Annotated in this window: 64 protein-coding genes, 1 tRNA gene, 1 other RNA gene, 3 pseudogenes and 1 riboswitch (2 of these 70 cut by a window edge); of the genes and pseudogenes, 62 read left to right on the forward strand and 7 right to left on the reverse strand. The window is 32.7% G+C overall.

Features of this window, described 5'->3' with window-relative positions:
• From DW1_RS06110 to DW1_RS06355, 51 genes and pseudogenes are all read left to right on the forward strand, one after another.
• Positions 1-630, forward strand: partial view of a PRD domain-containing protein gene (locus DW1_RS06110; RefSeq protein WP_074349730.1) — the 3' portion only. 255 nt of this gene lie to the left of the window's left edge; only the last 630 of its 885 coding nucleotides appear in the window; its start codon lies off the left edge, out of view; the stop codon is at positions 628-630.
• 117 nt (positions 631-747) lie between these two features.
• Positions 748-2142: an N-acetylglucosamine-specific PTS transporter subunit IIBC gene (nagE, locus tag DW1_RS06115; RefSeq protein WP_074349731.1), complete on the forward strand. Its 1395-nt coding sequence runs from the start codon at positions 748-750 to the stop codon at positions 2140-2142.
• Between the two features lie 154 nt (positions 2143-2296).
• Entirely contained in the window at positions 2297-3220 is a 924-nt protein-coding gene (locus DW1_RS06120) for a DUF7916 family protein (RefSeq protein ID WP_074349732.1), read from the forward strand.
• 10 nt (positions 3221-3230) lie between these two features.
• Complete coding sequence (locus tag DW1_RS06125; protein WP_074349733.1) at positions 3231-3713, forward strand: PTS sugar transporter subunit IIA; 483 nt, start codon at positions 3231-3233, stop codon at positions 3711-3713.
• A 216-nt stretch (positions 3714-3929) separates the two neighbouring features.
• Positions 3930-4316, forward strand: coding sequence for a YtxH domain-containing protein (locus tag DW1_RS06130; RefSeq protein ID WP_074349734.1), 387 nt, complete (start codon positions 3930-3932; stop codon positions 4314-4316).
• A 61-nt stretch (positions 4317-4377) separates the two neighbouring features.
• A complete protein-coding gene (locus DW1_RS06135) occupies positions 4378-4833 on the forward strand; it encodes a hypothetical protein (RefSeq protein WP_074349735.1) in 456 nt (151 codons plus the stop codon).
• 195 nt (positions 4834-5028) lie between these two features.
• A complete protein-coding gene (locus DW1_RS06140) occupies positions 5029-5355 on the forward strand; it encodes a winged helix-turn-helix domain-containing protein (protein WP_074349736.1) in 327 nt (108 codons plus the stop codon).
• A 101-nt stretch (positions 5356-5456) separates the two neighbouring features.
• Positions 5457-6293 (forward strand): molybdate ABC transporter substrate-binding protein, encoded by an 837-nt coding sequence (modA, locus tag DW1_RS06145; RefSeq protein WP_074349737.1) that lies wholly within the window; start codon positions 5457-5459, stop codon positions 6291-6293.
• A 9-nt stretch (positions 6294-6302) separates the two neighbouring features.
• Positions 6303-6959, forward strand: coding sequence for a molybdate ABC transporter permease subunit (modB, locus tag DW1_RS06150; protein ID WP_074349738.1), 657 nt, complete (start codon positions 6303-6305; stop codon positions 6957-6959).
• 71 nt (positions 6960-7030) lie between these two features.
• Positions 7031-7123, forward strand: a tRNA-Ser gene (locus DW1_RS06155).
• A gap of 12 nt (positions 7124-7135) precedes the next feature.
• Positions 7136-7400: signal recognition particle sRNA large type (gene ffs / locus DW1_RS06160), an RNA gene on the forward strand.
• A gap of 201 nt (positions 7401-7601) precedes the next feature.
• Positions 7602-10271, forward strand: coding sequence for an HD domain-containing phosphohydrolase (locus tag DW1_RS06165; protein WP_074349739.1), 2670 nt, complete (start codon positions 7602-7604; stop codon positions 10269-10271).
• Between the two features lie 79 nt (positions 10272-10350).
• Positions 10351-12282, forward strand: a complete 1932-nt coding sequence (locus tag DW1_RS06170; RefSeq protein WP_074349740.1) for an ABC transporter substrate-binding protein — start codon at positions 10351-10353, stop codon at positions 12280-12282.
• Positions 12275-13057, forward strand: coding sequence for a Na-translocating system protein MpsC family protein (locus DW1_RS06175; protein ID WP_074349741.1), 783 nt, complete (start codon positions 12275-12277; stop codon positions 13055-13057). Before DW1_RS06170 ends, DW1_RS06175 begins: the two co-directional genes overlap by 8 nt.
• A gap of 327 nt (positions 13058-13384) precedes the next feature.
• Entirely contained in the window at positions 13385-14716 is a 1332-nt protein-coding gene (locus tag DW1_RS06180; protein ID WP_074349742.1) for a uracil-xanthine permease family protein, read from the forward strand.
• Positions 14717-14793: 77 nt separating this feature from the next.
• Positions 14794-15597, forward strand: coding sequence for an FAD binding domain-containing protein (locus tag DW1_RS06185; protein WP_074349743.1), 804 nt, complete (start codon positions 14794-14796; stop codon positions 15595-15597).
• Positions 15587-16054, forward strand: a complete 468-nt coding sequence (locus tag DW1_RS06190) for a (2Fe-2S)-binding protein (RefSeq protein ID WP_074349744.1) — start codon at positions 15587-15589, stop codon at positions 16052-16054. The genes DW1_RS06185 and DW1_RS06190 overlap by 11 nt, the downstream gene beginning before the upstream one ends.
• Positions 16038-18356 carry a xanthine dehydrogenase family protein molybdopterin-binding subunit gene (locus DW1_RS06195; RefSeq protein WP_074349745.1) on the forward strand — a complete coding sequence of 773 codons (2319 nt, stop codon included), beginning with the start codon at positions 16038-16040 and terminating at the stop codon, positions 18354-18356. Before DW1_RS06190 ends, DW1_RS06195 begins: the two co-directional genes overlap by 17 nt.
• A 252-nt stretch (positions 18357-18608) precedes the next feature.
• Positions 18609-20264, forward strand: coding sequence for a DNA polymerase III subunit gamma/tau (gene dnaX / locus DW1_RS06200; protein ID WP_074349746.1), 1656 nt, complete (start codon positions 18609-18611; stop codon positions 20262-20264).
• An 18-nt stretch (positions 20265-20282) separates the two neighbouring features.
• Positions 20283-20618, forward strand: coding sequence for a YbaB/EbfC family nucleoid-associated protein (locus tag DW1_RS06205; RefSeq protein WP_074349747.1), 336 nt, complete (start codon positions 20283-20285; stop codon positions 20616-20618).
• A gap of 128 nt (positions 20619-20746) precedes the next feature.
• Positions 20747-21346 carry a recombination mediator RecR gene (gene recR / locus DW1_RS06210; protein ID WP_074349748.1) on the forward strand — a complete coding sequence of 200 codons (600 nt, stop codon included), beginning with the start codon at positions 20747-20749 and terminating at the stop codon, positions 21344-21346.
• Positions 21347-21751: 405 nt separating this feature from the next.
• On the forward strand, positions 21752-22423 hold the full coding sequence (locus DW1_RS06215; protein ID WP_074349749.1) for a type I restriction enzyme HsdR N-terminal domain-containing protein: 672 nt from the start codon (positions 21752-21754) through the stop codon (positions 22421-22423).
• A 156-nt stretch (positions 22424-22579) separates the two neighbouring features.
• On the forward strand, positions 22580-22849 hold the full coding sequence (locus DW1_RS06220; protein WP_074349750.1) for a transposase: 270 nt from the start codon (positions 22580-22582) through the stop codon (positions 22847-22849).
• A 57-nt stretch (positions 22850-22906) separates the two neighbouring features.
• Positions 22907-23188, forward strand: a complete 282-nt coding sequence (locus DW1_RS06225) for an IS3 family transposase (protein WP_074349751.1) — start codon at positions 22907-22909, stop codon at positions 23186-23188.
• On the forward strand, positions 23182-23310 hold the full coding sequence (locus DW1_RS06230; protein ID WP_083605556.1) for a hypothetical protein: 129 nt from the start codon (positions 23182-23184) through the stop codon (positions 23308-23310). The genes DW1_RS06225 and DW1_RS06230 overlap by 7 nt, the downstream gene beginning before the upstream one ends.
• 57 nt (positions 23311-23367) lie before the next feature.
• Positions 23368-23535: a hypothetical protein gene (locus DW1_RS15510; protein ID WP_159433562.1), complete on the forward strand. Its 168-nt coding sequence runs from the start codon at positions 23368-23370 to the stop codon at positions 23533-23535.
• 92 nt (positions 23536-23627) lie between these two features.
• Positions 23628-23804: riboswitch (cobalamin riboswitch) on the forward strand.
• 138 nt (positions 23805-23942) lie between these two features.
• Entirely contained in the window at positions 23943-24659 is a 717-nt protein-coding gene (locus DW1_RS06235) for an energy-coupling factor transporter transmembrane component T family protein (RefSeq protein WP_074349752.1), read from the forward strand.
• A 1-nt stretch (position 24660) separates the two neighbouring features.
• On the forward strand, positions 24661-24903 hold the full coding sequence (locus DW1_RS06240) for an ATP-binding cassette domain-containing protein (protein WP_074349753.1): 243 nt from the start codon (positions 24661-24663) through the stop codon (positions 24901-24903).
• A pseudogene (locus tag DW1_RS06245) lies at positions 24884-25539 on the forward strand (cobyric acid synthase); the annotation flags it as partial. The gene DW1_RS06240 and the pseudogene DW1_RS06245, both read left to right, overlap by 20 nt.
• 124 nt (positions 25540-25663) lie before the next feature.
• Positions 25664-26600: pseudogene (gene cbiB, locus DW1_RS06250) on the forward strand (adenosylcobinamide-phosphate synthase CbiB).
• 6 nt (positions 26601-26606) lie between these two features.
• On the forward strand, positions 26607-27269 hold the full coding sequence (locus tag DW1_RS06255; protein WP_074349754.1) for a precorrin-2 C(20)-methyltransferase: 663 nt from the start codon (positions 26607-26609) through the stop codon (positions 27267-27269).
• A 7-nt stretch (positions 27270-27276) separates the two neighbouring features.
• Entirely contained in the window at positions 27277-28302 is a 1026-nt protein-coding gene (locus tag DW1_RS06260) for an ABC transporter substrate-binding protein (protein ID WP_242942446.1), read from the forward strand.
• 15 nt (positions 28303-28317) lie between these two features.
• Positions 28318-29322: a FecCD family ABC transporter permease gene (locus DW1_RS06265; protein ID WP_074349756.1), complete on the forward strand. Its 1005-nt coding sequence runs from the start codon at positions 28318-28320 to the stop codon at positions 29320-29322.
• A complete protein-coding gene (locus tag DW1_RS06270; protein ID WP_074349757.1) occupies positions 29303-30085 on the forward strand; it encodes an ABC transporter ATP-binding protein in 783 nt (260 codons plus the stop codon). Before DW1_RS06265 ends, DW1_RS06270 begins: the two co-directional genes overlap by 20 nt.
• Positions 30086-30094: 9 nt before the next feature.
• Positions 30095-31135: a pyridoxal phosphate-dependent aminotransferase gene (locus DW1_RS06275; RefSeq protein ID WP_074349758.1), complete on the forward strand. Its 1041-nt coding sequence runs from the start codon at positions 30095-30097 to the stop codon at positions 31133-31135.
• Between the two features lie 14 nt (positions 31136-31149).
• Positions 31150-31935: a sirohydrochlorin cobaltochelatase gene (locus DW1_RS06280; RefSeq protein ID WP_159433563.1), complete on the forward strand. Its 786-nt coding sequence runs from the start codon at positions 31150-31152 to the stop codon at positions 31933-31935.
• The gene (locus tag DW1_RS06285; RefSeq protein ID WP_074349760.1) at positions 31925-32545 is read left to right on the forward strand and encodes a precorrin-8X methylmutase; all 621 of its coding nucleotides are present in this window, start codon (positions 31925-31927) and stop codon (positions 32543-32545) included. The genes DW1_RS06280 and DW1_RS06285 overlap by 11 nt, the downstream gene beginning before the upstream one ends.
• A complete protein-coding gene (gene cbiD / locus DW1_RS06290; protein ID WP_074349761.1) occupies positions 32542-33618 on the forward strand; it encodes a cobalt-precorrin-5B (C(1))-methyltransferase CbiD in 1077 nt (358 codons plus the stop codon). The genes DW1_RS06285 and cbiD overlap by 4 nt, the downstream gene beginning before the upstream one ends.
• Complete coding sequence (gene cbiE, locus DW1_RS06295; protein ID WP_074349762.1) at positions 33612-34208, forward strand: precorrin-6y C5,15-methyltransferase (decarboxylating) subunit CbiE; 597 nt, start codon at positions 33612-33614, stop codon at positions 34206-34208. Before cbiD ends, cbiE begins: the two co-directional genes overlap by 7 nt.
• Positions 34195-34749, forward strand: a complete 555-nt coding sequence (gene cbiT, locus DW1_RS06300; RefSeq protein ID WP_074349825.1) for a precorrin-6Y C5,15-methyltransferase (decarboxylating) subunit CbiT — start codon at positions 34195-34197, stop codon at positions 34747-34749. The genes cbiE and cbiT overlap by 14 nt, the downstream gene beginning before the upstream one ends.
• Complete coding sequence (cobM, locus tag DW1_RS06305; protein WP_074349763.1) at positions 34742-35497, forward strand: precorrin-4 C(11)-methyltransferase; 756 nt, start codon at positions 34742-34744, stop codon at positions 35495-35497. The genes cbiT and cobM overlap by 8 nt, the downstream gene beginning before the upstream one ends.
• Positions 35494-36495, forward strand: coding sequence for a cobalt-precorrin 5A hydrolase (cbiG, locus tag DW1_RS06310; RefSeq protein ID WP_074349764.1), 1002 nt, complete (start codon positions 35494-35496; stop codon positions 36493-36495). Before cobM ends, cbiG begins: the two co-directional genes overlap by 4 nt.
• Positions 36496-36506: 11 nt before the next feature.
• Positions 36507-37229, forward strand: a complete 723-nt coding sequence (gene cobJ, locus DW1_RS06315) for a precorrin-3B C(17)-methyltransferase (RefSeq protein WP_074349765.1) — start codon at positions 36507-36509, stop codon at positions 37227-37229.
• The gene (gene cobK / locus DW1_RS06320) at positions 37226-37954 is read left to right on the forward strand and encodes a precorrin-6A reductase (RefSeq protein WP_074349766.1); all 729 of its coding nucleotides are present in this window, start codon (positions 37226-37228) and stop codon (positions 37952-37954) included. The genes cobJ and cobK overlap by 4 nt, the downstream gene beginning before the upstream one ends.
• Before the next feature lie 121 nt (positions 37955-38075).
• Entirely contained in the window at positions 38076-38396 is a 321-nt protein-coding gene (locus DW1_RS06325; RefSeq protein ID WP_074349767.1) for a CGGC domain-containing protein, read from the forward strand.
• Complete coding sequence (locus DW1_RS06330; RefSeq protein ID WP_074349768.1) at positions 38397-38639, forward strand: cysteine-rich small domain-containing protein; 243 nt, start codon at positions 38397-38399, stop codon at positions 38637-38639.
• A 126-nt stretch (positions 38640-38765) separates the two neighbouring features.
• The gene (locus DW1_RS06335) at positions 38766-39125 is read left to right on the forward strand and encodes a hypothetical protein (RefSeq protein ID WP_143474371.1); all 360 of its coding nucleotides are present in this window, start codon (positions 38766-38768) and stop codon (positions 39123-39125) included.
• A 77-nt stretch (positions 39126-39202) separates the two neighbouring features.
• A complete protein-coding gene (locus DW1_RS06340; RefSeq protein WP_074349770.1) occupies positions 39203-39970 on the forward strand; it encodes a DUF2971 domain-containing protein in 768 nt (255 codons plus the stop codon).
• Positions 39963-40151: a hypothetical protein gene (locus tag DW1_RS06345; RefSeq protein WP_074349771.1), complete on the forward strand. Its 189-nt coding sequence runs from the start codon at positions 39963-39965 to the stop codon at positions 40149-40151. Before DW1_RS06340 ends, DW1_RS06345 begins: the two co-directional genes overlap by 8 nt.
• Before the next feature lie 538 nt (positions 40152-40689).
• Complete coding sequence (locus tag DW1_RS06350) at positions 40690-41103, forward strand: type II toxin-antitoxin system Phd/YefM family antitoxin (protein ID WP_074349772.1); 414 nt, start codon at positions 40690-40692, stop codon at positions 41101-41103.
• Positions 41103-41468, forward strand: a complete 366-nt coding sequence (locus tag DW1_RS06355; protein WP_074349773.1) for a type II toxin-antitoxin system RelE/ParE family toxin — start codon at positions 41103-41105, stop codon at positions 41466-41468. Before DW1_RS06350 ends, DW1_RS06355 begins: the two co-directional genes overlap by 1 nt.
• A 406-nt stretch (positions 41469-41874) precedes the next feature.
• Here the strand turns inward: DW1_RS06355 and DW1_RS06360 are convergent.
• Positions 41875-42123: pseudogene (locus DW1_RS06360) on the reverse strand (transposase); the annotation flags it as partial.
• A gap of 632 nt (positions 42124-42755) precedes the next feature.
• On the opposite strand from DW1_RS06360, the gene DW1_RS06365 reads away from it, so the two are divergent.
• Positions 42756-43130: a hypothetical protein gene (locus DW1_RS06365; protein WP_074349774.1), complete on the forward strand. Its 375-nt coding sequence runs from the start codon at positions 42756-42758 to the stop codon at positions 43128-43130.
• Between the two features lie 108 nt (positions 43131-43238).
• On the opposite strand, the gene DW1_RS06370 is transcribed toward DW1_RS06365, so the two are convergent.
• A complete protein-coding gene (locus DW1_RS06370; protein WP_074349775.1) occupies positions 43239-43661 on the reverse strand; it encodes an ATP-binding protein in 423 nt (140 codons plus the stop codon).
• Positions 43662-44074: 413 nt separating this feature from the next.
• Here DW1_RS06370 and DW1_RS06375 point away from each other — a divergent pair, with 413 nt between their 5' ends.
• The 9 genes from DW1_RS06375 (at position 44075) to DW1_RS15515 (ending at position 51224) form a co-directional block, all read left to right on the forward strand.
• Positions 44075-44620 (forward strand): polysaccharide deacetylase family protein, encoded by a 546-nt coding sequence (locus DW1_RS06375; RefSeq protein WP_074349776.1) that lies wholly within the window; start codon positions 44075-44077, stop codon positions 44618-44620.
• Positions 44621-44644: 24 nt separating this feature from the next.
• On the forward strand, positions 44645-45841 hold the full coding sequence (locus DW1_RS06380) for a C39 family peptidase (protein WP_074349777.1): 1197 nt from the start codon (positions 44645-44647) through the stop codon (positions 45839-45841).
• Positions 45842-46197: 356 nt separating this feature from the next.
• Positions 46198-46455: a GNAT family protein gene (locus DW1_RS06385; RefSeq protein WP_074349778.1), complete on the forward strand. Its 258-nt coding sequence runs from the start codon at positions 46198-46200 to the stop codon at positions 46453-46455.
• Positions 46456-46522: 67 nt separating this feature from the next.
• Positions 46523-47101 carry an SF0329 family protein gene (locus DW1_RS06390; RefSeq protein WP_074349779.1) on the forward strand — a complete coding sequence of 193 codons (579 nt, stop codon included), beginning with the start codon at positions 46523-46525 and terminating at the stop codon, positions 47099-47101.
• Positions 47102-47824: 723 nt separating this feature from the next.
• Positions 47825-48175: a hypothetical protein gene (locus tag DW1_RS06395; RefSeq protein WP_074349780.1), complete on the forward strand. Its 351-nt coding sequence runs from the start codon at positions 47825-47827 to the stop codon at positions 48173-48175.
• On the forward strand, positions 48172-49035 hold the full coding sequence (locus DW1_RS06400; protein WP_074349781.1) for a diguanylate cyclase domain-containing protein: 864 nt from the start codon (positions 48172-48174) through the stop codon (positions 49033-49035). The genes DW1_RS06395 and DW1_RS06400 overlap by 4 nt, the downstream gene beginning before the upstream one ends.
• Before the next feature lie 167 nt (positions 49036-49202).
• The gene (gene mcrC / locus DW1_RS06405) at positions 49203-50213 is read left to right on the forward strand and encodes a 5-methylcytosine-specific restriction endonuclease system specificity protein McrC (RefSeq protein ID WP_074349782.1); all 1011 of its coding nucleotides are present in this window, start codon (positions 49203-49205) and stop codon (positions 50211-50213) included.
• A gap of 106 nt (positions 50214-50319) precedes the next feature.
• A complete protein-coding gene (locus DW1_RS06410) occupies positions 50320-51021 on the forward strand; it encodes a hypothetical protein (protein ID WP_074349783.1) in 702 nt (233 codons plus the stop codon).
• A 47-nt stretch (positions 51022-51068) separates the two neighbouring features.
• A complete protein-coding gene (locus DW1_RS15515; protein ID WP_159433564.1) occupies positions 51069-51224 on the forward strand; it encodes a hypothetical protein in 156 nt (51 codons plus the stop codon).
• A gap of 79 nt (positions 51225-51303) precedes the next feature.
• On the opposite strand, the gene DW1_RS06415 is transcribed toward DW1_RS15515, so the two are convergent.
• From DW1_RS06415 to DW1_RS06435, 5 genes are all read right to left on the reverse strand, one after another.
• Entirely contained in the window at positions 51304-53949 is a 2646-nt protein-coding gene (locus tag DW1_RS06415; protein ID WP_074349784.1) for an ABC transporter permease, read from the reverse strand.
• Entirely contained in the window at positions 53946-54629 is a 684-nt protein-coding gene (locus tag DW1_RS06420; RefSeq protein ID WP_074349785.1) for an ABC transporter ATP-binding protein, read from the reverse strand. The genes DW1_RS06415 and DW1_RS06420 overlap by 4 nt, the downstream gene beginning before the upstream one ends.
• 61 nt (positions 54630-54690) lie before the next feature.
• Positions 54691-55365, reverse strand: a complete 675-nt coding sequence (locus DW1_RS06425; RefSeq protein WP_074349786.1) for an N-acetylmuramoyl-L-alanine amidase family protein — start codon at positions 55363-55365, stop codon at positions 54691-54693.
• A gap of 128 nt (positions 55366-55493) precedes the next feature.
• Positions 55494-56687 (reverse strand): sensor histidine kinase, encoded by a 1194-nt coding sequence (locus DW1_RS06430; protein WP_074349787.1) that lies wholly within the window; start codon positions 56685-56687, stop codon positions 55494-55496.
• Positions 56680-57366 (reverse strand): response regulator transcription factor, encoded by a 687-nt coding sequence (locus DW1_RS06435; RefSeq protein ID WP_074349788.1) that lies wholly within the window; start codon positions 57364-57366, stop codon positions 56680-56682. Before DW1_RS06435 ends, DW1_RS06430 begins: the two co-directional genes overlap by 8 nt.
• 302 nt (positions 57367-57668) lie before the next feature.
• Between DW1_RS06435 and DW1_RS06440 the strand changes: the two genes are divergently transcribed.
• Positions 57669-57671, forward strand: partial view of a methyl-accepting chemotaxis protein gene (locus tag DW1_RS06440; RefSeq protein WP_074349789.1) — the beginning only. Its footprint extends 2076 nt past the window's final position; only the first 3 of its 2079 coding nucleotides appear in the window; the start codon lies at positions 57669-57671; the stop codon falls past the right edge of the window.

Genomic DNA, 57671 nt, shown 5'->3' on the forward strand with positions numbered 1-57671 from the left:
ATTGCTATGGCAGAAAAGCAGTTAGGACAGCTTAGTTCTCACATACATATTGCACTAACTGATCATATTGGATTTGCTATTGACCGAATAAAAATGGGCCTAGAAATAAATAATCCCTTTCTTTATGAAATAAGAGCACTATATCCAGAAGAGTATAAAGCAGGGCTATTAGCAGCAGAAGTCATTAAAGGCAGGCTTAATGTGACTATTTCAGAGTCAGAGGTAGGATTTATAGCACTTCATTTCCATTCTGCAAGACAAAACAAAAGAGTAACCGAAACTATGAAAGACACAAGACTTTTAAAAGAGATAATTGATATGATTCAAAGAGAACTATCTGTATCTATTGATAATAGAGATTTAATGTATACCAGACTAATAAACCACTTGAGGGTAACCTTAAATAGACTAGATGAAAAGAAGTATATAGAAAATCCTTTGTTGAGTAACATAAAAGAGCAATTTAAAGAGTCCTATAGGATATCACAGAAGATAGGTGAATATATAGAGGAGAAAAAACATATTAATATAACAGAAGATGAATTAGGATACTTGGCGCTTCATATAGAGAGAATTAAGGAAACTTCAAAGATAATATCTAGGCGTGTTACTGAGTTATATCAGGCATGAGCTTTTTTCATACAGATTTAATATGTATGTGACAGCTTATGCCTTTTATTATTCCATAAAAAAGGAGGGTAGAATATAAATAAGCAATTATAGAATCATAAATAAGGGGGATTTGTAATGAGAGGTTTTTTTGGAAAGCTTCAAAAGCTGGGAAAAGCGCTAATGCTTCCAGTTGCAGCAATGCCTGTGGCTGCACTATTATTAAGACTAGGGGCAGAAGATGTATTGAATATACCTTTTATTGAAGCAACAGGTAATGCAATATTTGATAATCTTGCAATTTTATTTGCAATAGGAGTGGCTGTAGGCTTATCAAAGGATAACGCTGGCTCAGCAGGACTTGCAGGGGCTGTTGGTTATTTTGTTATAACATCAGGTGCTCAAGCTATAAATCCAGTTATAAACATGGGAGTATTAGCTGGAATTATTGCTGGTGTTGTTGCTGGTAACCTATATAATAAGTACCATAACATTAAGCTACCTGATTTCTTAGGATTCTTTGGTGGGAAGAGGTTTGTTCCTATTGTTACATCTCTTGTATGCATTATTTTAGCTCTTATATTTGGTTTTATATGGCCACCAATACAGAATGTTATTGATTCAGTAGGAAATTGGATGATAGGTGCAGGAGCATTAGGAGTTTTCACATTCGGATTTTTGAACAGAATATTGATACCTTTAGGGTTACATCATGTAATAAACAGTATAGTATGGTTCATATTTGGCGAGTACAATGGGGCGACGGGAGACTTGCACAGATTCTTTGCTGGAGATCCAACTGCTGGTGGATTCATGACAGGTTTTTACCCAGTTATGATGTTTGGCCTTGTAGCAGCAGCTCTTGCTATGTATACAGCTGCTAAGCCAGAAAAAAGAAAGTCTGTTGGTGGCTTACTATTTAGTGTAGGATTCACTGCATTTCTAACTGGTATAACTGAACCACTAGAATTTATGTTTATGTTCTTAGCACCTGTATTGTACGTTGCTCATGCACTTTTAACAGGTGCTGCAATGGCAGTTTGTTATGTTGTGGGAATTAAACACGGATTTGGTTTCTCAGCTGGAGCTATAGATTATTTTCTTAACATGGGTTTAGCTACTAATGGTTGGTTGTTGATTCCTATTGGAATTGTCTTTGGAGTAATATATTATGTTCTTTTTGTATTTGCAATTAAAAAGCTTGATCTTCCTACGCCAGGAAGAATAGAAGAAGAGGGAGAAGGCCTAAATGCATTAATAGATGAAAAAGGGCTTCATGGATTAGCTAAATTATATGTTGATGCATTAGGAGGAGCTGAAAATATAGTTGAAATTGATTCATGTATAACTAGATTAAGATTATCAGTTAATGATGGAGATAAGGTAAACGAATCAGAGCTAAAGGATTTAGGAGCAACTGGAGTATTGAGACCAACTAAGAAAAATATGCAGGTAGTAGTTGGAACAAAGGCAGATATAATAGCAGAAGAAATTAAAGATTATTTAAAAAAGATAACTAAAACATCTAATTAGTAGTCAAACAGAATATGGTGGCAACTTGCTTGTCCACCATATTCTGTGAATCATTCATATGATTATGATTCTGTATTAATATAGTTGAACAGAGACTGGTGGCATTTGATTATATTAGTGTAGAATTAATAAAATGAAAATAAGGAGAGTAAAAATGTATAAGAGAATACTAGACCTGAACTCATCTGATATTGTAGATATGACTAAGGAAGAAAAGCTTCTAAGTATTAAAGCAGCTGAAGGAAGAACTGTATTGTCCGAAGTCATAACTATAGCTCCTCCAATTTTATATGATGTTAGTAACGTGGAGCTTGCATCAGCCTTTGGAGCAGATATGCTACTATTAAATTCTTATGATGTAAACAAACCAAAGGTAATAGGCCTTCCTATTAATGAAGGCGAAGAAGTTATAAGAGAAATTAAAAGGCTAACTGGAAGGCTTATAGGAATTAATCTAGAGCCTGTAGATCTAGAAGCTGATATAATAGATCAGAGAGAAGCTATCTCAGAAGGAAGATTAAGTACTGTCCAAAATGTACAAAAGGCTTTAGAACAAGGAGCAGACATGGTGGTATTTACTGGAAATCCAAAAACTGGAGTTACAAATAAACAGATTGTTAATGCTACAAAAAAGACTAGGGAAACAGTAGGAGATAAGATAATAATTACAGCAGGGAAAATGCATGCAGCAGGAAGTGGAAGAGAAACAGGAAGCGGTCTAATAGATAAGAATACAGTAAAGGACTTCATTGAGGCAGGCTGTGACATTGTTCTTTTACCTGCCCCAGGAACTGTACCAGGTATGACAGTAGACTATATTAGAAATCTCGTTGAATACGTGCATTCTTTTGGAAAGTTAGCAATGACATCTATAGGAACTTCGCAAGAAGGGGCTGATGAGTCTACCATAAGAAGTATCGCATTATACAGTAAAATGACAGGTGCAGACATTCATCATATAGGAGATTCAGGAATGGTATTAGGTATGGCTACACCAGAAAATATTATGATTTATTCAATTGCAATCAAGGGTAAGAGACATACCTATAGAAGAATGGCTAGATCTGTGAACAGATAGGAGGAGTAATATGTTTAATTTTTTGAAAAAGAAAAAAGAAGTTTCAATAGTAGCCCCTATGACTGGAGAAATCATAGAAATAGGTAAAGTCCCAGATAAAGTATTTGCAGAGAAAATGGTAGGAGATGGCTTGGCTATAAAACCAACAGATGGAGTAGTAGTAGCTCCTTGTAATGGCAAGGTAATACAAGTATTTCCTACAAAGCATGCTATGGGCCTCTTAACGCTAGAAGGGCTGGAAATCCTAATTCATATAGGGTTAGATACTGTAAGCTTAAAGGGAAATGGATTTAAAATCTTTGTTGAACCAGGAGATAATGTGAAAAAAGGAGATAGGCTTTTAAAGGTTGACTTAGACTATGTCTCAGAAAATGCTAAATCAACTATTACCCCTATAATAATTACTAATATAGATGCGGTTAATAGACTATTGGTGAGAAATGGAACAGTTGAAAAAGGAAAGGATGTGATAATGAGTATAGAGCTTAAATAAATATAAGTGTGTATACTATTAAGATGTTTTTAAAGGTGAAAATATAGACAATTATTGAAAGAGGCTTGCTCGTAACTTCATATGTTATGGCTAAGTCTTTAATTTTTTGCAAGAAAGTTTACCAAGAATAATGTTTATGGTAGAGTTTTTATGAGTATATACTATAATATAATTATAAACCTTAATGTAATCAAAAATAGAAAAGGGGGACATAAAATGCCAGTAAGACATTTATTTGAAAAATCAAAAAAGGAAAAAGAAAAGAAAATGAGAAAGGAGATTGCGAAGAAAGTAGCAGTAGGTACAGCAGTAGGTACAGCATTGGGAGCTGTTACAGGAGTGCTATTTGCGCCAAAGTCTGGAAAGGAAACTAGAGAAGATATTGCAAAAAAAACTAAAGAAGCAACAGAAGCAGTTAAAGTAACATTAAAGGACTCTGGTCAAGTTTTAATGGAAAAAGGAGAGATAATTGGAAGGAGCATAAAAGAAAAGATAGAGGAAGTAAAGATTAAGAAAGATAGTTGTCAATTATGTGAAGAAGAGCTTCAAGATTATATAATAATAGAAGAAGATTGTGAAGAAGAAAAAGAGGAAAACAATTAATCTATAACGAATAAGCAAGGTAGGAAAACAATAGAAGACTACTTTAAGGGGGGAAGGAACTATGGATGCCACAATTACTGTTAAGGAACTATTATTGGTAACAGTGTCGCTAGTTATTATAGGATTTGGAATATATCTTATAATTGCCTTGAGAAACCTAAATGGATTGTTAAAGAAGGTAAACCAAATTGTAGATGAGAACGAAAAGGCTGTAAAGAAAACCATAGATAATTTACCAGAAATATGTGAGAATTTAAGCATTATCAGTGTAAAATCAAGAAATATTATAGAAGAAGTTGAACCTGTGATACCTGAAATAGCAGACAATGTTAACTCAATTACTGAAAATGTAAACGATGGTATGGAAATAGCTGTGAGTACAGTAGAAACTGTAGGGGAAAATATCAGTGAAACAATAGAAGCAATCAGAGATAGCACAGTGGATGCGACTACATACTTAAAGCTAATAGGAGAAGTTGTTAAAGTAATAAAACAAGCAATTACAAAAGAAAGGTAATTTATGTAGGTAGCTAAAATCTTTGATTTTGCACTGTTTACCTATGGAGAGCTCAATAAAAGCCGGCAGAATGCTATTTTATATCTGCTGGCTTTTAGAAACAATAGATCCTATTCCCAAATATTTTTGTTATTGAAATAACAATCTTTCCATGATATAATCCATGAATGAGGTAAAAAGGTGGTATAGGTATTTATGAATATTGGTTGGAGAATATGGTTAACAAAAGATGAAACTAAGATATTTGGAAAGGGACCCAAAGAGCTTTTGCAAAGAACAGAAAAGATGGGTTCACTTAGAAAAGCAGCTATGTCTATGAATATGTCATACAGCAAGGCTTGGAATCTTATTTCCAACTTAGAAAAATCATTAGGTTTAAAAATACTTGATAAGACAATAGGGGGGGTAGACGGAGGAAGCTCTAAACTTACACAAGAAGGCAAGATTCTAATAGAGAAGTATGAAGAACTTGAAAAAAAAGTAGAAGAGGCTATCTTAAAAATTTTTGAAGAAACATTTTAAATTTTTTTGGCATCGTTATATTGATAAAAACATAACGCTGCTTAAGAAGTACCTGATTTGCGGGGTAAAGAATAAATATAATGAAGTGGAGATGTAGACTTATGAAAAAAGTGATAGTATTATTATTAGTATTTACATTGGCTTTTGGCCTTTATGGATGTACTAGTAACAGTTCAGATGGAAGTAAGCAAGGAGACAATGTTGCTCAAGATCAAAATATTAGTCAAAAGGAGAGCAACAATTTAGTAGAGCTTACTATAAGTGCAGCTGCAAGTTTGACAGAGGCTTATGGTGAAATAAAAGAATTATATGAGTCAGAAAAGGGAATAAGGTTGATATTTAACTTTGGTGCATCAGGAACTCTTCAGAAGCAAATTGAGGAAGGAGCAGAAGTAGATGTTTTTGTATCTGCAGGTAAGAAGCAAATGGATGCTCTTGAGGAACAGGATTTAATAATAAAAGATACTAGAGATAACATATACAGAAATGAACTAGCCCTTTTAGTGGCTAAGGAATACAAGGACCAAATAAAAACTATAAATGATATAGTAGGTACTGACCTAAAAATTAGCATAGGTGTGCCGGAGACAGTTCCTGCAGGACAATATGCAAAAGATGCATTAGTATACCTGGAAGTTTGGAATCAGCTTGAACCAAATATAGTATACGGAAAAGATGTAAGCCAAGTACTTACATATGTAGACAAAGGCGAGGTAGCAGCTGGTATAGTTTTTAGCTCTGACTCAGTGAGAGCAAAGGAAAGCTATTTAGCAGAGATTTTTCCAGAGGAGACTCATACTCCAATTGTATATCCAGCAGCTATAGTTTCATCCACTAAAAACAAAGAAGCTAGCTTAGATTTTTTACAATATTTAAAAACAGGCAAAGCAAAAGAAATCCTAGAAAGGTACGGATTTAGAATATACATAGAGGAATAGGTGAACAAAATGATACTAAGCCCTATAATAATATCCATTAGAGTTGCAATAATATCTACAGTTATTACATTGATAATAGGTGTATTTTTGTCAAGATTAACTACTAAATATAACTTTAGAGGTAAGGATATACTAGAAGTAGTTCTCCTATTGCCTATGATACTGCCACCTTCTGTTGTTGGCTATGGGCTGTTAATATTAATAGGGAAAAGAGGAGTTATAGGAAAACTATTATATGATATTTTTGGATTAAGGCTTATTTTTACCTGGGTAGCAGCTTGTATAGCTGCTACTATAGTTTCTCTTCCTTTAATGTATCAAAGTTGCAAGAGTGCATTTTTAAAGGTTGATCCTTGTTTAGAAGAAGCGGCTTGGTCATTAGGAGCAAGCAAAAGAAAAGTATTTTGGAAGATTAGTGTTCCCCTTGCTTTGCCAGGTATACTAAGTGGAATAATTCTAGCCTTTGCTAGGTCTTTAGGCGAGTTTGGAGCTACACTAATGGTAGCAGGCAATATACCAGGTAAAACCCAAAACATACCATTAGCGATATATTATGCCGTAGAAGTGGGAGATACTAAAACTGCAAACATTTTATTAGGCATAGTTGTGTTATTTAGCTTTGCTGTGGTATATGGCGTGAATAGATGGACAAAGAATCAAGGATAAAATTTACGGTTTGACATTTATTTGTTTTTAAGCTATAATATAAATCTGTTGAGTATTAATAAAAATCATTTGGAGAGATGGCCGAGTCTGGCTGAAGGCGCTCGCCTGGAAAGCGGGTAGACGGCTAAACCGTCTCGCGGGTTCGAATCCCGCTCTCTCCGCCAATATAAATTTTGTCGTGCTAGATGGGGAGGTAGCGGTGCCCTATAACCTGCAACCCGCTATAGCAGGATTGAAGTCCCGGCCCAGGCATCCTATTGTGGGGTCTGCCCTAGGAAAGTGATGTTGACGATTGGGTCTTGCGCAACGGAAATTCATGAACCCCGTCAGATCCGGAAGGAAGCAGCGGTAAGTGAACACTTCTGTGTGCCGCAGGGGAGCCTAATCCGAGTTAACTGCTTAGGTAACGCTTGTAGTAGTATGTCAAAGCTGGGTGCACGACTTAAAAAATATAGACTATGGCTTCATAGTCTATATTTTTTTGTATATAACACTATAAATAAAAAAGAGGATTTTCTCAATAATTGTAGAATAAATATAAATCGTAATGAATAAAATCTATTGAGGGAAGTCAGCCATTTTCTGAATTTTAGTTTTTTTTGTTTTACAGACCTAAATATTACAAGACAGTAGGTGGCATCTATGCTTTTAAGTTCTTATAAAAAGAAACTAATAGGTTTGTTTACTTTAATAGCACTAGTACCAATTATTCTATTTTCCTTCAGCGTATATAATAGGATAAATACTTACATAATTGACGAAAATCTAAAAGCAAAAACGAGCTTTATAACTAACGAGGCTGAAAAGATTAATGTTTGGTTTATGTCTAATGCTGAAAAAGTAAGCGACATAGCGTCTTGTTATCCCTTCATAAAATCTCTTATGAATGAAGTAGATGGAGATAGAAAAGTTAATGAATATCTCGCATCACAGCTAAAGTCTTCTAAAGAAGTAATCAATTTAAGGCTAGTCTTGACAGGTTCAAAAGAATATTCATCTAATGGGGATTATTCTATTCAAAATCCTAGATCTAAGTCAGATTATTTAGATGCGTTACATAATAAAGAATTGACATGGACTATGCAGGAACAATCTAATGATACACCTATTATTACTGCTTCAGCTCCTCTATATAATACAAGTGGGCAAATTGAGGGTGTAGTATTAGTTGATTTTAGCGTTAATAAAATTTTAAACAAGATTAGGGAAATAAATAAAGAATATAATTACACTAAATATGTCGTAACTAGTCAAGGCAAGGTGTTAAATGTTTATGGAGAAGAAAAACTAAGAACAGAAGAGAACTACAAAGACTTTGAAAATAAAATATCAACCTTAGTATCTAAATCAATAAGTACATATACAGGAAGAGGACGTGTTCCTCTTGACAAGAATTATATGGTGTTTTATTCTACTATTCCTTCAATAGGGTGGAAGATATTAACCTTAGTACCTAGACAAGCAATATTTGATAGTTTAAGTGTATTAATTAAAGATATAGCTTTTATAACCTCTATTACCTTAATATCTTTAGTAGTATTTGCTACGTTGTTTTCAAGAATGTTCTCAAATCCATTAGTGAAGCTAAAAAATGGAGCAATAGAAATACAGAATGGAAACTATGATTATAAGTTTGATATAAAAAAAGAAGATGAGTTTGGACAAGTAGCAATGGCCTTTAATGCAATGGCAGCAAAGTTAAAAGAGTCATATGAAGAATTAAACGACAATAATATTATGTTGATGGAAACTAATGAGCAATTACAGGAAATAAATATGGAATTAGAAGCTTCATATGCTCAACTAAAGGCAGCTATTGATCAATTAGATGAATCAGAGCAAAGATTTAGAACTCTTCTAGGAAATATAGATGAACTAGTATGGATTATGGATAGGAATCTAAACATAACATTTACCAATGATCAAGTTGAGTCAATATTGATGATAAGCAAGGAGCGGTTCTTAGGAAGAAATCTAAATGAGCTAATAAATTATGTTGTTGGAGACGGAGAGGTATTTTTAAATGATTTTATTGAAACTGATCTAAAAAACCGAGTGATATGTATTTCTCATAGCAAAAAGGATGGCATAATAGCAGAAGTAAGCACAAAAAGGGTATATGAAAACAATAAGTTAGTCGCAATACATGGCATCATAAGGGATATAACTGAAAGAAAGATGATGGAAGAAAGTATAATTAAAAGAAATGAAGAGCTAGTAGTCATAAATAGAGTTAGTAGAGGGTTGACTACTGCTATGAACATAGACACTCTTATGCAAAGAGCAGTAGAAGGTATTATTAGACTTATGAACATATCTTTATGTACTATTAGACTATTAGAAGACGATAAGTTAGTTCTAAAAGCATTTGCAGGAGAATTATCAGACCTAGTAGTTAAAAAACCTATTCCAGTAGACGAAGATGAAGTGGGACAGGTAGTTGAGACAGGTAAGATTCAAATACTCGAAATTAACAAAAATTATAATAAGAGCAAATTTTCGGCTAATATAGTTGACTCAAAGAAGGTAAGCTTTCTTAGTGTACTTCCAATTAAAGCAAGAGGTAAAGTTCGAGGAATAATGATAGTAGGTAGTAAAAGTAAACCTGATAAGGGAGAGTTTAATGTTTTAGCCTCTATCAGTAATCAAGTAGCCTTAATTACTGAAAATATTAGCTTGTATCAAGGGTTGAAGGATAATTACTTAAAAACTATAGAAACGCTGGCAGCTGCCATAGAAGCTAAGGATGAATATACAGAAGGTCATTCTAATAGGGTTTCTAAATATAGTCTTGAAATAGCCAAATACATGGGTATGCCTAAAAAGTTCTGTGAGGAAATTGAGGTGGCTGGCATATTACATGATGTAGGGAAAATAGGAATTAAAGATGGGGTGCTTTCAAAGCCAGGAAGACTAACTGAAAGAGAATATGAAATGATTAGAAGACATCCTATGATAGGTAGTAAGATACTAGAAAGTGTAGGTTTCTCAGAAACCATTATGAATGCTATTAAGTTTCATCATAAAAGGTATGACCTAAAAGGCTACCCTCAAGAGGTCTATATAGATGAATTGCCATTAGAAGCTGCAATTATAGGTGTTGCAGATGCCTTCGATGCAATGACAACAAGTAGATCATATAGAAATGCTATAACTGTAGAAGCTGCCATTAATGAACTTATTAAAAGCAAGGGAACACAGTTTAACCCTTATATAGTTGACATAATGGTTGATATATATAGGAGAAATAGGGATGTAATAGAGTCTATAATGCAAACTGATATAACATTTGAAGGCACCAGTCTAGCTTAATTGCTGGACTTTTTTCTTTATTTATGTTTCAATAAAAATACGAATGAAGGATTAATTCAATTTATAGAGGGGATATTTTATGAAAGTAAAACGGAAAATTTCATATTTTAAGAAGTCTTTCATTGTAACTCTATTAACTTTAATTATTTTGGGTCTTGGAAGACCTGCATTAGCAGCTAGAACAGAGGTTATAGTTCTTCAACTTAGATGGAATCACCAATACCAATTTGCTGGCTATTATGCTGCTAAGTGGCTTGGGTATTATGCTAGGGAAGGGTTAGCAGTTGAAATAAGGCCTGCTTATGATGAACAAGGAAATATATTAAATGCCATTACTGAAGTATCAGAGGGAAGAGCAGATTTTGGAGTAGGAGCTAGCGATATACTTATTGCTCAGGATAAGGGGATAGATTTAAGCGTAGTGTCCTCAGTTTTTCAAAGAAGTGCAGTAGGATTTTATATGAGTGAGGAGTTGCCATTCAAATCATTGGCAGATTTAGTAGATTTCAAGGTAGGTAGAAGAGAAAATGACCTTTTAGATTTAGAGTTCCAAGCTATGCTTTTGAAGGAGGGAATTAATCCTAGCAGGTTGCCTTTGATAAGCGAAGGTGAGGACTTTACAATATATGACATAGTTTCTGGTAAATATGATATTGTACCAGGATACCTAGGAGGAGAAATAGAATACTTTGCTCATAAGAACAACATAGGGATAAAATCAATAAAGCCAATAGATTATGGAGTAGACTTTTATGGAGACTCATTATTTACTAAAAGAAGCCTTGCCCTAAATAATCCAGAGCTAGTAGAAAAGTTTAGAAGAGCAAGCATGAAGGGTTGGGAATATGCATTAGAAAATCCAGAAGAAATAATAGATAGAATGTCTAAGGAATTATTTAAATATGATGAAGGAACTATTGAAGACTTTACTGAATATAACAGATTCCAAGCTGATAAATTAAAGGAACTTACTCTATATCCTGTAGTAGATATAGGAAACATCAATCCTCATAGGTGGAAACAAATGCATGAAACATTAAGTGAGCTTGATATTGTAAAGAACAAGATAGATATAAATGCATTTATATTTGATTATGAGAAGTTAATGGATGAGAGAAATCAAAATACCATAGAAACTCTAATCAAATTTTTAGGAGCTTCTTTATTGCTTTCAATTGTGCTATTCTTTGTCAACCTATCTATAAAGAATAATATGCTCAAGAAAGAGATAGAAGAAAGAAAAAAAGCAGAAAATATGTTCAGGAAAGAGTTTGAGGAAAACAAGAGAAAAGAAGGGTTACTAATCCACAAAGCCAAGCAGGCTGCTATGGGCGAAATGATAGCAAATATCGCTCACCAATGGAGACAGCCACTAAACACCTTAGGATTAATATTAGCCAATATAGGAGATGCATATGAGTATAATGAGTTGAATAAGGAATACTTAAATGCATCTATTCAAAAATCAAAAAATATTATAAATCAAATGTCAAATACAATAGATGACTTTAGATATTTCCTTAGCCCAGTAGATGAACAAGAGGAGTTCTATGTAAATGATAGGGTAAAATATATAATTGACTTGCTTGAAGAAAACCTTAGGTTTAATGATATAAAAGTCATACTAGAAAGAGTTGAAATGGTCAAAAGCTATGGCACTAAGAATCAGTATTCTCAAGCAATCTTTAGTATCATAAACAACTCTATAGATGCTTTATCATCAATAGATAAAGATAATAAAGAAATTAGAATTTCCATTTACTCTGAAGAAGATATGGCAGTTGTTGAGATTATAGATAATGGAGGAGGTATATCAAAGGAAATAGAAGACAAAATATTTGATGTATACTTTACAACTAAAACAGAATCAGGCGGGACAGGACTTGGACTTTATATAGTAAAGATTATTGTCGAGGATAGAATGAAAGGGAAAGTAGAGTGGGCTAACACTGGTGACGGTGTATATATGAAGATATCTATTCCGAAAGATAGGAGAGATGAAAATGAATAAAAGCAATTCCAATAGTCTATTAAGCAATATAAAGGTACTGTTCGTTGAAGATGAAGAAAATGCCCGAGAAGAATTATCAAGATTTTTAAAGAGAAGAGTAGGAAAGCTTTATATAGGCAAAAATGGTATGGAAGGTCTTAATTTCATTGAATCACACAATCCAGATATGGTAGTAACAGACTTAAAAATGCCTATATTAGATGGGCTAGAGATGATAAAGCGTGCAAGAAATATGGGATATGATGGTGCAATAATAGTATTATCGGCATTATCAGATAGTGAAACCATACTAAAGGCTGTTGATATAGGAATAGTGAAGTATTTAGTAAAACCTGTAGATACTGATAAATTAGTTGATACAATGGAGCAACTAGCATCTAGTATATTAAAAAAGAGATTAAAAAAAGTAGTAGTAAGGGATTCTATATTGCTAGATAAAGAAAAAAAACAAGAATTAGAACAAAAAATCAAAAGCGAAGTAGCACATTTTATGAAAAGCTATACAGGGAAAGGACCTAAAAATGTACAAGTATTCATTCAAGGGAATAATATAGATATAAAAGCTGAAAGTGTTCTTACCCTATTTGAAAATAATCTAATTATTAACAATAGAAATCATAGCCTTGTAGACTATAATAGAAGATTGTTTTATATGGAAAATAAAGAAATATTAGAAGGGGCTATTGAATCAGTTTTAAATAGTAAGGTTGAGCTTGAGAAGGTAGAGCCAGACTCATTTAATAATTCAGATTATTTGCTATTCACCTTTATTTAACTTGAAATCGTTTTCATTTTATGTTATTATATTGTCATACGATACATAACCAAGGTAGATACGAGATTGTAGGCTGCTATTGGGTGTATTTTTTCAAAATATAAATTTATAGTTTTTAGTACAATATAATATTTGCTTGACAAGTTTTAAAGATAACATTAAGTTACGCTTTAATAGGTCAGCACTAAGGAATATAAGTATATTCTTTTGTGCTGACCTTTTATTTTGTAAATTTTTAGCAACCGAAGATATAGGAGGTGTATAAGTAAACAAGACATTTTTTTAAAATGAAGCTATATAATTTAAATTAAAAAGGAGGTCCATATAATGGATGCAGTTAATAAAAAAGCTTCTGTATACGAATTAGATGGTAGACCAGAACTGAGGCTTGCCATACCTTTAGGAATGCAACATATATTAGCTATGTTTACTGGTAATATAGCTCCTATAATTATTTTGGCAAATGCAATAAATTTACCTGAAGCAAATAAAATTATAATGATTCAATCTGCAATGATTGTTGCAGGTTTAGTGACATTAGTTCAACTATATCCACTGGGAAAAGTTGGAGCTAGGTTACCACTAGTAATGGGAACAAGCTTTGCATTTGTTCCAACAGCATTAAGTGTGGGTCAAGCCTACGGGTTACCAGCTGTACTAGGAGGTTCCTTAATCGGAAGTTTAGCTGAAATCACCATGGGATTTTTTATAAAGCCATTGAGAAGATTTTTTCCACCAATTGTGACAGGAACAGTTCTAGTTGCAATAGGAATATCACTTCTTCCAACTGGTATCAATTATTTTGCAGGGGGAGCAGGAGCTGCGGACTTTGGTTCGCCAAAAAATCTCTTTTTAGGTTTTGTAGTATTTATAACAATATTACTTCTTCAAAGGTTTGGTAAGGGAATATTTAATATAGCGTCAATTCTAGTAGCATTAATTATTGGTTACATCATAGCTATTCCTCTAGGGAAAATTGATTTTTCTGGTGTGGCTCAGGCTGCATGGTTCAGCATACCAAAGCCACTTCATTTTGGATTGGAGTTTAGATTAGATGCAATACTTAAGTTTGCAGCTGTTTATCTAGTAGTGGGGCTAGAAACCTTAGGAAACGTATCAGGCATAACATTAAGCGGAGAAAATAGAGAAGCAACAGATAGAGAAATGACAGGAGCAGTATTAGCTGATTCAGTAGGTAGTGCTTTTGCAGCAATATTTAATGTGTTACCAAACACAGCATACGGACAAAATGCAGGAATAGTAGCAATGACTGGAGTAATAAATAGATTTGTTGTGGCTACAGGAGCAGTATTCCTAATATTAGCAGGTGTAATGCCTAAAATTGGAGCAATAAGTGCAGCTATGCCAGCAAGTGTATTAGGTGGAGCAGTTACAATAGTATTCTCCATGATAACAATAAGTGGAATTAAGATGGTTGGCAAGGCAGGATTAGATGGAAGAAATGCTACTATACTAGCAGCTTCTATAGGTCTAGGCTTAGGGTTTAGCCAAGTGCCAGAATCATTAATATATATGCCTGAGATTTTAAAGAATTTCTTTGGAGATCCTGTAGTGGCAGCAGGAATACTTGCACTAATCTTAAATATAGTTTTTCCTGAAGATACAAAACAATCTAATAAGGATGTAGTCCAAGCATAATAATCTCAATACAACCCTAGTCTACTGGCTAGGGATATGTACTTTATTCCATTGATTTTAGAAGGAGTGAAATGAATATGATAACTGTTAAAGAATATATAGCACCACAAAATGTAGAAGAAGCATATGAGCTATTTAGCACAAAAAAGAATTCCACTATTCTTGGTGGTGGTGCATTTATAAGAATGGGTTCAAAAAATATAGGGACATTAATAGACTTATCAAAAGCTAAAATTGATTATATACATGAAACGGAAAGTGCATTTGAAATAGGAGCTATGGCTACATTTGGAGATATTGAGCATTCAGAAGTTCTTGCTAAACACTTTGACAATCTTCTCTCAAAGTCTGTAAGAGAAATAGTGGGAGTACAACTTAGAAACATAGTTACTGTAGGAGGAACAGTTTACTCAAGATACGGATTTTCAGATTTTATAACAGGGCTTTTAGCATTAGATACTAAAGTGAATTTTTACAAGCAAGGAAGTATTTCTTTAGAAGAATATTTAGAAAAGGGACCTAAAGAAAAAGATATATTAGAAAGCATAACAATCTCAAAAGACGGAAGAAGAGCCTCATATTTTACTATGAGAAACTCAAAGGGAGACTATGCAATTTTAAATGTAGCAGTGTCTAAACTAGGAGATGATTTTAGAATAGCAATAGGTGCAAGACCTCAAAGAGCCATATTAGCAAAGAAGGCAATGGAGTACTTGTCTAACAATGGATATACTGAAGAACACATAAAAAAAGCAGTGGAAATAGCAGCAGATGAAATCACTTTTGGCACAAATACAAGAGGAAGCAAAGAATATAGAAAACATATCTGCAAAGCTTTGTTAAAAAAAGCACTGATGGAGGTTGTTAGCTATGAAGATTAGTATGAAAATAAACGGAGTGAATAAATCATTTGAGGTTTCCCCAGATGAATATCTAGTAGATACTCTAAGAAAAAATGGATATTTAGGAGTAAAAAGAGGATGTGATACAGGAGTATGTGGAGTTTGTACTGTTCATATGAATGGTAAAGCAATATTATCTTGTGTTACATTAGCAGCAAGAGCTGATGGGCAGGAAATAACTACTATTGAAGGAGCAGGTAAGGAAGCAGAAAGAATAGGAAAATATCTGGTAAATGAAGGCGTAGAGCAATGTGGTTATTGTAGCTCAGGGCTTATAATGAACATCTTATATCTAGAAAAATGTGTAGAAGACCCTACAGATGAGGAGATACTCCATTATTTATCAGGTAATCTTTGTAGATGTACAGGGTATACAGGACAACTTAGAGCTATAAGAAAATATTTGGAGGCGAAGAAAAATGAAAGTAGTAAATAAGTCATATACTAAAAAAGATGGTATGGGCTTAGTGCAAGGAAAACCAGTATATACAGATGACTTAGCCCCAAAGGATGCATTAATAGTTAAGGTGCTTAGAAGCCCTCATGCTTTTGCAAGAATTAAGAATATCAATACATCAATAGCAGAAAAGATTCCAGGTGTGGAATGTATATTCACATACAAAGATATAGAAAGAAAGCCACTAACAAGAGCTGGCCAATGCTACCCAGAATTATCACCATATGATAAGTTCTTGCTAGACGAATATGTAAGGCATGTAGGGGATGAAGTAGCCATAGTTGCAGCAGTAGATGAAAAAACAGCGGAAAAAGCTATTCGCTTGATAAAAGTAGAATATGAAGTATTAGAACCAGTACTAGACTTTGAGAAAGCAGATGGAAATGCATCCCTAGTCCATCCGGAAGAAGATATATTTACTTTAGTTGATATAGGATTTGATAGAAAAAGAAATATCGCCTGCCAAGTTGACCTTGAGCTTGGAGATGTAGAAAAAGCATTAGAAGAAAGTGATATTATAATTAAAAGAACTTATAGCTCACAAGCTCAAACACAGGGGATGATGGAAACTCAGAGAACATTCACATATATGGATGTTCAGGGTAGACTAGTAGTAGTATCATCGACACAAATCCCTTTCCATGTAAGGCGAATACTTTCAAATACATTTAGTATTCCAGAAAGTATGATAAGAGTAATCAAACCTAGAATTGGCGGAGGATTTGGAGCTAAGCAAACAGCAAACTCAGAGTTCTATCCTGCATTAGTAACATTAAAAACAGGAAAACCAGCTAAAATAGTTTTCACGAGAAAAGAAGTATTTACAGGTACGAATTCAAGACATGCCATGAAATTTGACGTGACAATAGGAGCTACAAAAGACGGAAAAATAAAGGCCATAGACATGGTAGGTTTATCAGACACAGGAGCTTATGGAGAGCACTGTCAAACTACAATAGCAGCTGCTGCCAAAAAAGTATTCACAATATACAACAAGGCAGAAGCTTATAGATATTATGGAAAGGCAGTATATACAAACCATGTTCCTGGAGCAGCCCTAAGAGGTTTTGGAGTTACACAAGGGGTATTTGCAGTAGAATCAGCATTAAACGAATTAGCGGCTGAGCTTAAACTAGACCCGGTTAGAGTAAGAGAGATAAACATGATTAGAAAAGGAGAAACTACAAAACTTCTAAACATGACCATCAAAGGCTGGGGAGACAAGCCTATGTATATGGATGGCTGTATGCTGGAGTACTGTGTATCAAAGGGAAAAGAGCTTATTAAATGGGATGAAAAATTCTCAAAATGCGGAATCAGTGGAACTAAAGCAAGAGGGGTAGGTATGGCAATTGCTAAGCAAGGGTCTGGGCTGCCTAAGATAGATATGGCTTCAGCAACTCTAAAGTTAAACACAGATGGTTTCTTTAGTTTGCTATTAGGTGCAACAGATTTAGGTACAGGAAGCGATACAATTTTAGCTCAGATAGCAGCAGAGACTCTTGGAGTAGATTTAGAAAAAATAGTTGTTTATGCATCTGATACAGACTTAACACCATATGACAGTGGAGCTTATGCATCTAGTACCACATATACTACAGGTAATGCAGTAATAGATGCAGCAAATAAAATGAAGGAAGAGATAATTAAATACGGAGCCATGTACTTTGAAACGGAGCCAGAAAATATTGAATTTGATGGAAAGAGTATTATAAAGAAAGATGACAAGCAAATAATAACATTAGAAGACTTCTCTAAGAAAATAACATATAATGTTCTACACACCCAGCTATCAACAACAGGTTCATATGTGCCAGAAATAGATGCTTCTCCATATATGGCAGGATTTGCAGAGGTAGAAGTAGATTTAGAAACAGGAAAAGTAGATGTAGTTGAATTTGTAGGAGTAGTAGATTGCGGTACACCTATAAACCCAATGCTTTCAAAGGTACAGGTTGAAGGTGGTATAGCAACAGGAATAGGGCTAGCCTTATATGAAGAAGTAAAATATAGCCCGGAAGGAAGGTTAATGACTGATACTCTGATGGAGTACAAGCTTCCAATGAGAAGAGACATTGGGAAAGTAGTTGCAGAATTAGCACCAGGATATGATGCTTCAGGACCTTATGGAGCTAAATCTATAGGAGAAGTAGTAGTAAATCCGGTAGCTCCAGCGATTATGGATGCTATATATAATGCTTGCGGAATCAGGATAAGAGACTTACCGGCAACACCAGAAAAAGTATTGACGACATTGTTAGAAAAACAAAGCAATATATAACTAAAATAGGTCGATGTGTTGAACACATCGACTTTTGAATATTTTTGCTCCTTTAATATGTTCAGCTGACAGTACTTGAAATGCCAAGTTCCTATTGTCACTCTGAGTGCAATGAAGAGTTTCGTCATCTTGAATCTTATTACTGTAATCCTAAGCTCTTAGGTAAAGGAATTTTAGTGTTAAAAATCCAACAGTGGTATATGACAAGAAGTTTTGGTATAATATACTTATTAAACACGTGAAGGTGATTGAATGGCTTATCAAGCATTGTATAGGAAGTTTAGACCAAAGACCTTTGACGATGTCATGGGGCAAGAACATATAACTACAACACTAAAAAACCAAATAAAAAATAATAACATAGCCCATGCGTATTTATTTTCAGGAACTAGAGGAACTGGCAAGACTTCCACAGCAAAAGTATTTGCGAGAGCTGTCAATTGTACAAATAGTCATGATGGAAACCCTTGTAATGAATGTGAAGTATGTAAGGGAATACTTGATGAAACTATAATGGATGTCATAGAAATGGATGCTGCTTCTAATACTAGTGTAGAAGATATTAGAGAGCTTAGAGAGAAGGCAAAGTATCCTCCAGCTAAATGCAAATATAAAGTATACATTATTGACGAGGTTCATATGATATCTAAAGGTGCTTCTAATGCTCTTTTAAAAATATTAGAAGAGCCACCAAAGCATTTAATATTCATACTGGCTACAACAGAGCCTCAAAGACTGCCAGCTACAATATTATCTAGATGTCAAAGGTTTGACTTTAAAAGGATAACCATAAAAGATATAATAGAAAATATGCAAAACATATTAGACGAAATAGGCATAAATGCGGACCCAAAAGGTCTAAATCTAATAGCTAGAAATTCAGATGGAGCGATGAGAGATGCCCTTAGCCTTCTAGATCAATGCCTTTCCTTTTCTGAAAAGAAACTGACCTATGATTACATTCTCTCCATACTTGGAGTAGTAAGTAATGATATAATATATGAGCTAACAGATTCAATAATAGGAAAAAATGCAGATAAGGCTCTTGAGCTTATAGAGCAAATAGTTCAAAGTGGGAAAGACATTAATCAGTTTATTAAAGACTTGATACTTCACTTTAGGAACCTAATGGTCATAAAGGTATCTAAAAATGTAGATAGTATGCTTGATGAAACAGAGGAAATGATAGAAAATCTTAAAAAACAGGCTGAAAATATAGACACAAGTGGTATAATAAATATACTTAGAATACTATCAGATGCAGAGACTCAGTGCAAATGGTCGTCTCAGCCTAGGGTAATACTTGAAGTCAGCATCATAAAGATGTTAAACGAAGCTACTAACAATGATTTTGATGATGTGATGACAAGACTTAGAAGGCTAGAAGAAAAGCTTGAAAATGGCACTTTTATTAAAGAGGCAGATTCTAGAAAGCAATCTGTATCTAATACTTCTACTAAGAGTACAGTTTCTGAAAAAGTAGTAGAAAGGCAACAATATATTCCAGTTGCTACTAATCAAAACAAATGCGAATTACGAACAGATATAGATATTAAAGAGATTAAAGATGAATGGAAAAATATATTAAAGGCTACAAGAGTTGAAAGAATATCTCTTCATGCTCTAATTATGGAAGGAAAACCTTTAAGTATAAAGAATAATATATTGACAATAGCTTTTGAAGATGGATTTAGATTTCATAAAGAGGCCATTGAAAAAAGTGAAAATAAGGAGCTTGTTCAGAAAATCATTAATAATTGCTTAAATTCTAATATAGAGATTAAATTTGCAATGGAAGATGACATTGTAGATGTTAATGAAGAAAAGCAGGAAGAGAAACAAGGCGAAGAGCTAATCCAAAAGGTTATTGATACTTTTGGAGAAGAACTAGTAAAAATTGAAGAATAATAAGGAGGTTTTTTTATAATGGCAAGAGGTGGATTCCCAGGAATGGGTAACATGGGAAATATGATGAAGCAGGTTCAAAAAATGCAGAAGCAAATGGCTGATTTGCAAAATGAGCTAAACGAAAGAGAAGTCGAAGCAAGCGCAGGTGGTGGAGCAGTTACAGTTAAGGTTAATGGAAAAAAAGAAGTGCTGGAAGTGACTATAGATAAGGATGTAGTAGATCCAGATGATGTTGAAATGCTTCAAGACTTAATCCTTGCTGCAACAAATGAAGCTTTAAGAAGTGCAGACGAAATGGTTAGTAGGGAAATGCAAAAGATAACTGGAGGTATGAATATACCAGGGTTATTTTAGCAGTTTCACTACAGCTTCCTACCTTTAAGTTTTATCAAAGGTAGGATTTAAATAAGGTGGAGAGTATTCTCCACCTAGTTTTTCTATGTTTAAATGCTGGAAACAGCTTAACTGAAAGGGTGATATAGATGGAGTATTTTGCGCCTCCTTTAGCCAGTCTAATAGAAGAATTTTCAAAACTACCTGGTATAGGCAGAAAAACAGCTCAAAGGCTTGCGTTTTATGTGCTAAACATGAATGCCGATGATGTAAATGAGCTTGCAAATGCCATAGTAAATGCCAAGAGAAATATTAAGTATTGTAGCATATGTAGTAATCTTACAGATACAGATCCATGCTTTATTTGTAGCAATACTAACAGAGATCAAACTACAATATGTGTTGTAGAAGACCCAAGAGATGTTATAGCCTTAGAGAAAACTAAGGAATTTCAAGGATTATATCACGTTTTACATGGAAGCATATCACCAATGGAAGGAATAGGCCCAGAGGATATAAAGATAAAAGAGCTTCTTCAAAGGATAAGAGAGCTAGATGTAGCAGAGGTAATATTAGCTACAAATCCTACTATAGAAGGAGAGGCCACAGCCATGTATATATCAAAACTCCTAAAGCCTTTAGGTATAAAAACCACAAGAATAGCTCATGGAATACCAGTAGGCGGAGACTTAGAATATGCAGATGAAGTGACTTTATCAAAGGCATTAGAGGGAAGAAGGGAGATTTAGGCTTTCTTCTTTTTTGTCCCCCTAAAATAAAGTTCTTCAACAAGTAAATAAAGTTCTTCAAAGCAGGAGAAATCTTAGATTAAAATCCAAGAAATCTCCTGTTTTTTTATTCCCTTTTTCTTTCCTCTTACCCTTCAACCAATTGGAATTGCTACAACTTCATTGCCTTATTCCCTTACTCCTTCCCACCTTAATCCTGGTTTCTTTTGAAGAACTTTATTTTCAGGTTACAAAGTTAGGACAGGAAAAAGTAAAAAGTTATAAGGGTTAAGAAAAAAATGAATATTTTTTAAATGTAGAGTTATGTACCTAACTCCAATAGAAATTATGGTATAATATAGGCAAGATTATCTAGTATATTCTAAAACTTTATAAATACATAGCAAATGAAAGGGGATGAGGGTAGTGGTTATAAATAAAAAAGCTTTATCCGAAGAAGATATAAAGATGAAATATATTACCCCTGCAATAGAAAAAGCAGGATGGGATATAAAAACTCAAGTAAGAGCTGAATATAGCTTTACGGACGGAAGAATTATAGTCAGGGGAAATCTTGTAGCCAGAGGGAAAAGAAAAAGAGCAGACTATATTTTAAGCTATAAACCTAATATGCCCCTTGTTATCATAGAAGCAAAAGATAATAATAAACCCATGGGAGCAGGAATGCAACAAGCTCTTAAATATGGAGATATTTTAGATATTCCCTTTATATATAGTTCCAATGGAGATGGATTTATCGAACATGATAATTTTACTGGGAAAGAAAGAGAACTTAGTTTAGAAGAGTTTCCAAGCCCAGATGAGCTATGGGAGAGGTATAAGGCAGGGAAAGGAATCCAAGCTCATGAAGAAAAGATTGTATCAGAAGACTATTTCTTTGATATGAGTGGTAAATTTCCAAGGTATTATCAGAGAGTAGCTATTAATAGAACTATAGAAGCTATATCAAAAGGACAAGATAGAATACTATTAGTTATGGCTACGGGGGAACGTGTCATAATAGTGATGGGTGCAGTTTGTGTTATAAGATCAAGGGTTTTAGGAACTTTAAACAAATATATTTCGTGCATTGCTTAGAGTAACTAGGATTTAGTTGTAGTAAGTAGTGCATGAAGATAAGGGTGTTAGCTATTGAAGAGTTAGTAATTATTTAATATTGATGTTAGTATATAGCTATGGACACTAAATAAGATTTTATATATACTAACAACCTAGGAAGGAAGTGTCCATAAAATGTCTAAGAGGAAAACATATACAAATGAATTTAAAACAATGATTTCTGAACTAGTATTATCAGGAAAAACACCTAAAGAGGTAGCCAGTGAATATAGCTTAAGTGAAACAGCAGTACGCAATTGGACTAAGAAGAAAGCTCCAATTAATGCAGTAGAAGGATATACTACAAACCTTGAGGAAATTAACAGAATGAGAAAAGAAAATGCTAGGCTCAAGGAGGAAAATGAAATATTAAAAAAGGCTATGGCTATATACGCAAAGAAATAAATCCTGATATACAGTTAGATATAATTTAAGAAATTCTACTATACACCCATAGATACTATGTGTAAGGTACTTAAATATCCCAAAAGTACCTACTATGACAAGCAAAAGGAAAAACCAGAAAACAAGTGGAAACCTATTAATAAAAAGCTTCAAGATGATATTTTAAAAATCTACAATGATAATAATAAAATCTACGGTGCCCCTAAGATTCGAGAGGAATTAAAAGCTATTAGATACGTGAGCATTAGTCTCAAACGAGTCCAAAGGCACATGAAAAAACTTGGTATTAGGAGCAGAATTAGTACCATAAAAAATTCTCTAACAATACTTCTATGTTAGAGAGTATTAAAAATGCTTATAATAGTAATATAGCTATTTATGCAGAAAGTGGAGGCTATATGTATTTAGGTTCAACTATTGAAGGAAAAGATATGGTCAATATTTTTGATTATAAAAGTTAACTAACTAGTAGACTGCAGAACTTTGGATATATAAAACTAGTAGCAAATAAGGATAATATGCTATGTAAAAAGGAAGAATCTATCAATGCCCATGAATTCCACTATACCAAAAGTGATTTTGATGGGGATGACTTTACTGCAATAAAAAAATCTACAGGAAAAGAAAGAAAATGTATAATAGCAAATGACAATGTATTTGCAGGGTGTTCACACCTACATCTGTGAGGTAATATTGACTTTGCTAAAAACCATATAAAAACATGTAAAAATTTTTCTTTATTGTAATTTAATAAAGACTATGTTATTATATTCAATAATTGAATATTAATTATTTAGGTTCATAAGATTAATAGGGAAATGGGTTTAAGTCCCATGCAGCCCCCGCTACTGTAATTGATGACGAAATCAACGTATATACCACTGGAGAAATCTGGGAAGGTGTTGATTAGGATGATTCATAAGCCAGAAGACCTGCCTATATAAGTTGTAAGCAACCTTCGGAGGGAAGGAGAGCGATATTTTTATGCATATTTAACATATATATTTATGAAAATATTAGATTCCCTGAGGTTACTTAGGGAATTTTTTTATGACCTAACCCAAGACTTTGAGAAAAAGGAGTATTTATTAGGATGATTTTAGGAGAAGAAAAGAACGTTAGAAGGAAATTAAATAAAATAAATCCAGAAGATACAATGGTTAGCCTTTTTATCATTCTATTTTACATATCATCAATAAAAACTTATAGACTACTAGTTGTAACTGGGATATTAGTTATTATGTACTCTCTTATAACTTGTGAGGATAGATCTTTTATTAGGTTAACCAAACCAGTGATACCCTTTGTTCTACTTATGCTCTTGCCAATAATAATACGATTAATTGTATATAGAAGCCTAGAAGATATTGATTTTACAATGATCATTGTATGTAAAGTTTTAATCTCCTCTATATTGCTAGGTACAATAGTTTCTAAGCATTCAGCTTTATATATGGTTGATGGGATATTAAACATTGGTTTACCACAGATATTTAACAGAATACTAGCTCTTACCTTTAGATATTTTCATATGATTGATGAGGATATAAAGAAAGGTAATAAGGCATTAATCAGTAGAGGAATTAATGAAAGAAAAGGATTATCTTCCCTTAGTATTTTTGGAGAATGGATAGGAGGATTTTTCCTTAAAAGCAGCAATCATAGCGATATGGTTTTCAATGCTATGAAGTCTAGAGGATTTCAAGGAGAGGCAAGAAATAAGAAGTTTAATAACAAGGAATTAATTCTTAAATCTTCTATGTTAGCCCTCTTTTTATTAGCAATTCTAGTTATTGATAGGAAGGTGTAAAATGGCAGTAAAAATTGAAAATTTAAGTTTCTTGTATCCAAACTCCCGAAGGGGCCTAGAGGATGTTAATTTAAATATAAAAGCTGGTAGAAAAACAGCAATATTAGGTGTAAATGGTAGTGGTAAATCAACTCTACTCTATCACTTAAATGGTATTAGTCTAGCTCAGACAGGCTCAGTGGAAGTATTAAAAAGGTACTACTTCATCAGCAGGAAAAAGTCTTATGTGTACTGGGCTTTGTAGAATATTTAAAGAAGACGGATATAAGGTATATCCTTTTAAGTCCCAAAACATGAGCTCTAAATTTTATATAACAGAAGAAGGGAAAAAAATATCAGTGGCACAAGCTTTACAAGCCAGGGCAGCAGGACTTAAACCAAGTCATCATATGAATCCTATACTACTCATACCAAACTCAGATAGGTAGTTGTAAATGGGGAAGAAAGAGAAAATATGGCTGCAAGGGATTATTTTAAATTTAGACCTAGATTAAAGAAAATGATCATGGAAAAGCACAATGAAATTCAATCAAATAACGATATTGTGGTTATCGAAGGGGCAGGTAGCCCAGCTGAAATTAACTTAAAAAAGAATGATATCGTAAATATGGGAATGGCAGAAATTGCGGATGCTCCAGTCTTATTAGTCACAGATATAGATAGAGGAGGCGCATTTGCTGCACTTTATGGGACTGTTATGCTTTTAGAGCCTCATGAAAGAGCTAGGATCAAAGGCCTTATTATCAATAAATTTAGAGGTGATAAAACATTACTTGAACCGGGAATTAAGATGATAGAAGATCTATTAAATATACCAGTAGTTGGTGTCATCCCTTATATTTCATTGGACTTAATAGACGAGGACTCCTTAATCGATAGAAACAAAAGCCCAAAAGCAGAAGAACAAAGCTTTGAAGAGGAAGAGTTGGAGCTAAATAAACTTAGCAATGGTATAAGGGCTAATATGGATATGGAATATATATACAAGATTATGGGCGTTAATAATGGTTAATTTGATTGTAGCAGTAATACTAGATTTTATAATTGGGGATCCATATAATTTTCCTCATCCTGTAAAATTAATGGGGAGGATTATAAGCATTGAAGAGAACCTAGCTAGAAGGGTTTCTGAATCCAATGAAGGTCTTAAAATAATGGGACTTATTATAGTATCTATAAATGTTTTCTTAGGATTTGTTATACCATTTTATATTATTAAAATTACTAAGTCCATATACAATACTTTGCAAGATTATAAATATCTATCTTATATACACTTGTATAGCAGCCAGATCATTACATTATGAAGCGAATATGGTTCAAAAAGAACTGGATAAAGGGCTAGAAGAAGGCAGGAAAAGACTATCCTATATTGTTGGTAGAGATACCTCTAATCTTGATGAAGAGGAGATTATAAGAGCAACTGTTGAAACCGTATCGGAGAATACCTCTGATGGAGTGATAGGCCCTTTGTTTTACATTGTATTACTGGGAGCACCAGGAGGACTAGCTTATAAATTCATCAATACAATGGATTCTATGCTAGGCTATATGAATGATAAATATAAGCACTTAGGCTACTTTCCAGCTAAAGTAGATGATTTATTTAATCTAATACCTGCTAGACTAACAGCTATTTTGATGAATATCTCATCTATAGGAAGATTTGATTTTATAAATGGAATGAAGATATTAAAAAGGGATAGAAGAAATCATAAAAGTCCAAACAGTGGTTATCCAGAAAGTGCTACTGCAGGGCTATTAGGAATACAACTTGGGGGTGGTAATTATTATCACGGCCTATATGTAGAAAAGCCACATATAGGAGATAAGATCAATGATGTAAATAAAGAGCATATAAAAAACACAGTTGAGATCATGTATAGAAGTGAAATAGCATTTTTAATGTTTTATTACTTAATTATATTTATAAGGAGATAAGTTAAGATGAAGAAATTATACGGAATAGGAACTGGTCCGGGGGCAGCAGATTTATTAACCCTAAGAGCAGTAAATGTAATCAAGGATGCAAAGGTAATATTTGCACCTAACAATAAGGGAAAAAACATGGCACTAGATACAGTTGAGGAATACATAGGGGATAAAAAAGTTGTTCTTATAGATTTCCCAATGGGGAGTGTAGAAGCAGAGGACTATATCAATGCTGCTAATATCATCCATGAGGAGATTCCAGAAGGAGAATATGGTGCTTTTCTTACAATTGGGGATTCAATGATCTATAGTACTTTTATCTATATTATGGATTTATTAAATCAAAGGGATATAGAGATTGAGGTAGTACCAGGTATTCCATCCTTTGTAGCTGCAGCAGCTGCTAGTAAGGTACCCCTAACTGTAAAGGGAGATAATTTTTTACTAATTGATGAATTCGATAATTCATTATTAGATAAGGCTGATTCATTTGCATTGCTTAAAACCCTTGGGGCAAAGGAAGATACATTAGATGAATTGGAGAGGAATGATTTTTCTTATAAGTATGTTAAAAGAGTAAGTTTAGAGAATGAAGAGATTCTGGAAAATAAGGAAGAAATTATTCAAGACAGGGATTATATATCCTTAATACTAGGTAGAAGAAAGGGAGAAAAATAAAGTGAAAATGAAAAGAATGGTTTTATTATTATTGAGTTTAGTAATAGTAGCAGGAATGTTTACAGCTTGTAGCAGCCCAAAGGTAGAAGATGTAGATACACCGCTAGTTGAAGATAATAAGCAAAATGACGATGTTACTGAGTCCATAACTGAATTTGGCGTAACTATAAATGAAGATACAGTAAGCTTTATAGATGGTAGAGGACAAGAAGTTACCATAGATAAAAAACCCCAAAGAGCAGTAGTACTATATAATTCATTCTTGGAAGTTTGGATGGAAAACGGGGGTAGCGTTGTAGGTAAGTTAGAACCATCAGTAGGTCAAGATGAGATTGCAGGGGTAGAAGACGCTGAAATAGTTGGTAAACTAGGTGCAATTAGTGTGGAAAAAGTAATCTCTGTAGAACCAGATTTAATTATTGTAAATTCCACACAAAAAAGCCAATTAGAATTAATACCTTCCTTTGAAGGTGTAGGTATACCTGTTATAGCTATAGACTATGTTGGATTAGAAGATTATTTGACTATTACTAGATTATTTACTGCATTAAATGAAAGGGAAGATCTATTCAAATCAAATGCTTTAGATATTGTAGAGGAAATAGACAATATACTTTCAGTTATCCCAGAAGAAAAAGAACATAAGGTACTACTTATAATGGCAAGTGCAAAGTCTGTATCAGCTAGGGACTCTAGCTCATATGTAGGTATGATGCTTGAGGATTTAAATACTATAAATATAGCAGATAACTCAGATGGAGCATTAGGTACACAGAATTTTTCTATGGAAAAGATATTAGAAGAAGATCCTGACTTTATATTTGTTCAGACAACTGGTAGTGATATGGATGCTACACTAGACAGATTAAAAGAAGATGCTGAATCCAATCCAGCTTGGGCTTCATTATCAGCGGTTAAGAATGATAGGTATATAATTTTACCAAAGGATATGTACATGTTCAAAGCAAATCTTAGATATGCAGAGGCTTATGAGAATCTAGCAACTATAATATATCCAGAACTATTTCAATAGGAGTAGGAGAATTCCATGAATTCAAGAAAACAGAAAATCACGATTTTAGTGTTTTTTACTTTAAGTATTCTAACATTTTTAGTAAGTGTAGGTAATGGGGCAGTACAGATGAGTCCTGTAAAGATAATCAAGACTCTTCTATTTGATCAGGGCTCTACAAGCTATCAAATAATATGGAATGTAAGAATACCTAGAACCATAGTAGCTGCACTAGTAGGGATAAATCTCTCCCTAGCTGGTGTAGTGCTCCAAGGAATAATGAGAAATCCACTAGCAAGCCCTAGCACTATTGGTGTTTCAGCAGGTGCGGGGCTAGTAGGGCTGATTTTTCTAATATTGTTTCCACAGTATTATTATCTAGCACCAATCGGATCCTTTTTAGGAGCATTAGGAGCTACTATGCTAATCTATGGTTTGGCTTGGAATGGTGGTGTAATGCCTACAAGGATGATACTAGCAGGGGTAGCAGTATCATCTCTATTTGGTGCAGGAAACAACGCTTTGATGACCTTTTATCCAGATAGGGTATCAGGAGTTTTAAACTTTATGGTTGGTGGGCTAGCATCTATTACATGGGGAGATTTAAAGCTGATTTTACCCTATACAATTATATGCGGAACTATACTGATGTTTTTACCAACTAGGCTCAATGTTCTCATGCTTGGTGATGAGGTATCTACAGGACTTGGTTTAAATGTTGAAAAGACTAGATTTTTATTTATAATATTATCTTCATTTTTAGCAGGAAGCGCAGTTAGTGTAGTAGGTTTACTAGGCTTTGTCGGACTTATGGTACCCCATATTACCAGAATCCTAATAGGGTCAGATCACAAATATTTATTACCGGCATGTATCTTTACAGGGGCTATATTCGTAATGTTATGTGATACTGTTTCAAGAGTGATATTTCAGCCAACAGAAGTTCCAGTAGGGATAATCATATCAGCTATTGGAGCACCTTTTTTCCTATATCTTTTAAAAGGTAAGGGAGGTTTGTCCTATGGACATAAGAGGAAATAATATAGTAGTTAACTATGATGACAAGATTGTATTAAAAGGGGTTTCACTGGAAGTCAATAAAGGTGAGATAGTCACAGTTATTGGACCTAATGGATCTGGTAAATCCACATTAATTAAGGCAATTTGTAGATCCATAAAAATAGGTGATGGAGAAATAATCTTAGACGGGAAAAGTATAGACAATATACCAACTAAGGAAATAGCAAAAAAGCTAGCAGTTTTGCCACAGGTAAAATCAGTATCTAATGATTTGCTTGTTGAGTCCTTGGCATCTTACGGAAGGTTTCCTCATCTTGGATTTGGTAAACGATTAAGTAAGGCCGATAGGGATATAGTTGAGTGGGCTATGGAAAAGACAGGAACCTTAGCTTTAAGAGATAGGAACATCATGACACTATCAGGGGGAGAAAGACAGAGAGCATGGATAGCAATGGCCTTGGCACAGAAAACAGATATATTAGTCTTGGACGAGCCAACTACCTATCTAGATATATCATATCAAATGGAAGTTTTAGAGTTGGTCAAGGAGTTAAATGAAACTTTAGGAATTAGCATAGTCATGGTTCTTCATGATTTAAATCAAGCAATCAGATATTCAGATAGAATCTATGTTTTGAAAGATGGGGAAGTGTTTGATCATGGAGATCCATGTGAGGTTATAAATAGGGATTTGTTGAAGGATGTTTTTAATATTCAAGCGGATATATATGAAGATCTAAAGAATGAATGTCCATATATTATCCCCAATAAAATAGAGAGGTAGGCTGATAAAATGAAGCATGGTGGAGATTTGTTAACATACGAGGATCATTATGAGGGTGAATTAGTTTATTTCTCTAGTAATATTAACCCAATCGGTACACCGAATGGATTGAATGAAGTTTTTATAGATGGCTTTAATACCCTTGTAGCTTATCCAGATATCAAATACAGGAACTTAAAATCTGCGGTATCCAAATATCTAAACTGTAAAGATGAAAATGTTCTAGTGGGAAATGGGGCAGTGGAGATAATAAATAACTTTACAATTGCAGCTAAAAGAGTAGTAGTTATGACTCCTGCATTTTCAGAATATGAAGAGAGAGCTAAGATTCATGGCAAAGAAATTAAAAATATTCCATATGGAGAAGACTTTTCTATAGATATAGAGTCATTTAAAGATTTAGAGGAGGATGAATTACTAATATTAGGTAATCCAAATAACCCTACAGGTTTACGTATACCTGAAAAGGAACTATTAGAGATATATGGAATCGTAAAGAAAAAAAAGGCATTCTTACTTTTAGATGAGGCCTTCTTTGAATTCTGTCCAGAGGATTATGATAGTATAGAACTTTTTAAGGACGATGGATATAAAAATGTAGCAATCATAAGGGCAGCTACTAAATTCTTTGCACTACCGGGTATAAGATTGGGATATTGTTGCACTTCTACTGAAAAGGCTAAGGAAATATCAGAAATAGAGCTGCCTTGGAGAGTTAACTCATTAGCTGACATAGCTGGACAATTTATATTTAATGATGCTGAATATATCAAAGATAGTAAAGAGTACATAGATAAGGAAAGACGCTATCTGTTACAAGAATTATCTAAAATAGATGGGATACATGTTTATAATTCCCATACTAACTATATTCTTATAAAACTACTAGAACACAATGAAGATTATGCTTTTGAACATTTCTTACAATATGGCTTAGTAATCAGAAAATGCTCCAGTTTTGTTGAACTAGGGGATAATCATATTAGGGTAGCTATTAAGGATAGGGAGAATAATGAAAGGCTATTAGATGCCTTTAAGGAAAATAGGTAATGTGGAGGAGAAAAATGAAAAAAGGAATAATAGTTACCAGTTTTGGTACATCAAATAGAGAGACAATGGAACTTTGCATAGAGTCAATAGAAAATAGAATCAAAGAAAGATATACAGATTATTTAGTTACAAGGGCCTTTACTTCAAGAATGGTCATCCACAAATTAAAGAAAAGGGATGATTACCCAGTAGATACTCCAACAGAGGCATTAGAAAGAATGAAAAGAAATGGAGTAAAAGAAATCTATATTCAACCACTTCTTATTATTGAAGGGCATGAATACGAGAAGATATTAAGAGAAGTCAATGATTTTGTAAAAGAAAATCCTGAATATAAAGTAAGAGTTGCTAAACCATTATTATCCCATGATATGGATTATGAAAAGGTGCTTAATGGATTAGGAATAGCTAATAAAGACCAGGCGGTTGTTTTTATGGGCCATGGCTCAGACCATAGTACTGATATATCCTATAAAAAATTAGAGGATACAATAAGAAAAGCCGGATATGAAAATGTATTTATAGGAACGGTTGAAGGTGAAATAAGCATAGATGACGTTGTAGAAAAACTAAAAGAAAAATCAATCAAGAAAGTATTATTAAAACCATTTATGTTAGTGGCTGGGGTACATGCTTTGGAAGACATGGCATCAGATAGCGATGATTCATGGAAGAGTATATTAGAGAAAAATGACATAGATGTAGACCTTCAGATAGTAGGTTTAGGACAGGTAAAGGAGATTCAAGATATATTTATAGAACATCTAGATGAGATAAGAGGTGACGAAAATGTATATTAAAAATCCAATGGAAATTGAAAATAAAAGTATGGATATTATTGATGAAATCATGGGAGATACTACTTTTAACGAAGAAGAGATGGTCATAGCTAAAAGGATGATTCATACAACGGGAGACTTTGATTACAGAAAGATAATAGTTTTTAAGAATGAATTTATCCATGAAGCAAAGGGGACTATCTTAAGCGGTACAAAGATTTTCACAGATACCAAGATGGCCTACATGGGAGTAAATAAGCCTGCCCTTGCAAAGGCAAACTGTGAGTTAAAATGTTTCATAGATGACGAAAGAGTATTCAAAATGTCCAAGGAATTAGGAACTACTAGATCAGCATGTGCAGTGGATTTAGCAGTGGAAGAAGGAATTGATGCCTTTGTCATAGGAAATGCTCCTACAGCTCTATTTAGGATATTAGAGTTGGTGAAAGAGGGAAAAGTAAATCCTAAATTCGTAGTAGGTGTCCCAGTGGGATTTGTCGGTGCAGCTGAATCCAAAGAGTATCTAAGGGAATTTGATATACCATCCATATCCACAGTAGGCTATAAAGGTGGTAGCAATGTAGCTGCATCTATAATAAATGCCCTATTGTATATGGTAGTTGGAAGATGACTTTAGATCTATATGTAATAAAAGATGGAAAAAATCTCAGATGTGGTTATACTACTGGAAGCTGTGCAACAGCTGCTGCAAAGGCTGCTGTGACAATGCTGGAAACTGGTAATATTGTAAACTATATAGATATAGACACTCCAGCCAATGTTCCCCTTAAATTAGAAGTTCATAATCCACAAATTGGGCAAGACTATGCAGCATGTTCAATTATAAAAGATGCAGGTGATGATCCTGATAATACAGATGGTATTCAAATATATGCCAAGGTTAGCAGAAGAGAAGATAGCCAAATAATTATAGATGGTGGAGAAGGTATCGGAAGAATCACTAGAAAAGGACTATTTGGAGAAATTGGTCAAGCGGCCATTAACCCTGTACCTAGACAAATGATAAAAAAAGAAGTGAGAGAAGTAAGCCCTAAGGGTTATGATGTATTGATATATGCTCCAGAAGGAGAAGAAGTAGGCAAGAGAACCTTCAATGAAAACATAGGTATAAAAGGCGGCATATCAATTATAGGTAGCAAGGGCATAGTATACCCTATGAGTGAAGAAGCCTTATTAAAAACCATTTATATGGAAGTAGATATGATAGCAGTAGAATATGGCTTGGATCATATAGTTTTAGTTCCAGGGAATTATGGTGAGAAAATTTCTGAAAAGATAGGAATAGATAAACCTAGGGTGAAAGTGTCCAATTTTATAGGAGATAGCCTACTATATGTCTATAATAAGGGATTTAAATCAATAACTCTAATAGGTCATATAGGTAAGTTTTCAAAACTATCCATAGGTGTATTCAACACCCATAGCAAGATTTGTGATGGCAGGATGGAAGCATTTATCTATCATTTAGCTATGATGGATGCACCAAAGTCTTTGCTAGAAGAGGTAGATAATGCCATAACTGCTGAGGAAGGATTAAATATCTGTATAGAAGCCGGATATGGGCAAGTAGTTAAGGCTATGGAAAAAGGTGCAGAAAATAGGATTAGAAGATATTTAAAAGATGAAGACTTAAAAGTAAAAGTAATCATCTATTCCATGGAAAGGGGTGTTGATATATGTTAACAGTTGCAGGGGTAGGACCAGGCAATCCTAGATATTTAACTGTGGATGTAGTAGAGAAGATAAAGGAAGCTGATACTATTATAGCCTTTGGAAGAGTTGGTCATTCTATTAAAACCATTAGAGATGACTATATAGAAGTCAATCGTGTAGACCAAGTCATAGAGATTTTAGATAAAGATAGAGACACCCTTCTCCTTGCATCAGGTGACCCTAATTTCTTTGGAATAGTAGAGTTTCTAAAGAGAAAAGGTGTCAAAGTAGATAGAGTATTACCTGGCTTGTCCTCATTTCAATATATGATGAGCAAATTACAGATGTCGTGGCAAGAGTGCATCTTTGTATCCCTACACGGTAGAGACCATGATTTAAAGGATATATTAGATCACAAGCTGACTATAATGTTAATAGATAAAATCAATAGCCCATCCTATATATCTGAGGAGTTAGATAAACTAGGCATGAAAGGAAGAATGTATGTAGGATTTAACCTTTCTTATGATGATGAAAAGATAATAAGGGCAAATATTGGGGATGAAATAGAGGATTATTCTTCCTTAGGGGTGGTGGTTATTGAAAATGAAATGGCTTAAAGATGAGGATTTTATAAGAGGAAATATTCCAATGACTAAGTTCAATATAAGAGTCCTTACTATTGGATACCTTGGAATTAACCAAGGGGATAGATTATTAGATATAGGAGCAGGTACAGGGTCCATATCCATTGAAGCAAGCCTGCAAGGAGCAAAGGTCTGGGCTATTGAACGTGAAGAAGAAGGAGTTCAGCTTATTAAAGAAAACAATGATAGATTTGCTACAGATATAGATATTGTACAAGGCTTAGCCCCAGAGGATTTACCAGATATTAAATTCAATAAATGCTTTGTCGGTGGTAGCGGAGGCAAATTAAAGGAAATATTTCAATATCTAGAAGGACATTTAGAGGACAAGGGAGTACTTTGTGGGAATTTTATAACCTTAAATAATTTAAGTCAGTTTTTAACTCTTTTAAAAGAATACGGCTATAAGGATATAGAAACTCAGCTTATTCAAAGTGCTTATATGGATAAAATAGGATTATTAAAGGGTCAAAACCCTATTTATATAGTAAAAGGAGTGAAGTCAAATGGTTAGTTTTGTAGGTGCTGGACCGGGAGATGTTGATTTAATCACTATAAAAGGCAGAAGATTGTTAGAAGAAGCAGATGTAGTTATATATGCTGGAAGTTTAGTATCAGACAAACACTTAGGATTTTGTAAAGAAAATGCGGATTTACACAATAGTGCTTCCATGACCTTGGAAGAAGTGATTGAAGTAATAGAAACAAGTGTGGATAAAGGTTTAAAAGTTGTAAGACTGCATACAGGAGACCCAACTATATATGGAGCCATAAGAGAGCAAATGGACCTATTAGACGAAAAGGGTATCTCATATAAGGTGATTCCAGGAGTAAGCTCCTTTACAGCAGCTTGTGCATCTATAAAAAAAGAATTTACCTTACCAAATGTAAGTCAAACAGTAATCCTTACAAGGATAGAAGGAAGAACCCCTGTACCTGAAGGAGAGGACCTAGAAGATTTAGCAAGTCACAGAGCTTCCATGGCTATATTCTTATCAGTTCAGGAGATAGATAGAGTGGTGGAAAAATTAGCCAAAGGCTATGGCAGCTATGATATACCAGTAGCGGTAGTATATAAGGCAACTTGGGAAGATCAAGATATGGTATTTGGAACTTTAAGAGATATAGCTGAAAAAGTGAAGAGCAAAGGCATTAAAAAGATGGGCCAAATATTAGTTGGAAACTTCATAGAAGGAGCATATGAAAGATCTAAGCTTTATGATCCGACTTTTACCCATGAATTCAGAGAGGCAATAAAATGAAGTTAGCCTGTCTTTCCTTTACAGATAAAGGGAGATTGCTAGGGGAAAGACTTCTAGCCCTAGATAGTGATACTTATAAGATGGAGCATTTCCCTAACTCAGAAACTCCAGGTGGCATAAAGGAATTCTTAGAATCATCATGGAGTAAATATGATGGATTCATATTTATTTCAGCTACTGGTATTGCTGTTAGGATGTGCCAACCATATATAAAGTCTAAAGATATAGATCCAGCAATAGTGGTCATAGATGATGAGGGTAAGTTTTCTATATCACTCTTATCAGGACATCTAGGAGGGGCCAATGGGATAGCAAAATCCATAGGAGATTACCTTGAAGCTACTACAGTTATTACAACAGCATCAGATAATAGAGGTATAGAATCAATAGATATGTTCGCAAAGGAAAATGATTATTATATTGAGGATTTATCTACCGTAACTAGGATAGTTTCAATGATGGTCAACAATAAAAGAGTAGGTATCTATACTGAAGATGGAAATTTAATAAATTATCCAAATCTAATAAAGGTGGATGACTTAAATAATATTGCTCCATCAGTAGAAGGAATCATAATAGTAACATCAAGGGAGGATATAGGTCCCATAGATATTCCACATACGATCCTAAGGCCTAAGAACATAAATATAGGTATAGGATGTAGAAAGGGAAAAGAAGTGGAGATTGTTTTAGGAGCTATAGAATTAGCTTTAAATAATAGCAATCTTTCAAATAAGAGTATTAGAGCCATGGGAACAGTTGAAATAAAAAAAGATGAGGCCGGTATAATCAAAGCGGCAGAACACTACAATTGCCCCTTAGAGATATTCACAATAGAAGATATTTTACCACTGGAGGATATGTTTCAAAAATCCCAGTTTGTTAAGGATACCATAGGAGTGTATTCAGTATCAGAACCCTGTGCATATCTTTTAGGTGGCAAACCAATATTAGGGAAGTTTATACACAAAGGAGTTACTATATCAATCAATAAATAAAGGAGGAAAAAATGGCGAAATTATATGTAGTAGGAATCGGACCAGGTGGTCTTGAACATATGACTTATAAAGCAGTTGAAGTAATAAAAAATTCAGAAGTAATCGTAGGATATACCCCATATATAGATTATCTAGGTGATTTGGTTGATGGGAAAGAGCTTATCTCTACAGGTATGAGGGGGGAAGTAGAGAGATGCAAAGCAGCCATAGATATGGTTAGACAAGGTAAGGATACTTCCATTATCAGTACGGGAGATGCAGGCCTATACGGTATGGCAGGTCCAATACTGGAACTAGCTACTGATATAGAAGTGGAGATAATACCAGGAGTAACAGCGGCATTCTCAGCGGCAGCAGAGCTAGGTTCCCCTATCATGCATGATTATGCATCTATTAGTCTAAGTGATTTACTTACCCCGTGGGAAGTAATACTTAAAAGACTTCATATGGCAGCTGAGGGAGACTTTGTTATATCCCTATATAATCCAAAGTCCAAAGGCAGAAAGACTCATCTAGAAACAGCTATAGAAATCATCTTGAAATATAGAGACGGTTCCACACCAGTAGGTATTGTAAGGAATTCAGGAAGACCAGATACAAGTATCACCATCACAACTCTTTCGGAAATAGATTATGAATCCGTTGATATGTTATGTGTCCTAATTATCGGTAACTCAAACACATTTATTAGGGATAAGCAAATAATAACACCGAGAGGATACAATATAAAATGATATGGATCATAGGTGGAACTTCAGAAGCAAGAAAGTTAATAGAAAGATTAGGGGATTTTAATAATTATATCTTAACAATAGCCACTGAAGACGGGAAAGAATTCTTCGACACAGACAATCTATTTATTGGAAGATTAAGTAGAGATGAAATGGTAGACTTTGCAAAGGATAATCATATAGATATGATCGTAGATTTATCCCATCCATATGCAAAGATAGTTTCTGAAAATGCAAGATTTATAAGTGAAAAGCTGGGCATAGAATATATAAAATATGCCCGCAGAAGAGCAGTACATGGTGGGGATCATATATATTTAAACTCCTATGAAGAAACCTATGATTTTCTGTCAAATATTCAGGGGACAGTATTTTTTACAACAGGCTCAAAGAATATAAAGGACTTTGAAAAGGTTAGAGGAGACAATAGATTTATCTATAGAGTGCTGCCAGCCATCGAAAGCATAGAGCTTTGCAAGAAAAGTGATGTCCATATGAGGGACATAGTAGCTATCCTTGGACCATTTCCCAAAGAATTCAACAAGGCAATGCTAGCTGCTTATAATCCAGATTATTGTGTAATGAAAGATAGCGGTCATGCAGGAGGGACAGTAGAGAAGATTCAAGCTTGTAAAGAATTAGGTGTAAAACCAATAATCATAGGTAGAGATGAAGAAGAGGGCATCGCTGATTTAGAGACAATAGAGAAGATTATAAGAGGTAAATAAAAGTCTAAGTTTGTCATCCTGAACCTTAGTGAAGTTTCTTGAATGTGCAACAAACAGGGACGGTTCTTAATTATCGCACTTAATTGTCGAAAATGGCATATATAATAAGGAGTTGACTCAATTGAAAATAGCAATAGGAGTATGTGAGAAAATTAATGGAAGGTGTTCCTCCATGGGATGCTTTAAAGCATATAATAAGAAGGACAAGCACTTCTCAAGATATGAAGATATAGATACAGAGCTACAAGCATTCTTTTCATGCAATATATGTTCTTCAGAATCAAAAGAAAACATCACAACATTAGCCACAAGATTGAAGGATGCTGATGTTAAGATAATTCACCTTGGAGCATGTGCAGTGAAATGTAAGGCAGATAAATTATTAGAGATCAAAGAAGTATTTACATCTATGGATATGGAAGTTGTTGAAGGGACTCATTAAATTTATTTTAAGTGCCATTATTTACCTTGCCATAAAGTAAATAATGTTGATGAATTTAATTGTATGTTTTGTTATTGCCCACTGTATTTTTTTGATGAATGTGGTGGGAATTATAAAGACAAATCCGGTATCAAGGATTGCTCAGACTGTCTAATACCTAATTCCCCTAAAGGGTATGATTATATCAATCAAAAAATTATGGGAGCAAATCAAAAAAGAAGAGAGTTTAATGGTATCGATTAAAAATCGTATAAGACTGAAGAGATTGGAAGATAGCTTTTTGGATGAAAATTATTATTTAGTAATTCCAATAATTTCATTTGTGAATTTGATGAAAAACAACACTTTAATCAATACAGACTGATAACATTGAAAAGAGGATACCAGAATTCTATGTTTTCATTTGATTATAATTCTTATTATGACTTATCCAGTAAATCTATTGTTAACCCAGGGAAAAGTGGTTTTCATAAATTAAAAAGTAAGGACATTTTATTTCCTGAAGTTCTTAAAGGAGACAAACAAGATAATAGAATAAGACAGAGAGCATTTAGGGATTATCTTAAAGATATTGTTCCTGTTAAATTAGGATACAACCCTACAGTTAGAATAAGCTATAAGGTTACAAATAATAAGACTAAGGAATTTACAAATAAAGATTTAGAGGATGTAAAAGCATATTTATATAATATTGCTTTATTCAATAAAATAATTTTACACTATAATTAATTAACTTCTATACAAAAATTAATTTTTTTAATTAATAAATTTGTATAACAAAAAGTATGTAAGGGAGGGAATGCTGTATGTCAAGAAATATTTACCTTAATGAAGATATAGCTTTAATAAATAAAAAATTTGAAGCTTCTGATGATGTAACAATATTTAGATACATGGATTTTAGTAAATTTATGGACCTATTAGAAAATAAAAGTATTTATTTTTGTAGTTCAAAATATTTTGAGGATGATTATGAGGGTAAAATGCCAGAAGGGTTTTATAAAAATTGGCCAGAAGATATAACAAATGGTCATAAAGAAATATCAACTGAGTTTGAAAAGGTCTATAAAACTTATATTAGTTGTTGGAATGAAGCTAAGGGTGAGTCATATGCATTATGGAAAATATATACTAATCCAAATACAGGTGTTGCAATTAAATCAACAGTTGGAGATTTGAAGAAGGCATTAAATAATGATAGGATAAAAATATATAAAGTAAGATATATAGATTCATTTAGTAGTATTGATGAAGACTATGAGCCACCTTTTTACTTTAGGGAAACAGAAAGAGAACCCAATATATCAATTAATAAACGAATAAAAGAAGTTTATAAATTCAAATCTTATAAATATGAAGATGAAATAAGAGCAGTATATGTAGATATTTCAAAATCGAGAGGAAAAACTTTTGAGATTGATATAAATAAATTAATTAATGAAATATATATAAGTCCATTTGCTCCTGATTGGTTTGCTAAGTTAGTAGAAAAAATTAAAAGTAATAAGAATTACAATATTTTAGATAAACCTATATACAAATCACAAATTTTAATAAGAGGAAATAATGATTAGATTTATAATAAATAAAAAATTTATTGATAAAAGAAACATTTTAAACAAGCCTTATCTGAGGATAAAATCTAAGGTAACCTTGTTTAATTTACCTATAAATGAAGAATGCAGGAAAACAGAAGGTTTGGGGGATGGGGATTTGAAGAATTTGTTTGAGGAGGATATCTTGTTGTCACCATAAAATATAGTTCTTCAACAAGTAAATAAAGTTCTTCAAAGCAGGAGAAATTTTAGAATAAATTCTAAGAAATCTCCTGTTTTTTTAATCCCTTTTTCATTTCCCCTTAAGCATCAAGCTGTTGAAGTTCCTTGATTTCCTTCATCCTTAAACCTTATTTCCTAATTCTTATCCCTGTATAAATTCCTTGAAGAACTTTATTTTCATGATAAAATGGAAATGAGATGGATAGTGGGGTTGGGGGAATTGGGTTTTGAAGAACTTTATTTTCAGGTTACAATATGCAGATAGAGAAACTTTTGAGAAACACACATACAATAATGCTGATTTTATAAGGAATATCTATAAGCAGGAGGAGCTGCCGATAAAGTTTTAAGACAAAACCTTTATCCTGTTTCTCCAATCCTTACTTCCTTAAAACTTTCATCCTGCTTCTCCTTTTATTCAACTTCATGAAAATATTCATGAAAATAATATTGAAAAAGTTAGTGTTTAGATGTATATTATTAGTATAGAGATCATATATTAAAGGAGGATAGGAATGCAACAAGGAGTTTTGGTGGATAGTTTGGAAAGGAAGAATGCTTTTATGACTGATAATACAATTGAAAGTTTGAAACATATTATAGAAAAGTTCATATCTATATCTGATTTAAGCCGTGGCAAGGCTTCTAAAGTAATACAAGATGTGGTAAAAGATGAAAGTCAATATATTATTATAAAAAACAATAAGCCTGAAGCTGTGATACTCTCATTAAATGAATATATGCACCTTGTAGAAATTAAAGAAAAAATGAACGAGATGAAAGAAGATATTGAACTTATACGATTAGTAAATGAAAGAATGAAGAATTATGATATAGAAAATACCATGTCTCAAGATGAAATTTTGAAGAGATATAATATAAAAGAAGAAGAGATAGACGAATTAATTGATTTTGTGGAGCTTGAATGATGTGGGAAGTAAGATATATTGATGAAGCTTTAAAGGATTTGGATAAATTAGACGCATTCTTAAGAAAAATGGTTTTAGCTGGTATAAAAAAGGCTTCTCAAAATCCATTACCTCAAAGCGAAGGAGGATATGGAAAGCCTTTAGGGAATAAGAATGGCAATAACTTAGTAGGCTTTTTAAAAATAAAGTATAAAAAAATTGGAATTAGAGTAGTTTATTCATTAGTGAGAGACAAGCAAGTGATGAACATAATTGTTGTATCGAAACGAGAAGACGATACGTGCTATGAAGAAGCTGAAAAAAGAAAAAGGGAATATAAAGAAAAATTGTTTGAAGATTTGTTTCGAAGTATAAGTGATAGATAGGATGTTTAAGCAGGATTAGAGAGAAAGGATTTGTAGACAGGATTAAGGGTACAAGACAGGTTTTAGGACAAGGGGGAATAAGACAGGGTTAAGGATGAAGGAGTCAAGGTGCAAGGAATTATGCCTTGGCTTTTTTTCGTTAGGAAAGAGCTACTTTTTCAGCAAAAACAAAAAAATGGATATGGGAAATTATGGCACAACAAAATAACCTAATGAAATTAGATTATTTTTTGTATTCGTAGTGAACACCACGAATACCAGTATAAGATTTTGGGGTCATAGTACCGTCACAAACTTGGCAATCAGGTTGTGGTGGAATAGATGGATCGAGTCCATCAAACATATTATCTTCTTCTAGTTGCTGTACAATGAAACGAGGAACCCAAAGAGAATATCCACCCTTTTCAGTTGCTAGGTATAACATTTTCATTAGGCTTTCATCATTAGGAAATATCAATTTCGTTTTTGTAACCTTTCTAAACTGGCTATGTAGGCTTTCTATGACATTTGTAGTGTACATAATTTTGCGGATATAATCTGGGAATGTTAAGAAAGTTATTAGATTATCCCAGTTATCTTCCCAGCTCTTAATTGCATTAGGATACTTATGTCCCCACTTTTCTTTAATACTTGCCAAATTTTCCAATGCTTCATCAGCACCAACATAAGACTCTATAAGCATTTCACGATAAGCCTCATGAGCTTGGCGATGAAGATAATATTTTTTACGAAGAACACATTGAGGTTCTTCTAAGCATCCGTTACAGACATATGGAGGTTCAAAGAGTTTGTAACAGGGTTATTCCTGGTAGTCTTCGTATGGTTCGTTGCAAAGGTTGCATAAAGAACAACGTCTAGTGCAATTTGGCTTGCCACTGCAAAGATAGCGCTTTTGACAATCATAGCGTTTCACACATCTATTGTGAGGGCGATATGGTGCATATTTGTTGCTGGTTACAGAACGAGAAAGAATTTCTCTTGAGATAGTTGAAGAGCTTTTATCAAGCTTCAAGGCGATTTGTTTGATAAGAATCAGTTAAATGATTGTTTTTGGCCATGACAAATTTCTTCACTTTTTAAATTGCGCAAGACACATGTGGTAGTAGTTACCATACATGTATTATTGTCAAAAAAGTGAGGTTTGTCAGACTAAATGCAACCACTTTGATTCAATAAGGTTGCATTTAACTTGTCAATTGACCTTTAAAATTGCCTAACTAAAGTTAATTAATTTCGATACTTACTTCTAAAATTGCTTATACTATATAACAACATAGGAGTGGTATTTTGGATATTAAGTATAAAATTGCTATTACATTTGTTATATTATTAACTTTAACTATTATATTATATATACATTATGCTCCAGTTAATTTTGATGCAGGATCTTGTTCTGGGGGATATAAGAAATGGATACTTAATAAATTTTCTTCTCAATTAGTTAATATGTTTATGGAAGAAAGAGGTCTTTCTACTAATTTAGAATATGAAATTATTGATAATCACGACAATGAAGATGAGCAAGTTACCTGGGATGGTAGAATAATTTATATTACATTAAGAATTAAAATAGACGATAATATCTGTATTGTAAATTATGAAGGTAAAAGATATTGGATAGAAAGATATAAGTGGAAAATTAGTAGTATAAACTTATTATAATAATAAGACGTTCTTCTTTATTAATAACTGAAGTAGCTAACTGTTACTGGCAAGTGTTTTTGGAGAAATTTTGGCAAATAATTTTACTGAATTTTTCCCAGTTGGATATTAAAATAATGACTTTCTGTGTTCTAGTCTATAACTCTTGCCAGACATGCTAAAAAGCTCACATCTATACGTAATCCCTGTTGTTAAAGCAGGGTTGCCTAATAGTTCTGTCCAGTCTTCTAAGCCTTTATTGGATGTGATAATAATTGAAGCTTGCTCATGAAGTACTGATATTAACTGAAAAAACAGATTTGCTTCTTCTCTTGTTATTAGAAGGTAACCAAGTTCATCTATTATGACAAGGCTAGAAGATAGTATTCTATTCATTTTTCCTTTGCTTTTCCTTGATATTTCTTGTGTTTTTAGTACGTGCATCAGATTATCTATTGTGACAAAGCTAACCTTATACCCTTGTTCTACTGCTTTATATCCTAATGAAATTGATAAATGAGTTTTTCTTACACCTGGAGGGCCTAGGAAGATAAGGTATTATTGTATTAAGCTGGAAAATACTCTCCGTTTTTGTTTGCCAAAATTTCTCCCTTTTATTATACCAGTCACATATGCTCTTTTTTTCAGTTTTATAAAATACTAATTATGCAATTTCCTCGATTAATTATTTAAATGATTTTATATTGCATTATAAAATTTTTAGAGCTTTTTACAAGTTTCTACATTGTTTTTTGTATTTTTATGATAATATTTACTAAGAATAGATATATTTACCAAAATAGAAAAGAGGGGTTACAAAATATTTAGTTTAATTTTAATGTAGTTTTATATTCTTTTTTAGTGGGTAAGGCTTTTTAAGCAATACAAGTATTCAAAACTCAAGGGTTGTTAGAAACTTCTATTAAGATTTTTGACAATACCAAATTAAGTAAGGAGGATAATTTATGAAAAAGCGATTAATAACGGTTACTTTAGTGTTACTAGGTATTTTAACATCACTTGTTTCAGCTCAAGCTCAATCTATTGAAGAACAAGTTGATATAATGGGTAATGCAGTAAGTGATATTGAATTTCATTATCTAACTGAGAAGACTTTAGAACAAGGTGTTTATAATGCTGAATTAAATCGGATGGAATACATTGTGGAATCATTTGATGAAGCTACAGTTTTTGGAAGTGCAAATGACATAAAGGTTATAAGAACAGTGTATGCATATTACCCTCTCAATGACCGACAACACAAAGTTGATGTGATACACGTAAAGCGACAAGGTAATGAAACATGGGAAGAAACAATTAGAAGTTACAATGAATCTCATAGCTTTTCTAAGGAATATACTTCTAGCTATAGGTCTGGTGAATACGGATACTATGAATATGATTATGTTTGTTCAAAATGTAAACACAGAAAAAAAGGTGGAGTGGATAAAATTTATATTGGCCCTGGGACGGGATTACCATTACCATACAATCAAAAATTACAATATTAAATGAATGTTGAGGAGGCAAAAACAATGTTGACAAGTAAAAGTAATAGAAATCTAAAATTAAGGTTAATATCACTCTTGTTAATTTTAATAGCGTTATTTTCAATATTCAGTTATAATGCTTACGCTAAAAGTAGAGCAAATGTTGATATGGAAGATAATTATAGCTTTGCAAAAAGTCTCTTAAATAAAGATGGCGTTAGTGGCAATATTAGTGAAGGTTTACTGCCACAAAGGAGGATAGATCTATTAGATGTTAATTCAGAAGTTGTAGCTGAATATATAGAGTTTCAAAATGAATCGGGAGAATATGCAGGATATATAATTACAGATGTTTATAGTGGTCATATCTACGATTACAGCAATGAAGGGAATTTGTTTGAGGGACTTTTAATCAAATCCGGATTGACATATGATGATGTTTTGGCAGGAAAGGTTTATTTTGTAAATCCTTTTGAAATTTATGTTGAACTAGCTGATGGAAGAATTATTGACTTAATGCCACAAAGTGGTATTTATTCTTCAGAAATTACCAGAAGTCAATTAGAGCAAACTTTTTCTTTACGACAAGTTGAATATAAGTCTCCTATTGAACCTGAACTAAAGAGTTTAGAAATCCCAAATACAACTATTGAACCTGAGCTAAAGAGTGTAGAAGTTCCAAATACAACACTTATGCGCAGCACCTCTTTTACACCATGTGTTACATCAGATTTTGATAATTTAAAAATTACTGATGCAAATGGAAGAAGAGTGTATCCGCATGATCATTGTGCGCCAACAGCTGCAACCACAATAATGAAATACTTTAAACATCTAGGAGAATCGAATCTTTCGAGTTCATACAGCAATAATGATGTTTTTGCAAAATTTTATATTGCTATGGACACTAATGGAGGTGCAAGTGGTACAAGAGATGAAGGTACTGCGCGTTCTAAAATTGCACCTTCATACACAAAAGTTGGAAAAGATCTAGGAGCGAAACCTAAGAAATCTTCCAAACTTTCGGGGACATCATCCAATACGATGATTAGTGCGTTAAATGGAGGAAAACTTTTGCATGTTTCTGTGGATAAGTTGGGCTCATCTAGAGGAGGACACTCAATTGCTGTTGTATCTTACTCTAATGGTTATTTTAAGATAGCAGATGGGTGGAATGCTTATTTTAGGAATGTTTCTTATTCTGATATGTCTGTTAAACAGGTTGTAGGAATCAACTATTAATTTAGACATGTGGTTATTATAAAGAAGCGACCAAGACTAAAAGTCTAAGTCGCTTTTTTAATCTCAAGAAAGGAGAAAAAGATGGCAGAAACGAAGAAAAAAGTAAAACTATCTATCGAAGAAAGTAAGAACCTATTTGACGCTTACAATTAGTAAAAAGAGACTTATAAACTAAAGGTAATGGATACATTTGGCATACTACAGGGACAGGAAACTTAGACTTAATAGGCTTAAGTTCCTTGCATCAGATAGCATTATGCAAAACAACAGACATTCTCGGGACAAATCAAAATATCCTTCAGCATATAATGCATACAAAATACCTGATGGATATGATAAAATATAAGAGTTAACTAATGGAGGAAATAGTCAAGAGCCAGACCCATCAGATGACTACAATGATAATGATAAAAGAATTGGATATATCTAAAATAGATAGTATAATGAAAATTTGGCTTGAAGCAAATATTACTACACATGGTTTTATTTCTAAAGATTATTGGAAATCAAACTATGATTTTGTAAAGAAGATTTTGCCAGAATCTACTGTTTATGTATATGAGGAAGATGATGAAACTAAGGAAACTGAATATTCAATGGTGTGGGAACAATGATAAAGTTAAACTATATTGATAAGGCATATTCTTTAGGTTCATCTTAAATAATGGAGGTAAACTAAATATGAGATGGAGTAAGTTGAAGAAACAATTAGAGGATTTTACTTGCCCATGCTTAAAGGGAAAGGTAGAATTTTGGATTACCAATTATAGAAAGGCTCATGACCAGATGGGAAGGGCATATATAACGGTAAACGGAAAAGAAGTTGTAAATATGTGCACTATAAAGAAGGAAATTGAAGTATATAAAGTAGAAAAAGAATTAAAGAAAAGTAAAAATATTTGTTTTTATCAAGATGATTTTATGAGAGATAGAATATATGAGTTACTAAGAAAGGAAGGCTTTTCTGAAGATATATTACCTCAAATAGCTAAAAATAGAAATATCAATGATATAGCTCATAAAAAAGTAAAGGAACAAGATATTTTTGCACAATATGATTTTCTTGAGGCTGTAGAAAGATTTTTAAACTCTCCTATTGAAGAATCATTGAAATCTGATAATTTTATTGTTAAAACATTGGCATTAATTGATAGAAGAGTCGGGAAGAGAACCTTAAATACCCTTAAAGAATCTATAAAAGACGAAGGTGAACTTGTAAGATACTTTTATAGATTAAGATGCGAAGCAGAGCAAATATAACAATGTGTTAAGAGATAATAATGTGGTGTTAGTACAGTTTTGTAGATACTATAATTCGAACAAGTTAGGGAACCTTTAATGAGGAGAATAAGTCAGTATCTTTAAAGATTTTAGGAGTTTGGCAGGGAATTTATTTAGAAAATAAAAGAGGTTTGTTCTGCCAAATAAAATTTTACAACAAAAAATAGAGTGTTGCATTCATCAGGAACATCTATGGGTAATTCTATAAATGTTCCTTTTTTAGACTCTTTATCAATAATTAAGGGGGCTTAACCTCAAAAGATACTGCTTTAATATTCTTGTTAAATCCTTTAAAAGAATAAGAAATTATATAGAACAGATTAATTATATAGTTAAAAGATGATGAAGAATATTTCTAATATGAAGAATGTTTTTATAACAAATTTTGCTAAAATGAGATTATATTACAAATATTTTAAATATTAAGAAATATTAAGGGTTTCTAATGAAATATATAGTGCTTAAGGAACAAGAGCATCTGATTAATTTAGCTGATGGGACTGTCTTTATAAAATTTTAAAAATGAAGGGATAATAGACAATAAAAAGTCAAAGTTTGACAAACATAGAGAATAGACGACAATATTAATAACAGTACTAATAAACAATACTTGTAAAATACTCTAAGTTCATTAAAAGTAGTATATATATGGAAAAGTCAGACAAAATATGATAATATATTTTTATGGAAGGTGGAAGGGTCATGGATAGTAGAATAGAAGGAACTAAAAAGGCTGAAATAAATATGCGCTTTTCTGAATTTGAGATGCCTCCAATGCAGGATGTATTATTAGTAGGGAAAAGAGCACCCATAGGTCCTGAGGCTGCAAGAAGAATGGTAGATATACTCTCACCAGAGCAATATGAAATAATTAGGGTTGAACATGAATATATTGAGGCTATTGTTGTGAGAAGGTCTTTATTAAATATGCTATCAGAGGATAAACTTGTTTCTATAATTATGGAAGAAGGAGGGCGAATTGCTAACGAATCGATGATTATAAAAGCTCAAGTGAACATAACTCTAAATGTTAGCAAAACAATTGACTTATGATAAAGAAGGTTTATGATATTATAGAAAAAAATTTCATGAAGGTTGATGTATTAAATGGGATTAGAAGAATTCAAGGAATTTTTCATGAAAAAGATATTGAATGCTTTATTGCCTATGAGGATGAGAGATTGGTCGGCATAGTGACAAAAAAGGAACTGGTTGGGGCACACTCAAATAGAATAGTTGCTGATGTTATGTCAGATAAATATATATGTGTTGATCACTGTATGTACATATGGGAAATTAAAGAGATATTTGATTTGAATAAAGAGATTGATACTATTCTTGTTAAAAGCCAAGATAAGGTTATTGGGTATGTCACAAGAACAAATTTAAATATAGAATTAGGTAAGCATATTGATTGCCTCACAGGACTGTATAAAAGGGAATACATATTTTATAATATTTTGAAGCTTGTAAAAAGCGGTAAGTACGCAACAATAATGTTTATAGATTTGAATAATTTTGGTTGCATAGATAAAGAATATGGTCATATCGTTGGAGATGAAATACTAAAAAGTGTGGCTAATATCTTAGAAAATAATCTTGAGGCAAACTCTTACCTATGTAGGTATGCAGGAGATGAGTTCGCAATAGTGACTCCGTATTGTATAGAAGATAGCAAACGAATTGCTGAGAAGATAATAAAATCTATAGAATCATACTCATATCTAAATAACATATCAGTCTCAGCATCATTGGGAATTACAGGATATAGGATGCAAAATAATAAAATTAGAGATGTTTCGGAGTTAGTAAATAAATTGGTGAATATTGCGAGTTTAGCATCCACAAAAGCAAAAAAAAATATTAACAATTCTATTATAGTTGAAAATATGAACATAGATGAAATTGCCTAAATAAAAAAGTTAAGTAGTAGACTAACACCTTAACCGTACTTAACTTTTTTATTCATTAGAACATTTTACCACGTTCTTCAAGTTTTAAGTAGATTTCTGTATTAGAAACTGATTTATGCCAGACCACTATTGCAATTCCTTTATGTCCATACCTACATACTAACATCATGTTATGCTATGCCTGGGACAGACTAAAGGAAAAAGACATTATTTCAGTAGACAATATTGAGGGAAATGACTTACTCCATCTCTTTTCAAGAGTTATGATAAGTGGACTGAATTATCTTGTAAAAAGAGGACTTGACAGAAGATACCTATGTGTTAATGATGATATCAGTTTTATAAGAGGAAAAATAGATTTCAATAATTCTATAAAGACATTGCAATGGTTTAAGGGGAGAATGTCCTGTGAATATGATGATTTAAGTCATAATGTTTTGCAAAATCAAATAATAAAGACTACTATAGAGCAATTAGTTAAGTATAAAGGATTAAATGATGAACTAAAAGATGGTTTATTAAACGTATATAAATACTTTAGAGACATTGACACTATAAAACTTAATAAGAGGGTTTTTAAAGAGGTTCAAATAAATAGGAACAATCAATATTACGATTTTTTGATAAAAATATGCGAAACTATTTATGATAATTTATTAATAGATGAAAATACAGGTCAATCAAAATTCAAAGAATTTGAAAGAGACCCTAAGCAGATGCCTTACTTATTTGAAAACTTTGTTCGTAATTTTTATAAAAGAGAGCTAAAGGGCTGTAAGGTCTATAGAGAAAATATAAACTGGGATACTGATGATGACAATATTTTTAGCGAATATTTGCCCCAGATGCAGACGGATATTTCTATAGAAACAGATAAGAAAAAAATAATTATCGATACAAAATTTTATAAGGATGCATTTACTTATTATATGAATTCCAAAAAGTTAATTTCAAGTAATTTATATCAACTTTTTGCTTATCTAAAAAATGTTGAGGCAAAAGGTGGATTAAATACTAAGGCTGAAGGAATACTAGTTTATCCTATGGTCAATCAGCAGATAGACTATGACTATTTAATTCAAGGGCATAAGGTTATGATTAGAACAGTAGATTTAAACCAAGAATGGAGACTAATACATAAAAGACTTATAGATATAGTTGTTGATGAAAGAAGCTAAATGTAGAAAATAATAGAAAGGATCTAGATTAGGGTAATTTGTATTATAACAATTAGGAACTAACTAAATAAGAATAGACAATTTTTAGACAGAAGGAGCAAAGAACATGATTAAAAGGTCAATAAAAACATTTGTGTTGATATTTGTGTTAAGTGTAAGTTCACTTACTACAGGATGTAATAATGAAAATAAAGGTAAGGTAGCAGGGCTAACGAAGCAAATAGAAGAATTGAAAAGAGAAAATAGCAGGATAAAAGAAGAGCTAGAGAATTTGAAAAATGAGAGAGAAGCGACTTTAGGCATAGAAGTAGAGAAGGTCATAGGTAAAGATGGGGAAAGTACAGATGAGGTTGGGACAAACATGAGCATTAAAGAAGTAAGGCTAGATGAAACTATATTGATTGAAGATTTTGCTGAACTAACTATTAAAAAAGTTGAATTTACTAAAAGAGTAAATCCCCCAAATCCTGATTCATATTATTCATATTATCAAGTAAAAGAAGAGGGGCTAACATTTTTGCATGTAATTACTGAGGTTAAGAACTTACAGGCACAGTCCGTTGGAGCAGATAAGTTTTTGGATATTGAAGCTAAATATAATAGCAAGTATATTTATAATGGATTTTCTACTATTGAAGAATCAGGTGGAGGAGACTTTAATTATACTAGTATTACAGGAATTGATCCATTAAAGAAAGGAAAGATACATTTCCTCATAGAAGTCCCTATAGAAGTAGAAACCGAGGCTAACCCATTAGAATTAAAAGTAAATATTAATGGAAAAAGTTATTCATACAAAGTTAGGTAAAAGTGTTGATTTTTTAAGTTGCTAAATAATATTAGAAGTTTAATAAGATGAAGATATGGTTATTTCCAAAATTCTCAGAGGGACAGAAAAATGACTATTATATAAATCTCTTTAAGTCATGGGCAGGTCGTCAAATGAGCAGAGGCAAAGCAAAAAAATATGCTGAAGACTATGATTATGAAAAGTATAAGCAATATAGTTAGAAAAATAAGTTTGTATAATTAAAGCTAAACCCACCTAATTAGGTGGGCTTAGTAACTTTACTTAGTTATAGGGAATTACCTATATTCCTTCATCTTTTAGCACATTAACTATTTCATCTTTATCAACTTTCTTGATTCCAAAATAGTATGCTAGATAGATACTCATAAAAATTATTGCAATATAGATAGCTATGACTCTAAAATCTAAAAACATAAGTATATCTTTAACACTGAATACAGTACTTAATTTTGCAAAACCAATTATAATAATTAGAGATAGAGGTATTGAGAATAGGAATGGATAAATACAATAATAGATTCCTTCCAAGTTCAACATTTTCTTTAAGGTATTTTTGTTAATTCCAATAGATTTTAACATAGCAAATTCTCGTCTTCTATTTCTCAAATTATTATTTATGCTGGAATATGCATTAGATACGCCTATAATACCTAAGAAAAAGACAATAGAAAAAGTAATTAAGTACAAGGTTCTATTTTGTATTTCCTCTTGTGCTATATCATCTAATATGTTCCATATATAATAATCCTCTTCTGGTAAATAATATTTGCTAATATCGTTAACTTTTTTCTTTACTTCTTCAATGTTTTCCTCATCCACTAATAATCTTATACGTTCTGAATGAGCATAGTCTCCTGGCAAGTCAAAATCCTCCATCAAAGAGTTTAACATTTCTTTAGGTACAAACAGATAAATATTATAGTTCATCAAATAAAGATCTTTTATTGGTTTTTTACTGGATTTCAGTCCTATATCAATATTGAAGCTGTACCCTTCTCCATTAGCCAGTTCATTTAAAGATAGACTATTCACTTTATTGTTTAAAAATGGAATAAAATTAGCTCTAGCTAGAGGTTGGTTAGGATTTTCTTTAACTAAATTTAAAAGTACAGCTTTAGGCTTATCTTTTCTATAATAATCAGATGGTTCATCGCCTTGAGATTTAACAAAATTATCAAAGCTATTACTATCAAGACCTATTAACACAGTGTTGATCTCATATCCATCATCTAGTTTTTTATAATACTCGTTTGTACTGTCATTAAATCCACCAACATTATTAAACTCATCTGATACGTATTCTGGCTTGACTTTAGAATATATATATGTAGACTTGTAAACTATACTTTCCTTAACTTCAGGTATTGCTGTGATTTCTTTAATCATGTTTTCATTAGCTAATTCAGCAGTATACAAACCGACATTCATTGTATAATAATCCTCAATAGTATTCAAAGCACGACTTGCCTTGTTGACACTTACACCTGTCATGAAAGTAACCATTATGATAAAACTGATACATATAGATACTATTGTAGTTCTAAAGCTTTTTTTGTTTCCATTCAATGAGTCTCTAGCTAAACTAGATACTATATTTTTAGGGTTATAATTTTCTTTTTTCTTATTAAAGTGTTTATAATCTAGCCCGCCTTGCCTAATTGCTTCAATAGGCATTATTTTGCTGAGTCTTCTTGCAGGCTTGTAGATTGAAAACAATATAGCTATAAAAGCTAAGACTATAATTATTCCAATGATTATTGGTGAAGTCTTAAAGACCATTTTAAAAATATCCCCATCTATGTCTACATTGGAACTCTTTACTACGCTAGTTATTTTATCAGTCAAAAGGTAGCAGAATAAATGTCCCAGGATGACACCGGATATTATGGGTGCTATGGAGAGAAAAACAGCTTCTAGTCTAACAGTTTTTCTAACCTGCTTTGGTGTAGCCCCTACACTCTTTAGTATACCCAACTGTTTTAATCTATTGTTAGACCAGACAGTAAACACATTGTAGATTATAATTACAAATAGAAGCATAGCGAGCAATATAAATAAGATAAACCCAATGATATCTAAAGGTATTTTTTCTACTAATTCAGCAGAAGGTGGTAAAATACCATGCAATTTTAAATAAGCAGTGTTATATGTTGTTTTATATAAGTATTCGCTATGCACATCTTCTCCTGAATCAAAACCTAGAGTTTCGCCTATTGTAGGTAAATCCTTATATATTGTTCTAGGGTTTTTCATACGCAAAAATGGAGTCAGTCTAATACTGTCATCTATCAAGTCAATATCTAGAAAACCGAAGAAAGTATAAGATGGCTCGTAAGACTTGATTTTGCCAGATACTATTCCTACAATAGTATACTCTTTTTCTTTCTCTCTAGTAAAAGATTCTCCATCTTGCAATAAATCAAAAGGACCTAATTGTCTACCATTTTTATGTCTGTGCCCAAGTTCTACTTTTATTTTATCTCCTATCTTATATTCAGGATTTTCTCTCATAAAGTTTGCCATTACCACTATTTCATCTGTTTTTTCAGGGAGTCTTCCATCCATTAAGGTGTTTTTTGTTGGCATATTAGCTAAGTAGTTATTATCCATGTATGAAATACTTATATATGGCCTTTCTAGATTGATTTTTCCGCTAATAAACTCTGTCATGAAATAGATCTGATCTACTTTTTGATTTTCTCTTAAATATGGAATTTGAGATTTATTTATATAGGCTTTAAAGTAGCCATGATAGTTTCCGTTTCTTAGTACTGCGCTTTTAAGCTGATGATCCCAAAGCATATATGACATTAGTACTACAGTACTTAATAATATAGTTCCTACAGTTATTGCAATCAGTATAGATAGGGTATTTTTCTTATTTCTTTTTAAGTGATTTAAGGTATACTCTGTGAGAATGTTCATTGGTGAATCACCTCATCAGAGACTATTCTGCCATCTTCCATAGTTATTATTCTATCTGTTTCTAGAGCCATTTTTTCATCATGGGTTATTAGCAGTATAGTTTGCTTATATTTTTGGTTTGATACTTTTAATAGTTCTACAATATCCATGGAGTTTTTTCTGTCTAAGTTTCCAGTAGGCTCGTCAGCTAGTATAATTGCTGGACGGTAGATTAAGGCCCTACCAATAGCTACCCTTTGTTGTTGTCCTCCAGAAAGCTGTCCTGGGTAATGCATTAGTCTATTACCTAAACCTAACATATTAACTATTTCATTAAAGTGGTCCATATCAGGAGTTCTTCCATCTAACAATAAGGGAAGTAAAATATTTTTCTTTACATCAATTGTTGGAATCAGGTTGTAGAACTGATATATCAGACCTACTTTTCTTCTTCTAAATAGAGCTAATTCATTTTCTTTTAAGGTTGATATCTCTCTATCTTCTATAAAGACCTTTCCTGATGTTGGTCTATCAACTCCACCTAGAATATGTAACAAAGTTGATTTACCAGAGCCGCTGGCTCCGACTATAGAGACGAATTGGCCTTTATCAACAGAAAATGTCACATCATTAAGAGCTATAACCTTAGATTCACCTTCTCCATAAGATTTTATAAGACTTTCAGTTCTTAATATCTCCATTTTCATTCCTCCTTATGGTTATAAGTTTATAGCATAAATGTGACATTTAAGTGACATTTTATTAATTTTCACTATCCAAATAAATATCTATAGCCTTTGCTATAGCATTTACAATTATATCTTGATATTTTTCATCTACTAGTAATTCTGCTTCTTTCCTATTGGTTATAAACCCACATTCCACTAATATAGCAGGCACTCTAGCTTGATTTAAAACTACTAAGTCCTTCCTCTCTACTATTCCCTTATTAGTGGCACCAGTACTTGTCAGCAGGTGGTCTAGTACTAATTGAGCAAGTGCTTTGTTATCCCAATCATTAGTTTCATTTGCTTTATTAGGGCAATATAGAACCTGTATACCATTCGTAACATTATCATTGTCGAGAGCATTACAGTGAATACTAATAAATACCCTAGCTTTTTTTCTGTTGGCTATGTTAGCACGTGAGCTATTTTGAACATATTCATCGCTATCCCTAGTAAGAATGACTTTATAATTCATTGATTTTAGTTTCTGATATAGCTTTTTTGCTATCTCTAGATTTATATCTTTTTCGTAGATGTTGGTAATACTGGTTGCTCCAGGATCCCTTCCTCCATGTCCTGCATCTACTACAATGATATTATTAGGTTTTAAAATATTCCCTATTAGTGATATGAGAACATAAAAAGCAAATAAAGCACTTAAAATTATAATTATTGATAGAACTCTAGACCTCAATTTTTTTAATTTCATTTTGCTATCCCCTTTAGTTAGTTAATGAGTTTACTTTTATGAAGCTTTACATTTTACTAGAAGTTTGATTGTAGCTAATACTAACTTTTAGTTATATAATACAGATGAAAGACTATATTCAAGTGACATTAAAGTATTTTGTAAAATTTAACTCTGAATCTTGCTCCGCCTTCTTTTATGTTTTCGGCAATGATTTCACCATTATGCTGTTCAATAATAGTCCTTGCCATAGAGAGACCTATTCCTATACTATCTTTGCTGGCATTTTTTCCTTTAAAGAATCTTTTGAATATGTAAGGCAGTTCATTAGCCAAAAATCCACTTCCGTTATCTTCAATTCTTACCTCTGTAAAAATTGGATTCGATTGAATAAATATATTTATTTGTCCATTCACTTTTAAATGTTCAACAGAGTTTTTTATGATATTTAGAAATGCCTCACTTAGCCAATAGGCATCTCCTTTAATTTGTACACCTTTACCTTCTATATTTAAGGCAATATTCTTTTTACCTATTAAGGATATAATAGGTTCAACAGCTAAGTATATAGTATTTTTAATGTCTATGTTTTCTTTTTTAAGTTCTATTGCACCTGCATCTAGCTTTGACATAGTGAGCAAGGAATTAGTCAAGGCTTCAAGCCTTAATATTTGCTTCTTTAACCTTTGTATATATTCCATACTTTCTTCTTTAGAATCGCTATTCTCCATTAATTCAGACATTATATTAATAGAAGTAATTGGAGTTTTCAGCTGATGGGATATATCTGCTATATTATCTTTTAATGCTATCTTATCTTGTACAGCTTTTTCCTTTAGTTCTCTTAGGGCTATAATAGTTTTATATAATTCATCTGATAGAATGGAAAAGTCATCGTCTATTTGGAAGTTAAGAGAGTAATCCCCTTTGTTAATTCTTTCTAGATAATCTTTTAATTTTTCTATGTTTTTTATTTTATTTTTACGAGATGTATACATACTGATATAAAGCAATAAAGTAATAATAATCGAAAATAACAACCCTATATATACGACCTTATACTTACTTTTTACAAAAATAAAACTACTGTCGTTATATCCATATTTCTTTAGACTTTCTTTTCCGACGGAAGTATATTGACTATTTTCAGACTTAAGTTGAGCCATAGTCTTTATTTCTATATCTTTTGAATTTTCAGTTATGACCCCGATTACAGTAGCTAATTTTTCAAACAAGATTTTTTCGTAAATATTATATATTCCAATAGAAATGAAAAAGGACAATAGAAAAACAAACCCTAAAAGTATTATTTTGTACAATATATTTTTTGTAAAACTACTCATGTTCGTTCTCCATTCTATATCCAATTCCTCTGATAGTTTTTATCATTGTGGGCTTATTAGGAGAGTCTTCAATTTTTTCTCTCAGCCTTTTTATAGTAACAGTGAGGGTGTTGTCGTTTACAAAATCTCCTTCAATATCCCATAACTTGTCCAATAAAGTTTTTCTTGTTAATGTTTGATTCTGATTTTCCATGAATATTTCAAGTAGCTTATATTCTCTACCTGTTATATCAATCTCATCTTTGTCTTTAAAAACCTTAGTTTGAGATTTTACTAGTTTTAGGTTCTGACAAAATAGTATATCATCAAAGGCTGTGTCTCTTTTTACTCTTCTTAGTACTGTATTAATTCTTGATTCCAGTACAGAAAGTTTAAAGGGTTTAGTGATATAATCATCTGCTCCTAAATCTAATCCCTTAACTATTTCTTTTTCTTCATCTCTTACAGTCAAAAAGATTATGGGAGTTTTAGCTTTAAGTTTCACAAAAGATAGAAAATCATATCCAGTTCCATCTGGTAAATTTACATCTAATATAATCAAATCATAGACTAAACTAAACATATTCTTTCCTTTAACCAAGCTATCAACTATGTCTACTTTAAAATCCTTTTTTTCCAAATATGTTTTTATGCCAAAAGAAATATTATCATCATCCTCAACTAAAAGAATTCTTTTCATGGGCATACCTCCATAATAGTTCTTTTAATATATATTGTATAATAAAAGTAGATATAAAGTAATAATATGTTTTTTCTTGGATTAAAGAATAAAAATAAGCTGGGAAGAACCCTTATTAATATATATTGCTAGTTTAAACCTTTGAAATGGGGGAATGTATTCGTATATAATTAATACATAGTTATATTAATCAATAGATATTACTGCATAATAAATGTGTTCTATTAAGGATTATGGATAAATAAACACTAGATAATGTCTATAATTATCGTATGAAAATAAATATTAAGGAAGGTGAAGCAATG

It is taken from the genome of Proteiniborus sp. DW1 (assembly GCF_900095305.1).
Taxonomy (GTDB): Bacteria; Bacillota; Clostridia; order Tissierellales; family Proteiniboraceae; genus Proteiniborus.

Coding starts and splice junctions, on each gene's coding strand:
- nagE (WP_074349731.1), top strand. CDS start 748: ATGAGAGGTTTTTTTGGAAAGCTTCAAAAGCTGGGAAAAGCGCTAATG.
- DW1_RS06120 (WP_074349732.1), top strand. CDS start 2,297: ATGTATAAGAGAATACTAGACCTGAACTCATCTGATATTGTAGATATG.
- DW1_RS06125 (WP_074349733.1), top strand. CDS start 3,231: ATGTTTAATTTTTTGAAAAAGAAAAAAGAAGTTTCAATAGTAGCCCCT.
- DW1_RS06130 (WP_074349734.1), top strand. CDS start 3,930: ATGCCAGTAAGACATTTATTTGAAAAATCAAAAAAGGAAAAAGAAAAG.
- DW1_RS06135 (WP_074349735.1), top strand. CDS start 4,378: ATGGATGCCACAATTACTGTTAAGGAACTATTATTGGTAACAGTGTCG.
- DW1_RS06140 (WP_074349736.1), top strand. CDS start 5,029: ATGAATATTGGTTGGAGAATATGGTTAACAAAAGATGAAACTAAGATA.
- modA (WP_074349737.1), top strand. CDS start 5,457: ATGAAAAAAGTGATAGTATTATTATTAGTATTTACATTGGCTTTTGGC.
- modB (WP_074349738.1), top strand. CDS start 6,303: ATGATACTAAGCCCTATAATAATATCCATTAGAGTTGCAATAATATCT.
- DW1_RS06165 (WP_074349739.1), top strand. CDS start 7,602: ATGCTTTTAAGTTCTTATAAAAAGAAACTAATAGGTTTGTTTACTTTA.
- DW1_RS06170 (WP_074349740.1), top strand. CDS start 10,351: ATGAAAGTAAAACGGAAAATTTCATATTTTAAGAAGTCTTTCATTGTA.
- DW1_RS06175 (WP_074349741.1), top strand. CDS start 12,275: ATGAATAAAAGCAATTCCAATAGTCTATTAAGCAATATAAAGGTACTG.
- DW1_RS06180 (WP_074349742.1), top strand. CDS start 13,385: ATGGATGCAGTTAATAAAAAAGCTTCTGTATACGAATTAGATGGTAGA.
- DW1_RS06185 (WP_074349743.1), top strand. CDS start 14,794: ATGATAACTGTTAAAGAATATATAGCACCACAAAATGTAGAAGAAGCA.
- DW1_RS06190 (WP_074349744.1), top strand. CDS start 15,587: ATGAAGATTAGTATGAAAATAAACGGAGTGAATAAATCATTTGAGGTT.
- DW1_RS06195 (WP_074349745.1), top strand. CDS start 16,038: ATGAAAGTAGTAAATAAGTCATATACTAAAAAAGATGGTATGGGCTTA.
- dnaX (WP_074349746.1), top strand. CDS start 18,609: ATGGCTTATCAAGCATTGTATAGGAAGTTTAGACCAAAGACCTTTGAC.
- DW1_RS06205 (WP_074349747.1), top strand. CDS start 20,283: ATGGCAAGAGGTGGATTCCCAGGAATGGGTAACATGGGAAATATGATG.
- recR (WP_074349748.1), top strand. CDS start 20,747: ATGGAGTATTTTGCGCCTCCTTTAGCCAGTCTAATAGAAGAATTTTCA.
- DW1_RS06220 (WP_074349750.1), top strand. CDS start 22,580: ATGTCTAAGAGGAAAACATATACAAATGAATTTAAAACAATGATTTCT.
- DW1_RS06225 (WP_074349751.1), top strand. CDS start 22,907: ATGTGTAAGGTACTTAAATATCCCAAAAGTACCTACTATGACAAGCAA.
- DW1_RS06230 (WP_083605556.1), top strand. CDS start 23,182: ATGTTAGAGAGTATTAAAAATGCTTATAATAGTAATATAGCTATTTAT.
- DW1_RS15510 (WP_159433562.1), top strand. CDS start 23,368: ATGCTATGTAAAAAGGAAGAATCTATCAATGCCCATGAATTCCACTAT.
- DW1_RS06235 (WP_074349752.1), top strand. CDS start 23,943: ATGATTTTAGGAGAAGAAAAGAACGTTAGAAGGAAATTAAATAAAATA.
- DW1_RS06240 (WP_074349753.1), top strand. CDS start 24,661: ATGGCAGTAAAAATTGAAAATTTAAGTTTCTTGTATCCAAACTCCCGA.
- DW1_RS06255 (WP_074349754.1), top strand. CDS start 26,607: ATGAAGAAATTATACGGAATAGGAACTGGTCCGGGGGCAGCAGATTTA.
- DW1_RS06260 (WP_242942446.1), top strand. CDS start 27,277: ATGAAAAGAATGGTTTTATTATTATTGAGTTTAGTAATAGTAGCAGGA.
- DW1_RS06265 (WP_074349756.1), top strand. CDS start 28,318: ATGAATTCAAGAAAACAGAAAATCACGATTTTAGTGTTTTTTACTTTA.
- DW1_RS06270 (WP_074349757.1), top strand. CDS start 29,303: ATGGACATAAGAGGAAATAATATAGTAGTTAACTATGATGACAAGATT.
- DW1_RS06275 (WP_074349758.1), top strand. CDS start 30,095: ATGAAGCATGGTGGAGATTTGTTAACATACGAGGATCATTATGAGGGT.
- DW1_RS06280 (WP_159433563.1), top strand. CDS start 31,150: ATGAAAAAAGGAATAATAGTTACCAGTTTTGGTACATCAAATAGAGAG.
- DW1_RS06285 (WP_074349760.1), top strand. CDS start 31,925: ATGTATATTAAAAATCCAATGGAAATTGAAAATAAAAGTATGGATATT.
- cbiD (WP_074349761.1), top strand. CDS start 32,542: ATGACTTTAGATCTATATGTAATAAAAGATGGAAAAAATCTCAGATGT.
- cbiE (WP_074349762.1), top strand. CDS start 33,612: ATGTTAACAGTTGCAGGGGTAGGACCAGGCAATCCTAGATATTTAACT.
- cbiT (WP_074349825.1), top strand. CDS start 34,195: ATGAAATGGCTTAAAGATGAGGATTTTATAAGAGGAAATATTCCAATG.
- cobM (WP_074349763.1), top strand. CDS start 34,742: ATGGTTAGTTTTGTAGGTGCTGGACCGGGAGATGTTGATTTAATCACT.
- cbiG (WP_074349764.1), top strand. CDS start 35,494: ATGAAGTTAGCCTGTCTTTCCTTTACAGATAAAGGGAGATTGCTAGGG.
- cobJ (WP_074349765.1), top strand. CDS start 36,507: ATGGCGAAATTATATGTAGTAGGAATCGGACCAGGTGGTCTTGAACAT.
- cobK (WP_074349766.1), top strand. CDS start 37,226: ATGATATGGATCATAGGTGGAACTTCAGAAGCAAGAAAGTTAATAGAA.
- DW1_RS06340 (WP_074349770.1), top strand. CDS start 39,203: ATGTCAAGAAATATTTACCTTAATGAAGATATAGCTTTAATAAATAAA.
- DW1_RS06345 (WP_074349771.1), top strand. CDS start 39,963: ATGATTAGATTTATAATAAATAAAAAATTTATTGATAAAAGAAACATT.
- DW1_RS06350 (WP_074349772.1), top strand. CDS start 40,690: ATGCAACAAGGAGTTTTGGTGGATAGTTTGGAAAGGAAGAATGCTTTT.
- DW1_RS06355 (WP_074349773.1), top strand. CDS start 41,103: ATGTGGGAAGTAAGATATATTGATGAAGCTTTAAAGGATTTGGATAAA.
- DW1_RS06375 (WP_074349776.1), top strand. CDS start 44,075: ATGAAAAAGCGATTAATAACGGTTACTTTAGTGTTACTAGGTATTTTA.
- DW1_RS06380 (WP_074349777.1), top strand. CDS start 44,645: ATGTTGACAAGTAAAAGTAATAGAAATCTAAAATTAAGGTTAATATCA.
- DW1_RS06385 (WP_074349778.1), top strand. CDS start 46,198: ATGGAGGAAATAGTCAAGAGCCAGACCCATCAGATGACTACAATGATA.
- DW1_RS06390 (WP_074349779.1), top strand. CDS start 46,523: ATGAGATGGAGTAAGTTGAAGAAACAATTAGAGGATTTTACTTGCCCA.
- DW1_RS06395 (WP_074349780.1), top strand. CDS start 47,825: ATGGATAGTAGAATAGAAGGAACTAAAAAGGCTGAAATAAATATGCGC.
- DW1_RS06400 (WP_074349781.1), top strand. CDS start 48,172: ATGATAAAGAAGGTTTATGATATTATAGAAAAAAATTTCATGAAGGTT.
- mcrC (WP_074349782.1), top strand. CDS start 49,203: ATGTTATGCTATGCCTGGGACAGACTAAAGGAAAAAGACATTATTTCA.
- DW1_RS06410 (WP_074349783.1), top strand. CDS start 50,320: ATGATTAAAAGGTCAATAAAAACATTTGTGTTGATATTTGTGTTAAGT.
- DW1_RS15515 (WP_159433564.1), top strand. CDS start 51,069: ATGAAGATATGGTTATTTCCAAAATTCTCAGAGGGACAGAAAAATGAC.
- DW1_RS06415 (WP_074349784.1), bottom strand. CDS start 53,949: ATGAACATTCTCACAGAGTATACCTTAAATCACTTAAAAAGAAATAAG.
- DW1_RS06420 (WP_074349785.1), bottom strand. CDS start 54,629: ATGGAGATATTAAGAACTGAAAGTCTTATAAAATCTTATGGAGAAGGT.
- DW1_RS06425 (WP_074349786.1), bottom strand. CDS start 55,365: ATGAAATTAAAAAAATTGAGGTCTAGAGTTCTATCAATAATTATAATT.
- DW1_RS06430 (WP_074349787.1), bottom strand. CDS start 56,687: ATGAGTAGTTTTACAAAAAATATATTGTACAAAATAATACTTTTAGGG.
- DW1_RS06435 (WP_074349788.1), bottom strand. CDS start 57,366: ATGAAAAGAATTCTTTTAGTTGAGGATGATGATAATATTTCTTTTGGC.